The organism is uncultured Vibrio sp., from assembly GCF_947488985.1.
Taxonomy (GTDB): Bacteria; Pseudomonadota; Gammaproteobacteria; order Enterobacterales; family Vibrionaceae; genus Vibrio.
This window is the reverse complement of the sequence record NZ_CANLBV010000026.1, coordinates 1-47,814: the sequence shown is the minus strand read 5'-3', so window position 1 is coordinate 47,814 and position 47,814 is coordinate 1. Positions and strand designations below refer to the sequence as shown.

At 44.1% G+C, this 47,814-nt stretch carries 45 protein-coding genes, 5 tRNA genes and 4 pseudogenes; 11 read left to right on the top strand and 43 right to left on the bottom strand.

The genetic code is table 11. The features are described 5' to 3' along the window. Nucleotides 1–129: 129 nt before the first annotated feature. Entirely contained in the window at nt 130–1,035 is a 906-nt protein-coding gene (locus Q1A70_RS08505) for a LysR substrate-binding domain-containing protein (RefSeq protein WP_299689004.1), read from the bottom strand. 273 nt (nt 1,036–1,308) lie between these two features. Between Q1A70_RS08505 and focA the strand changes: the two genes are divergently transcribed. Next, a complete protein-coding gene (gene focA / locus Q1A70_RS08500; protein ID WP_299689002.1) occupies nt 1,309–2,760 on the top strand; it encodes a formate transporter FocA in 1,452 nt (483 codons plus the stop codon). 512 nt (nt 2,761–3,272) lie between these two features. Here focA and Q1A70_RS08495 read toward each other — a convergent pair. The 3 genes from Q1A70_RS08495 to Q1A70_RS08485 form a co-directional block, all read right to left on the bottom strand. Beyond that, a complete protein-coding gene (locus Q1A70_RS08495) occupies nt 3,273–3,842 on the bottom strand; it encodes a YceI family protein (RefSeq protein ID WP_132763107.1) in 570 nt (189 codons plus the stop codon). Then, nucleotides 3,839–4,378 carry a cytochrome b gene (locus tag Q1A70_RS08490; RefSeq protein ID WP_299688999.1) on the bottom strand — a complete coding sequence of 180 codons (540 nt, stop codon included), beginning with the start codon at nt 4,376–4,378 and terminating at the stop codon, nt 3,839–3,841. The genes Q1A70_RS08495 and Q1A70_RS08490 overlap by 4 nt, the downstream gene beginning before the upstream one ends. A gap of 183 nt (nt 4,379–4,561) precedes the next feature. Further along, nucleotides 4,562–4,807, bottom strand: coding sequence for a DUF2164 domain-containing protein (locus Q1A70_RS08485; protein WP_299688997.1), 246 nt, complete (start codon nt 4,805–4,807; stop codon nt 4,562–4,564). A 275-nt stretch (nt 4,808–5,082) separates the two neighbouring features. Here Q1A70_RS08485 and Q1A70_RS08480 point away from each other — a divergent pair, with 275 nt between their 5' ends. Both Q1A70_RS08480 and Q1A70_RS08475 read left to right on the top strand, forming a co-directional pair. Then, complete coding sequence (locus Q1A70_RS08480) at nt 5,083–5,718, top strand: hypothetical protein (protein ID WP_299688995.1); 636 nt, start codon at nt 5,083–5,085, stop codon at nt 5,716–5,718. A gap of 583 nt (nt 5,719–6,301) precedes the next feature. After that, nucleotides 6,302–7,048 (top strand): EAL domain-containing protein, encoded by a 747-nt coding sequence (locus tag Q1A70_RS08475; protein WP_299688993.1) that lies wholly within the window; start codon nt 6,302–6,304, stop codon nt 7,046–7,048. 201 nt (nt 7,049–7,249) lie between these two features. Here the strand turns inward: Q1A70_RS08475 and Q1A70_RS08470 are convergent, their stop codons facing one another. The 5 genes from Q1A70_RS08470 to nrdD all read right to left on the bottom strand — a co-directional run bounded on the left by Q1A70_RS08470 (nt 7,250) and on the right by nrdD (nt 14,220). Further along, nucleotides 7,250–8,857: an ABC-F family ATPase gene (locus Q1A70_RS08470; protein ID WP_299688991.1), complete on the bottom strand. Its 1,608-nt coding sequence runs from the start codon at nt 8,855–8,857 to the stop codon at nt 7,250–7,252. A gap of 435 nt (nt 8,858–9,292) precedes the next feature. Next, nucleotides 9,293–10,015, bottom strand: a complete 723-nt coding sequence (locus tag Q1A70_RS08465; RefSeq protein WP_299688989.1) for a RimK/LysX family protein — start codon at nt 10,013–10,015, stop codon at nt 9,293–9,295. Nucleotides 10,016–10,026: 11 nt separating this feature from the next. Then, the gene (locus Q1A70_RS08460) at nt 10,027–11,211 is read right to left on the bottom strand and encodes an amino acid aminotransferase (RefSeq protein ID WP_299688987.1); all 1,185 of its coding nucleotides are present in this window, start codon (nt 11,209–11,211) and stop codon (nt 10,027–10,029) included. Nucleotides 11,212–11,474: 263 nt separating this feature from the next. Continuing rightward, nucleotides 11,475–11,942 (bottom strand): anaerobic ribonucleoside-triphosphate reductase-activating protein, encoded by a 468-nt coding sequence (nrdG, locus tag Q1A70_RS08455; protein ID WP_299688985.1) that lies wholly within the window; start codon nt 11,940–11,942, stop codon nt 11,475–11,477. A 157-nt stretch (nt 11,943–12,099) separates the two neighbouring features. Next, on the bottom strand, nt 12,100–14,220 hold the full coding sequence (gene nrdD / locus Q1A70_RS08450; RefSeq protein WP_299688983.1) for an anaerobic ribonucleoside-triphosphate reductase: 2,121 nt from the start codon (nt 14,218–14,220) through the stop codon (nt 12,100–12,102). Nucleotides 14,221–14,523: 303 nt separating this feature from the next. On the opposite strand from nrdD, the gene Q1A70_RS08445 reads away from it, so the two are divergent. Next, complete coding sequence (locus Q1A70_RS08445; protein ID WP_299688981.1) at nt 14,524–15,402, top strand: endonuclease/exonuclease/phosphatase family protein; 879 nt, start codon at nt 14,524–14,526, stop codon at nt 15,400–15,402. A gap of 161 nt (nt 15,403–15,563) precedes the next feature. Here the strand turns inward: Q1A70_RS08445 and Q1A70_RS08440 are convergent, their stop codons facing one another. The 5 genes from Q1A70_RS08440 to Q1A70_RS08420 all read right to left on the bottom strand — a co-directional run bounded on the left by Q1A70_RS08440 (nt 15,564) and on the right by Q1A70_RS08420 (nt 19,093). Next, a complete protein-coding gene (locus Q1A70_RS08440) occupies nt 15,564–15,995 on the bottom strand; it encodes a YeeE/YedE family protein (RefSeq protein WP_299688980.1) in 432 nt (143 codons plus the stop codon). Next, a complete protein-coding gene (locus Q1A70_RS08435) occupies nt 15,995–16,465 on the bottom strand; it encodes a YeeE/YedE family protein (protein WP_299688978.1) in 471 nt (156 codons plus the stop codon). The genes Q1A70_RS08440 and Q1A70_RS08435 overlap by 1 nt, the downstream gene beginning before the upstream one ends. Before the next feature lie 255 nt (nt 16,466–16,720). Next, nucleotides 16,721–17,326, bottom strand: a complete 606-nt coding sequence (locus Q1A70_RS08430) for a hypothetical protein (protein WP_299688976.1) — start codon at nt 17,324–17,326, stop codon at nt 16,721–16,723. Between the two features lie 182 nt (nt 17,327–17,508). Continuing rightward, nucleotides 17,509–17,973: a GNAT family N-acetyltransferase gene (locus tag Q1A70_RS08425; protein WP_299689013.1), complete on the bottom strand. Its 465-nt coding sequence runs from the start codon at nt 17,971–17,973 to the stop codon at nt 17,509–17,511. A gap of 22 nt (nt 17,974–17,995) precedes the next feature. Then, complete coding sequence (locus tag Q1A70_RS08420; RefSeq protein WP_299689010.1) at nt 17,996–19,093, bottom strand: ketoacyl-ACP synthase III; 1,098 nt, start codon at nt 19,091–19,093, stop codon at nt 17,996–17,998. Between the two features lie 122 nt (nt 19,094–19,215). On the opposite strand from Q1A70_RS08420, the gene trxC reads away from it, so the two are divergent. Beyond that, nucleotides 19,216–19,650: a thioredoxin TrxC gene (gene trxC, locus Q1A70_RS08415; RefSeq protein WP_299688974.1), complete on the top strand. Its 435-nt coding sequence runs from the start codon at nt 19,216–19,218 to the stop codon at nt 19,648–19,650. Nucleotides 19,651–19,720: 70 nt separating this feature from the next. On the opposite strand, the gene Q1A70_RS08410 is transcribed toward trxC, so the two are convergent. Continuing rightward, nucleotides 19,721–20,614 (bottom strand): AraC family transcriptional regulator, encoded by an 894-nt coding sequence (locus tag Q1A70_RS08410; RefSeq protein WP_299688972.1) that lies wholly within the window; start codon nt 20,612–20,614, stop codon nt 19,721–19,723. A 50-nt stretch (nt 20,615–20,664) separates the two neighbouring features. On the opposite strand from Q1A70_RS08410, the gene Q1A70_RS08405 reads away from it, so the two are divergent. Next, nucleotides 20,665–22,062, top strand: coding sequence for an MATE family efflux transporter (locus tag Q1A70_RS08405; protein WP_299688970.1), 1,398 nt, complete (start codon nt 20,665–20,667; stop codon nt 22,060–22,062). A 110-nt stretch (nt 22,063–22,172) separates the two neighbouring features. Here the strand turns inward: Q1A70_RS08405 and Q1A70_RS08400 are convergent, their stop codons facing one another. Beyond that, nucleotides 22,173–22,583: a nitrous oxide-stimulated promoter family protein gene (locus tag Q1A70_RS08400; RefSeq protein ID WP_299688968.1), complete on the bottom strand. Its 411-nt coding sequence runs from the start codon at nt 22,581–22,583 to the stop codon at nt 22,173–22,175. 264 nt (nt 22,584–22,847) lie between these two features. Here Q1A70_RS08400 and Q1A70_RS08395 point away from each other — a divergent pair, with 264 nt between their 5' ends. Next, the gene (locus Q1A70_RS08395; protein ID WP_299688965.1) at nt 22,848–23,078 is read left to right on the top strand and encodes a DUF2986 domain-containing protein; all 231 of its coding nucleotides are present in this window, start codon (nt 22,848–22,850) and stop codon (nt 23,076–23,078) included. Nucleotides 23,079–23,224: 146 nt separating this feature from the next. Here the strand turns inward: Q1A70_RS08395 and Q1A70_RS08390 are convergent, their stop codons facing one another. The 9 genes and pseudogenes from Q1A70_RS08390 to Q1A70_RS08350 form a co-directional block, all read right to left on the bottom strand. Continuing rightward, entirely contained in the window at nt 23,225–24,151 is a 927-nt protein-coding gene (locus Q1A70_RS08390; protein ID WP_299688962.1) for an ABC transporter substrate-binding protein, read from the bottom strand. A 2-nt stretch (nt 24,152–24,153) separates the two neighbouring features. Continuing rightward, a pseudogene (locus Q1A70_RS08385) lies at nt 24,154–25,028 on the bottom strand (metal ABC transporter permease). Then, the gene (locus Q1A70_RS08380; protein WP_299688959.1) at nt 25,028–25,762 is read right to left on the bottom strand and encodes a metal ABC transporter ATP-binding protein; all 735 of its coding nucleotides are present in this window, start codon (nt 25,760–25,762) and stop codon (nt 25,028–25,030) included. The pseudogene Q1A70_RS08385 and the gene Q1A70_RS08380 overlap by 1 nt, the downstream one beginning before the upstream one ends. Then, nucleotides 25,762–26,698 (bottom strand): annotated as a pseudogene (locus Q1A70_RS08375) (zinc ABC transporter substrate-binding protein). The gene Q1A70_RS08380 and the pseudogene Q1A70_RS08375 overlap by 1 nt, the downstream one beginning before the upstream one ends. Before the next feature lie 67 nt (nt 26,699–26,765). Next, nucleotides 26,766–27,398 carry a hypothetical protein gene (locus Q1A70_RS08370; protein ID WP_299688956.1) on the bottom strand — a complete coding sequence of 211 codons (633 nt, stop codon included), beginning with the start codon at nt 27,396–27,398 and terminating at the stop codon, nt 26,766–26,768. Further along, the gene (locus Q1A70_RS08365) at nt 27,395–27,724 is read right to left on the bottom strand and encodes a hypothetical protein (RefSeq protein ID WP_299688953.1); all 330 of its coding nucleotides are present in this window, start codon (nt 27,722–27,724) and stop codon (nt 27,395–27,397) included. The genes Q1A70_RS08370 and Q1A70_RS08365 overlap by 4 nt, the downstream gene beginning before the upstream one ends. 107 nt (nt 27,725–27,831) lie before the next feature. Then, entirely contained in the window at nt 27,832–28,668 is an 837-nt protein-coding gene (locus Q1A70_RS08360) for a DUF4198 domain-containing protein (RefSeq protein WP_299689008.1), read from the bottom strand. A gap of 123 nt (nt 28,669–28,791) precedes the next feature. Beyond that, on the bottom strand, nt 28,792–29,310 hold the full coding sequence (locus Q1A70_RS08355) for a DUF2271 domain-containing protein (protein WP_299688950.1): 519 nt from the start codon (nt 29,308–29,310) through the stop codon (nt 28,792–28,794). 146 nt (nt 29,311–29,456) lie between these two features. Then, complete coding sequence (locus Q1A70_RS08350; RefSeq protein WP_299688948.1) at nt 29,457–30,086, bottom strand: PepSY-associated TM helix domain-containing protein; 630 nt, start codon at nt 30,084–30,086, stop codon at nt 29,457–29,459. 434 nt (nt 30,087–30,520) lie between these two features. On the opposite strand from Q1A70_RS08350, the gene Q1A70_RS08345 reads away from it, so the two are divergent. Continuing rightward, nucleotides 30,521–30,841, top strand: a complete 321-nt coding sequence (locus tag Q1A70_RS08345) for a hypothetical protein (RefSeq protein WP_299688946.1) — start codon at nt 30,521–30,523, stop codon at nt 30,839–30,841. 112 nt (nt 30,842–30,953) lie between these two features. On the opposite strand, the gene Q1A70_RS08340 is transcribed toward Q1A70_RS08345, so the two are convergent. Genes Q1A70_RS08340 through Q1A70_RS08315 form a run of 6 tightly spaced genes read right to left on the bottom strand, consistent with a single transcriptional unit; the run spans nt 30,954 to nt 35,873 of the window. Then, nucleotides 30,954–32,132, bottom strand: coding sequence for a hypothetical protein (locus Q1A70_RS08340; RefSeq protein WP_299688944.1), 1,179 nt, complete (start codon nt 32,130–32,132; stop codon nt 30,954–30,956). Then, nucleotides 32,129–32,749, bottom strand: coding sequence for an energy transducer TonB (locus Q1A70_RS08335; protein ID WP_299688942.1), 621 nt, complete (start codon nt 32,747–32,749; stop codon nt 32,129–32,131). Before Q1A70_RS08335 ends, Q1A70_RS08340 begins: the two co-directional genes overlap by 4 nt. A 19-nt stretch (nt 32,750–32,768) precedes the next feature. Further along, nucleotides 32,769–33,173: a biopolymer transporter ExbD gene (locus tag Q1A70_RS08330; RefSeq protein ID WP_299688940.1), complete on the bottom strand. Its 405-nt coding sequence runs from the start codon at nt 33,171–33,173 to the stop codon at nt 32,769–32,771. Further along, the gene (locus Q1A70_RS08325) at nt 33,170–33,730 is read right to left on the bottom strand and encodes a MotA/TolQ/ExbB proton channel family protein (protein WP_299688938.1); all 561 of its coding nucleotides are present in this window, start codon (nt 33,728–33,730) and stop codon (nt 33,170–33,172) included. The genes Q1A70_RS08330 and Q1A70_RS08325 overlap by 4 nt, the downstream gene beginning before the upstream one ends. Continuing rightward, a complete protein-coding gene (locus Q1A70_RS08320) occupies nt 33,730–35,106 on the bottom strand; it encodes a MotA/TolQ/ExbB proton channel family protein (protein ID WP_299688936.1) in 1,377 nt (458 codons plus the stop codon). The genes Q1A70_RS08325 and Q1A70_RS08320 overlap by 1 nt, the downstream gene beginning before the upstream one ends. Further along, on the bottom strand, nt 35,106–35,873 hold the full coding sequence (locus tag Q1A70_RS08315; protein ID WP_299688934.1) for a DUF3450 domain-containing protein: 768 nt from the start codon (nt 35,871–35,873) through the stop codon (nt 35,106–35,108). The genes Q1A70_RS08320 and Q1A70_RS08315 overlap by 1 nt, the downstream gene beginning before the upstream one ends. 497 nt (nt 35,874–36,370) lie before the next feature. On the opposite strand from Q1A70_RS08315, the gene Q1A70_RS08310 reads away from it, so the two are divergent. Continuing rightward, on the top strand, nt 36,371–37,675 hold the full coding sequence (locus Q1A70_RS08310) for a dicarboxylate/amino acid:cation symporter (RefSeq protein ID WP_299688932.1): 1,305 nt from the start codon (nt 36,371–36,373) through the stop codon (nt 37,673–37,675). A gap of 228 nt (nt 37,676–37,903) precedes the next feature. Here the strand turns inward: Q1A70_RS08310 and Q1A70_RS08305 are convergent. The 3 genes and pseudogenes from Q1A70_RS08305 to Q1A70_RS08295 all read right to left on the bottom strand — a co-directional run. Further along, nucleotides 37,904–38,201: pseudogene (locus tag Q1A70_RS08305) on the bottom strand (ATP-binding protein); the annotation flags it as partial. A gap of 4 nt (nt 38,202–38,205) precedes the next feature. Continuing rightward, nucleotides 38,206–38,601: pseudogene (locus tag Q1A70_RS08300) on the bottom strand (response regulator); the annotation flags it as partial. Nucleotides 38,602–38,681: 80 nt separating this feature from the next. Next, on the bottom strand, nt 38,682–39,155 hold the full coding sequence (locus Q1A70_RS08295) for an NYN domain-containing protein (protein WP_299688930.1): 474 nt from the start codon (nt 39,153–39,155) through the stop codon (nt 38,682–38,684). Nucleotides 39,156–39,630: 475 nt separating this feature from the next. On the opposite strand from Q1A70_RS08295, the gene Q1A70_RS08290 reads away from it, so the two are divergent. Beyond that, nucleotides 39,631–40,104: a DUF4174 domain-containing protein gene (locus tag Q1A70_RS08290; RefSeq protein ID WP_299689006.1), complete on the top strand. Its 474-nt coding sequence runs from the start codon at nt 39,631–39,633 to the stop codon at nt 40,102–40,104. 66 nt (nt 40,105–40,170) lie between these two features. On the opposite strand, the gene cobA is transcribed toward Q1A70_RS08290, so the two are convergent. From cobA to Q1A70_RS08245, 9 genes are all read right to left on the bottom strand, one after another. Further along, entirely contained in the window at nt 40,171–40,935 is a 765-nt protein-coding gene (gene cobA / locus Q1A70_RS08285; protein WP_299688928.1) for a uroporphyrinogen-III C-methyltransferase, read from the bottom strand. Between the two features lie 342 nt (nt 40,936–41,277). Next, nucleotides 41,278–42,141 (bottom strand): formate/nitrite transporter family protein, encoded by an 864-nt coding sequence (locus tag Q1A70_RS08280; protein ID WP_299688926.1) that lies wholly within the window; start codon nt 42,139–42,141, stop codon nt 41,278–41,280. Nucleotides 42,142–42,263: 122 nt separating this feature from the next. Continuing rightward, nucleotides 42,264–42,587, bottom strand: a complete 324-nt coding sequence (gene nirD / locus Q1A70_RS08275) for a nitrite reductase small subunit NirD (protein WP_299688924.1) — start codon at nt 42,585–42,587, stop codon at nt 42,264–42,266. A gap of 14 nt (nt 42,588–42,601) precedes the next feature. Next, nucleotides 42,602–45,175, bottom strand: coding sequence for a nitrite reductase large subunit NirB (nirB, locus tag Q1A70_RS08270; RefSeq protein ID WP_299688920.1), 2,574 nt, complete (start codon nt 45,173–45,175; stop codon nt 42,602–42,604). 761 nt (nt 45,176–45,936) lie between these two features. Beyond that, nucleotides 45,937–46,010, bottom strand: a tRNA-Cys gene (locus Q1A70_RS08265). Between the two features lie 70 nt (nt 46,011–46,080). Next, nucleotides 46,081–46,167 (bottom strand) — tRNA-Leu (locus Q1A70_RS08260). 80 nt (nt 46,168–46,247) lie between these two features. Continuing rightward, nucleotides 46,248–46,323: transfer RNA gene (locus Q1A70_RS08255), tRNA-Gly, on the bottom strand. A 54-nt stretch (nt 46,324–46,377) separates the two neighbouring features. After that, a tRNA-Cys gene (locus Q1A70_RS08250) sits at nt 46,378–46,451 on the bottom strand. A gap of 66 nt (nt 46,452–46,517) precedes the next feature. Next, nucleotides 46,518–46,604, bottom strand: a tRNA-Leu gene (locus tag Q1A70_RS08245). A gap of 336 nt (nt 46,605–46,940) precedes the next feature. Between Q1A70_RS08245 and Q1A70_RS08240 the strand changes: the two genes are divergently transcribed. Continuing rightward, on the top strand, nt 46,941–47,729 hold the full coding sequence (locus tag Q1A70_RS08240; RefSeq protein ID WP_299688917.1) for a lipase: 789 nt from the start codon (nt 46,941–46,943) through the stop codon (nt 47,727–47,729). Nucleotides 47,730–47,814 lie beyond the last annotated feature (85 nt).

The window sequence follows — 47,814 nt, the reverse complement described above, 5'->3', positions numbered from 1 at the left end:
TGTTCTTGGCATGGTATTGGTTATGGTTTTACTTTTGGCGAAGCAAATTATAACTCTTTACCATGCTGTTTAAAAAACACTCACGAAAGATCAACACGCCCTAGTTATTACTGTTTTATCAAATCTACCTTACAGAACCGACCGTTTGCCTTTCATCATGCGCTTGCCTTCACGCTTAATACATTCAGCTAGTGGGTTTTCTGCCATATCGGCACGCCAAATGAATGAAAGCGTACGCTCCATCTCAAGTTCTGGAACATTCAAGGTCACAAGCTGACCTGATTCAACAAACTGCTCGACGTCTAGATAAGGTAAACACGTTAAATATGGGCCGTTTGCTACCAAACTCCTTAAAACAGGAACGTGTTCATACTCTCGCCAAACATCAAGATCACCAATTAAATGATGAATAGAGCTATCAAAAACTTTGCGAGTACCCGAACCGTGTTCGCGTAATACCCACTTCGCTTGCTCTAACTGCGCCAAACTGACACGTTCACGCTTCGCAAACGGATGATGAGCGGATGCAACCACTGTTAAATGGTCCGTACACCACACTTCTTGGTGAACTCGGCTATCGTCACAACGGCCTTCGATAACACCCAAGTCATATTTGTAATCTAATACGCCATCGATAACAGCGTCGGTACTTTGTACTCCGAGTGAGATTCGCATCTCTGGAAAGTTGTTATCAATTATACTGATGAGGTCGGGAACCAAGTGTTCTGCGGGTGTTTGGCTCGCACCTAATTTAAGCTCTCCGCTCAATAAATGCTGCTCATAGAAACCCATTTCAATTTGCTGCGCGTCTTGCAGTAAACGCTTTGCTTTTGGCCTTAGCCACATGCCCCAATGAGTAAGGGCCATTTGCTTGCCCTGCCTTTCAAACAAAGGCCTGCCGAGCATTTTTTCCAACTGTGCAAGAGACATACTTGTCGCTGATTGAGTCAACGCCAACTTGTCTGCTGCAATACTAACACTCCCGGAATCTGCCACTGCATTAAATACCGCGAGTTGCTTTAATGAATAACGCAAAATTCATCCTTAATGCTTTGAATTATTTGTGTCCTGAAGCTCGTTTTTTATCAAGCCGATGCTCAATCGATTTCATTCTACTCGTAACCAAATCTATATCAATAAATTTGATGTGATTTTTAAAAATTATCAATTTTACCTCTAACCCTCAACGCCCTAATCTGGAATGGCAGGACACAACGAGCCCTGCAAAACATTACTGATTAACCATTACGGATTAACCAAGTCATTAACACTAGGAATTACACATGACGGATTGTTTAAGGGGGGGATATGGCAACCAGCACTTCTGAAAATCATCAACTGTTCTCACCAACAGAGATGATGGCGGAAGCAGAGAAGTTTGCATTAAGCAAAGCAAATAAAACCAGCAGCATGACATTGAGTTTGGCAATCATGGCTGGCGCATTCATCGGGCTTGCTTTTCTATTCTACATCACGGTAACCACGGGCAGCGCTGATGCTGGATGGGGGTTGAGTCGCTTAGCCGGCGGTCTTGCATTCAGTATGGGTTTAATCCTGATTGTGATTTGTGGTGGCGAGCTATTTACCAGTTCAGTGCTATCAAGCATCTCATGGGCTAACAAGCAGATTACCTTCACTAAGATGCTGTCTATTTGGGGCAAGGTCTATGTCGGTAACTTTATCGGTGCCATGTTCCTTTTGGCTCTAGTAAGCGCAGCTGGCTTGTATCAATTGGATGGTGGGCAATGGGGTTTAAATGCTCTGAATATTGCTCAACACAAGCTACACCACAGCCCTGTTCAAGCTTTTGCTTTGGGTGTGCTTTGTAACTTATTGGTGTGTTTAGCCATTTGGTTAACGTTCAGCTCTGCTAATGCCATGACCAAAGCCATGATGACCGTATTACCCGTAGCAATGTTCGTTAGCTCAGGCTTTGAGCACTGTGTGGCGAATATGTTCATGGTTCCACTAGGCATAACGATTCAAGCATTCGCACCAGAGAGTTTTTGGCTGCAAATTGGCGCAACACCAGCCCAGTACGCAGACCTAAACATCATGAAATTTGTCACCGCAAACTTGGTGCCAGTAACAATCGGCAACATTGTAGGTGGTTCGGTATTGGTCGGCTTAGCCAATTGGAGCATCTACCGTCGCCCACAACTTAAAGCAGCAAAAATTACTGCAATTACACAAACAACAGAAATTACGTCAGTTAAGGAAATCACTATGAATACAGCAACGACTATCAAGCAAATCATGAACACTCAACCAATTACACTAAGCGTAGAAATGCCTACATCAGTGGCAATTGACTCACTTTTAGACGCTCAACTTGTTAGCGCTCCTGTTTGCGATGTTGAAGGTCGTCTTGTTGGTATCTTCTCTGTTCACGACGTAATGGTTGACCTTTGGTGCCAAGATTACATCCCAACTAAAGGCCAAAAAGTCGTAGACCTAATGAGCCGTGACGTTGTGGCAATCGATGCAAACGACAAGCTAGTTGATGTTGCTGAGTTCCTATGTATCGACAAAGAGCAACTGTACCCTACGACTAGCATGGGCTTCGCAACTCGCCTGACTTCTCTTTCTTTAGAAGAGCGTGCAAAAGCGATGAAGGTGAGCCAACCACATATGCTTCCAGTATTGGAAAACGGTGTGATGGTGGGTGTTCTTACTCGTACTGAGGTGATGCAAGCACTTCGCCCTATCTACGGTGACCGCCTAAACGTGGTTCCAAAAGCGGAACTAGAAACGGCTTAACTGGCTAAGGGTTTAACTTGCAACGGTTTAACTAGGAAGCGTGTAGCTAACGACTGTTTACTAGGAAGTGGTTAGCTAACTAGGACAAGGTTGAACAATTCGGGATTAGTTGTTTGCCTCGAAAATCAGTCATGGCAACGTTGACTGGCTAAAGTAAATGGTGGCTTATACCAATCACAGTAAGTAAGTGATCAAAAATAGCGCAGGAAAAATGCTTGAGAACAAGGCGGGATTTTTCGATAAGTAGTTATTCTACAATCAAAAATTCTAACGCAGTTATCGAGCGTTTTAACAAGCTAGGCTGACCAGTTATTTACTACGATTGGTATTAAAGCGCAACTAAAGGTTTGACACAAAACAGATCGAAACGCGTTACCATTTACCATAATAAAAAGGCGCAAAGTGAATACTTTGCGCCTTTCTCTTTTTCTAACTGTTGCTTTCTAAGTATCTATTTAACTTTTGGTGTTACATAAAAGATTGATACCAGCCAACAATCATCAATAGCTAGATTACTTCTTTACACCTTCAACGTGTAGATCCATATCTACGTAGCTTGAAGCGCCCATTACTGGAATGTTGAAGTCAGCAAGTTCTAGACGAGTTGTACCAACGAAACCAGCACGCTCACCGCCCCATGGGTCTTGACCAGCACCGATGAATTCAGCTTCGATAACGATAGGCTTAGTTACGCCGTGAAGTTTAAGGTCACCCATGACTTCAAGTTTGCCGTCGCCTTTATCAACCACTTTTGTGCTGTTGAATGTTGCGTCGGAGAATTTACCTGCATCAATGAAGTCAGAGCTACGGATGTGCTTGTCACGTTCTGCGTGGTTTGAATCAAGGCTTGTTGTATCAATAGTTACGTTTACTTTTGATGCTTCAACGTTGCTTTCATCAAATGAGAAATCACCTGAGAATGTGTTAAAACGGCCTTGGATAAAGCTGTAACCTAGGTGGCTAACTTTAAAGTTAACTGAAGCATGCGCACCTTTTGTATCAATCACGTAATCAGCGGCGTTCGCAGCGAAAGGCATTGCCATAGCAAATGCTAATCCTGTAGCGATAATTGACTTTTTCATTTTGAAGCTCCTATCATTTTTCGTAGCGTATCGTCTTTGTCGATAACGTGGTGTTTTATTGCTGCTAAGGCATGCACTGAAGCCATAATTATCAGTACCCAAGCAGCGTAATAATGAATCGTTCCTGCGAGATCAGACTGGTTCTCAAACAGTTCACCCAGACTTGGCACGGTAAACCAATTGAACACGTCTATCCCACGGCCATCGGATGTTGAGATCAAATAACCTGAAATAAATAAAACCGCTAAGTTAAGGTACATAAAGCCGTGAGCAACCTTCGCGGCCGCCACTTCATAGCTTTTACCTTCTACTTTAGGTGACGCGGTCACAGACTTCCAAACAAAGCGGATAATGGTCATACCCGCCAAAAGAATGCCTACCGAACGGTGATAGTCTGGCGCGGTTTTATACCACTCGCTGTAGTATGAAAGATCAACCATCCATAGCCCTGCGCCAAATAAGCCAACGATTGTCAATGCTGAAACCCAATGCATTACTCTTGCTAAAAGGTTGTAATTTTTAACGCTGTTTTCCATACATCTCTTCCGAATGTTAACAAGTGGTGCCGTACTGAAAAGCGTACCCCACACCGAGTTCATGCAACATATTATTTACTAAGTTTTACATTGATAACATCATTTCAAATTAAACAAGTTATTCGAATTTTTTGAACAAGTTATTGTTAGATTAAATCGCTTATAAATAAAATTAAATTTCAATTATATTTCAACAATTTGTTCAATTTCATACAGCTCATCGGAGAGGTCCAACATTTTGCGTTCCATGACCTTTTGCGCATCTTGTATCCCCTTGTTGTAATAAACTGCACCAAATTTTTTACTGATGAAGTCAACTAAGAATTCAGTATCAAACTGACCAAGCTCCACATCGAGCTCATCTTGCATGTACTTTTGAAGTGTGTCGCTAAGTTCCGATTTTTGTCTCGAGTCGAGTTCAATGGTCATCAATTTTTCCAAAGATTGGGTAAGTTAAGTCATGTTATTAGCGAAGTCGAATTATGCTAAGTCGCTAGAATTGCACATAATTTAGAATAGAGGCTCGCGCAGCACCAGTACTATCAATCAAAATGCCAGACAATCACTAATTTTGATATCGAGATCAAGAACTGGCACTTTGCTGATAGGTAATAGCCCATTAACTGCCGTATTATTGCCCATCCATAACATAGCCTGTTCGAAACCTAAACCGAAATAAAAGCAAACTTGTATAAGGGGCTTCATTGTTATTAGATCTCGTGATTAAATGCGTTAACCAGTTTCAAGACGATTGCCTAAAACTCTGTGAACACCACTATCCTACCGTACACAATCAAGGTATTAGTGAGCATCACCTAGGCAAAGCTTTTGCACGCCGAATGGAACATACCTTCGTCAGTTTTAATCATGCCAGTAACACCAGCCCACTCGAAATGCTTTGTTCTAGTGACACCCCTCGCCACTTTCGGATCTCATCTGAAATAGGTACCGTTTGGATGATCAGCCACCATATGGTCAGTGCTGGGAAAACCTGTCGTAAAAAGCTGATGCTCGACATTCACAACTGGCAGCAAGAGTATGGATTCGCCATTCAGCCTAATGATCTATTGATTATCGTCTCTGACCATTGGATCAGTCGAAGCAAGAGCAGTGCCGAACTGCTGCATTGGTGGATGGGGGAACTGCCAGATGAGATCAACGAATACAGCCAACAAGGGGTGACGCTAAGAGAAAGCGATTCACAATTTTCTTCCGACTTACACCACAACTTTAAAATTAGCCCATGTTTTATTAAATTTGGTCACCCATTAAAACGTTCAGCTAGTCAGCAATTAGTTCGTAAATACCTGCAACTTTATGCCGTGCTTCAATGGCAGTAAAAATATGGCAACATTTTTTCATTCGATATTAAACGTCAATTTCTAGAGCTCGCTCTCAATATTTTATAAAACCGACCTCATAGTGATTAATTAACGAACTAAAGTAATCTTCAATCAAATCATTGCTTGCTGGATCGTCGAGCATATTTTGAGAGATAGCTATCATTTTGGTTTGAATACAATGCCCAAAGGGCTATAGAACGTTGACCTGCATCCATAAGCTAAGCTTATATCCCCTATTTTTCTCTATTTTTCTCTATTTTTCTCTATTTTAGAGCATCTTACCTTGCATTAGCTTACCTAGGTACAAAAGCACTGTTCAGCCATTTAGTTTGCAACAAGCCCTAGTGAACAATAATTAATTTACCTGACTAATATCAATGTTAATGCTGATTTTTGGTTAAAAATATCCATTTAAGTATTGCGGCCACAAATGAGTTTATTATTAATTGACAATTTAATTACACATGTCAATATCATGACAGCTAAGACAGGTATGTCCGTCAATTAATAAGCCCTTACTACGACTATGATTTTATCAAACAGAAGTGAATTTCTTAGCTGTATATCCATGGATGTCGATATGCAGTTTATTGCTAAATATAAAAACCTAACATTAAGAAGTGTCTATCAACCTATTTTCGATGCATCTATGACTCAAATAGGGGTCGAGGCTTTGGTTCGTATTTCGAATAGCAAAGGTGACATGATTCGCCCGGATAACTTCTTTCATTCCCAACAAACCTCATGCACTGATAAAGTCAATGTAGAGCGACTGAGCCGCGCCATTCACATCCGTAACTTTGCTCAATCGACCGTCCGTCATCTTCAACTTTTTCTAAACATTCTGCCAAAGGTTGGCGAGCAATTTGCCACTGAAAACATCAATGAGAGCTTGCTGGCTCAACGCCTTAATGAACTCAACCTTTCATGTGAGCAGATCGTAATGGAGCTCGTTGAACTGAGCGTGGATAGTAAAGAAAAACTCAAGCTTGCTGCAACGTCGCTTTCCGGTAAAGGCTTCCAAATTGCGGTTGATGATTTCGGCACCCATGCTTCAACAGAAAGGCGTGTACTTCATATCACTCCAGATATCATTAAAGTCGATCGATCCGTTATGCTCAAATTTGAAAATGGCGATACGCAAGATATGGATCTCGCGATGTCACTCGCCCAATCTATACTCGCCAAAACGGTGATTGAAGGTATCGAGACGCAGCAGCAACTCGAACAGATGCAGACTCTGGGTTTTGATATGTTTCAGGGCTACCACCTCGCGATGCCTCAACCCATTGAAGTCGACCTACAATTAGCAGTGGAATCCGCTTAACGCTTTGAATCGAAAAGTTTATCCATAGATCGGTTCTATTTAAGATTAACTGCTATTAAAAATCACAAGCGATTAAACATAAAAACCCCCAAGCAAACCAATGCTTGGGGGTTTTTGGTATTAACTCAATTTTTGGTGTTAACTCAATCTTAGTTATTTATCACTGAGCTAGCGATATATAACGAGCTCAGCGATACACTTTTATAGGTTAACCATCAACATCTTTTTCTGATGATCAAGGTACTCTTCATAGGTTCCTTGGAAGCTCACTAGCTGCTGGTCTTTCACATCAATGATGTGGGTTGCCAGTGAAGATACGAACTCACGGTCATGGCTAACAAAAATAAGCGTACCTGTGTAAATCTTCAATGCATCATTCAGGGCTTGGATCGCTTCCATGTCCATGTGGTTGGTTGGTTCGTCCATAACCAGTACGTTGACGTCTTGCATCATTAGCTTGCCAAACAACAAGCGGTTCTTTTCACCACCAGAACAGTTGCGCGCTTTCTTATTGGCATCGTCAGCAGTAAACAATAGACGACCAAGAATGCCACGAACCATTAGGTCATCGTGCTTCACTGTGCGCCATTGTGAGATCCAGTCAAAGATGCTCAGATCGTTATCAAAGTCCGCCGTACTATCTTGTGGGCAGTAACCTACCGATGCGTTTTCAGACCATTTAACGATACCTTGGTTCTGCTCTAGCTCTTGAACAAGGCAACGCAGCAGTGTAGTTTTACCGACACCGTTCTCACCGATAACGGCAAGACGTGTGCCCGCTTCCAGCAGCAAATTACCACCAGCGAACAGTGTTTCGCCATCAAAGCCGTGACCAAGCTCTTTTAGCTCCAGCGCTTGGCGGTGCAACTTCTTGCCTTCACCAAAATCAATCGATGGGCTCATGCGGCTTGATGATTTAACTTCATCAAGCGAGATCTTATCCATCTTCTTCGCACGAGAACTGGCTTGTTTCGCTTTGGATGCATTTGCCCCAAAACGGTTAACGAAATCTTGCAGCTCGCTAATTTCAGCCGCTTTCTTCGCGTTACTTGCGAGAAGCTGTTCACGGATCAAACCCGATGCTTCTAGGAAGTACTCATAGTTACCCGGGTATACACGTAGCTCACCGTAGTCGATATCGGCCATGTGCGTACACACAGAGTTTAGGAAGTGTCTGTCGTGCGAGATGATGATCATGGTACATTTACGCTGGTTTAGCTCTTCAGCAAGCCAGTTGATCGTGTGAATGTCCAAGTTGTTGGTCGGTTCATCAAGAAGCAGGATTTCTGGGTTAGCAAATAGCGCTTGCGCCAAGAGCACACGCAGCTTCCAGCCTGGTGCCACTTGCTGCATCAAACCGAAGTGATACTCTTCTTCGATACCAGCTTGGATCAAGATATCACCGGCACGGCTTTCTGCTGTGTAGCCGTCCATTTCAGCAAATTCACTTTCAAGCTCCGCAACCTTCATACCATCGTCTTCGCTCATCTCTGGCAAAGAGTAAATACGGTCACGCTCTTGCTTCACTTCCCACAGTTTTTTGTCACCCATGATCACAACATCGATAACGCTGTATTGCTCAAAAGCGAACTGATCTTGGCTCAAAACACCCAGTTTCTCTCCTGGGGTAATGGAAACGTTGCCTGAACTTGGGGCTAAGGCGCCACTTAGAATTTTCATGAACGTTGATTTGCCGCAACCATTGGCACCGATCAAACCATAGCGGTTGCCGTTACCAAATTTAGCAGAGATGTTTTCAAACAGCGGCTCTGCGCCAAATTGCATTGTGATGTTCGCGGTAGATATCAAAGAACTAATTCCTAAGCGTGGACTGATAGATAATGATTAGGTGGATTGAATGACCTAAATTAAGAAATACGAATGTATGGATTAACCATAAAACGAAGCGCGGATTATATAGAGATCGGGATCACATTGTCGAGGTTAAACAGTGAACAAATCGCGAACAATGTAAAATTAGCTCTATTTGGTTGGTTATTAGAGCAATCTTGCTAATTAAGGCAACATTGCTGAAGGGAGCAGCATCAGTGATTAGAGCAATCACAGCACGTCACGGCTCAAGAGTCGTAGCCAATAAAAATCCCCACCAGTTAAACTAGCAGGGACTCTGGTATCAAAAACAGAAGCGTTTAATACGATAAGCAGTACTCATTCAAATCAAGTCAAATGAGTACCAATAAGCACTAAATTATTACCAATAAACGCTAAATTGCTACAAATAATCTATTTGGTGATTTTCGGTTGAATGTACTTTTGGCTTACATCGACAATAGCAATATCTCTAAAGAAACTTCTCCCCAGTAGCAGCGGGAAAGCAAGGTGCGTTCTGTCTGCTAGCGTAAACTCGGTTTTATCTTTTAGATCTCCGATTTGGATATTCGCGACAACCACCGCTCTTCGTTGTTCCTCTTCAGAGCTCGATTGCTTAATATTAACCCAACGCTCTACTGGTAGGCTGATTTCTTTGGTCTCGATACCGTCGTGTTTGATCTTGAATTTGACCCACTCTTTACCGTCACGTTCAAAATCGACAATATCAATCGCACTGATTGAAGAGGTTGTTGCGCCAGTATCGACGCGAGCTTTAAACGTGTCTTCCAAACCCGGTACAAATACCCACTCTTCTCCACCAAGGATCAGTTTGCCATCACTTGTCTGAGTGACTTTTGCAGCGGGTTTTTCGACCGGTGCCGGCTGCACTTCTGGTTCAGCGGGTTTCACTTCTGGCTCTGTTGGCTTCACCTCAGTCGGATTTTCTACCGGTTCCTTAACAACATCTTCTTTAACAGCGTCTTCTTTAGTGACGTCAGTTTTAGGCGAATCATCGACAACGGGTTGCTCGACCTGAGGCTTCGGAGCAGGTTCAACAGGGGCTTGAGTCGTGGTTGAACACGCAAACAGGCCGCCACTTAACATTAGGGTTATAATCGCTTTCCAATTATACATTCCGTCACCTTTTATTTTGATACGTTGGCTATCGCTTGGGCTACGTAAGGAATATGAGATTCCGAAAGGCCTGCAATGTTAATGCGTCCATCACCAACACCGTAGATCCCATACTCTTCACGTAATTGATTCATTTGGGTTTCTTTAAAGCCTAGTACAGTAAACATACCTTTATGGCTTTCAATGAAATCAAATTGTGACGTGTTATAAGTATTTCGCAATTCATCACATAAGCTTTGGCGAAGTTTCAGCAAACGTTGCTGCATTTGACTCAGCTCTTGCTTCCAGGTCGTGGTGAGATCTTGGCTCTGAAGAATGGTCTTAACCAAAGCAGCACCATGATCAGGCGGCATAGTGTAAGTTGAACGAGCAAGCGTCAGAAGCTTACCTTTGGCATTGGCAACGTGTTCGCTGTTCTTGCCAATCACAATCGCTGCCCCCGTTCTTTCACGGTATAGACCGAAGTTTTTCGAGCAAGAGGTTGTAATCAACATCTCCTCGACGTTGTTAGCCATATGTTGAAGACCTTTTGCGTCCTCTTCTAGGCCATCACCAAAGCCTTGGTAGGCAATATCAACAAACGGTAAGAAACCATTTTTCTGCGATAACTTGGTGATTGCTTGCCACGCCTCAAAATCGATATCAGCACCCGTTGGGTTATGGCAACAACCATGAAGTAATACAACGTCTGATGGCCCAGCTTTTGATAGGTCATCCAACATTCTTGTCGTATCAACTTGCTTGGTTTCAGGGCTGAAATACTGGTAGTAACGAACTTTTAAGCCTGCGGCTTCCATAACGGGTTTATGGTTAACGTAGCTTGGGTTTGAGATCCAAACGGTGGTGTCTGGTTGAGACACTTTCATTAAATCGCCAAGCATACGAAGTGCACCGCTCGCGCCCGGTGTTTGAATCGCTGCAACGCGATCCATAGCTGACGTGCCTTTAAGCAGCAACTCAACCATGCTCTGATTAAACTCTTCACAGCCAGCTAGGCCAACATAGGCTTTGGTTTTCTGCGTTTCAACCACAATATCTTGAGCCATTGAAACGGCTTTCATGATAGGGGTTTCGCCTTGGTCGTTCTTATAAACGCCAATGCCTAAGTCGACTTTGTTAGTACGAGTATCGCCACGGTAGGCAACGGAAAGAGATAGAATAGGATCTAATGTTGGTTTTGGTAGATGTGAAAACATGAAACTCACAACCCTTTGAAATTCAAGTAATGAACTCAACTTATCATTTTATTTACAATTTAAGAAATAGAATTTCATCATAGTGCGGATTTTTAGGCGATCCCCCTAGTTGAAGCCTGTGCACCCTGCAGTTCGCGACTCCAGAGCCTTAAAAATTCAAGTGAATGTTGAATCTAGAGAGCTATACAACAAAAAAGCCTCAGTGCTGAGGCTGAGACTAATCATGTGCTTGGTGATGGACAAGATGCGTTTGTCCTACCCCATCACAATTGGAATCGGTGAATAATCTGATTTGAGCTACCACGCCAATCTAACATGGGATCCGCTTTATCCTGCTCAAAACGACCATCGATTAAAGTATCAACGTATTCCAGCACTTGTTTCTGTTTGTCATCCAGCTCATCAAGTTCGTAGCCAGTCCACAGCCAAATATCCTTGCCTTCACATTCTGCTTTAACACGCTGAACGAGCTTAAGCACTTCAGACACATTGGCAGGATGCAAAGGGTCACCACCAGACAACGATAAACCTCGGCGCTTGATTCGCGGATCATTGAGATCGGCGATGATGTGGTCTTGTAGCTCTTGAGTAAATAAGTGCCCTGAATCCAATCTTTGCGTCGACTGGTTATAACACCCACGGCACTGATGTACACAACCCGACACAAACAATGTGCAGCGTGTACCGGGGCCGTTTACTACGTCAATCGGGTGATATTGGTGATAATTCATAGGGCAGTATTGATAACTCGTTATTGCTTAATGTTTGATACTGAAGCCGGTTCTTTATAAAAGCCTAGCCGTTAGTGATTTGTGTTTTGCTCAACCAAACAATGGGTACCGACACTCAGTTCGATGCCCATTTTGTTTATGCTGACCTTTCAGTCACCTAAAGGTGCTTAACGCGACGTTTCACTTCTTCTTGCTTACCGAAGTTAAATGGTCGAGCATCTGGGCTACCAAGGTAACCACAAACGCGGCGTGTTACCGATACCTTAGTCGAGTCATGGTTACCACACTTAGGACAAGTAAAACCTTTGCTAGTACAGTCAAACTCACCGGTGTAACCACACTCGTAACACTCATCGATCGGCGTATTGGTTCCGTAATAAGGGACACGTGTATAACTGTAATCCCATACGTTTTCTAGTGCTTCAATGTTCTTCTGCATGTTCGGGAATTCACCGTAGCAGATGAAGCCACCGCTAGAGATATCAGGATAAGGCATCTCAAAATCAATCTTGTCGTATGGGTTCACTTTCTTCTGAACGTCTAGGTGGAAGCTATTGGTGTAGTAACCACGGTCTGTTACCCCCTCAATCACACCAAACTCTTTAGTATCGATGCTGCAGAAGCGACTACATAAGTTTTCACTTGGTGTCGCGTACAAGCTGAATGCGTAGCCCGTCTCTTTAGTCCAAGATTCCACTTCGCGCTTCATGTACTCGACTAACTCAAGCGCTTTAGTTCGCATTTCAACATCGTCGTAGAGGTGAACGTCAGTACCGTACAGTGCTGTCATGGCTTCGTGGATGCCAATATAGCCTAGAGAAACCGATGCACGACCGTTCTTGAAGATATCTGCGATTGAATCGTCCGCTTTCAAGCGTACACCACAAGCCCCTTCCATATATAGGATAGGTGCAACACGTGCTTTCACGTTTTCGAGACGTGAAATACGTGTCTCTAGGGCACGACGAGCCAATTTTAGTTTTTCATCAAGCAGTTCGTAGAACTTCGCCATATCACGCTGTGCATTGATCGCAATACGTGGCAAGTTCAGGCTAACCACACCTAAGTTATTACGGCCTTCATGGATAAGCTCACCATTTTCTTCATAAGTATTCAAGAAGCTACGGCAACCCATCGGCGTTTTGAATGATCCGGTCACTTCAACAACTTTGTCGTAGTTAAGGATGTCTGGGTACATGCGCTTAGAAGCACACTCAAGTGCTAATTGCTTGATGTCGTAGTTTGGATCTTGCTTCTGGTGGTTAAGGCCATCTTTAATCGCGAACACCAATTTAGGGAATACCGCTGTTTTACGATTCTTACCTAGACCAGCAATGCGGTTTTTTAAGATAGACTGCTGAATCAACTTAGAGCCCCAGCTGTCACCTAGACCAAAACCAAAGGTAACGAATGGTGTTTGACCATTAGCCGTGTGCAGCGTGTTGACTTCGTACTCCAAAGACTGGAATGCGTCGTAACATTCTTTTTCGGTACGTGAGATAGCAAACGCTTCAGGGTTATGAATATCCCACTCTTTTGCAAGCGCGAAATGCTTCTCATAGCTCGCCATCACGTAAGGTTCCAACACTTCATCAATGCGGTTGATCGTGGTGCCACCATAAATGTGGCTCGCGACTTGCGCGATAATCTGTGCAGTAACGGCTGTCGCGGTAGAGATCGACTTCGGTGTGTCGATTTCAGCATTACCCATCTTAAAGCCATGCGTTAACATGCCTTTCAGATCAATAAGCATACAGTTAAACATTGGGAAGAACGGTGCGTAGTCAAGATCGTGGTAATGAATGTCACCACTTTCATGAGCCTGCACGATATCACGCGGCAATATGTGCGTTTTCGCATAGTGCTTAGCGACGATGCCCGCAAGCAAGTCACGCTGAGTTGGGATCACTTTGCCATCTTTATTGGCATTCTCATTGATAAGATCAACATTGCTTTCTTCGATCAAGCCTTCGATTTCACGCGTTAACGCACTTTGCTTCTCACGAGCGATGTCACGGTCATGACGATATTCAATGTAAGCACGAGCCAGTGACTTGTATGGGCCCTGCATAAGCTCGTTCTCGACCATGGTCTGAATTTCAGAGATATGAACTTCATCGTAGTCTTCTAGCTTCAATTCCACTGCCAATGCCACATTCAGGGCATAAATAGCAATTTCCTTATCGGCTTTGTCTGATGCGGCTTCCACTGCAGATTGAATGCGATCTCTACTGAATGGAGCTCTTGAGCCATCACGCTTGATTACGATTGATTTCACCACTTCTCCTTACTCTTAAGGTATTCACAGGTTTATCCACAAACACACTATATAGAGCGACTTTTCGTTTAACTGACACTAGATATTGTGGCGTATTTAACGAGAACCACCAATTCCAAGTGTTGATTTGGATCAATAAAATGCGCACGCTGACTAAGATCAATTCAATATTATTACTCTAGTTCTCAAGACAAAAAGAAACAATGTAACAATAAAAAAACTGCTAAAAACAGTTGAATTTTTGGTAAGTGTTGTAGGATAACGGCTCAACCATATCGACAAACAAAATTAGGGATAGATCGGATGAAACGACTTCAAAAGTGGATGATATTGAGCTTGTTGATCAGTAGCCATGCATTTGCTGAACCTTTGAGCATATCCAGTTGGAATATCGAATGGTTATCCACCAACGAGGCTGTGAATAAATTTTCTTCCAAACGTAACCAAAGCGACTTCGATATGCTGCAAAGGTATTTTCAATCGTTAGATGCCGATGTGGTCGCTTTTCAAGAGGTCGATAGTGTTAAAGCGATGCAACGTGTCGTGGGCCATCAATACAAGATATTGATGTCTGACCGAGCGCTACCCGAAAACAACCATCACCAATTCCCGCAAGTCAACCAATACACAGGGTTTGCGGTACGTAGAGGCATTGCGTTCACCGACTACGCGGACTTTCCCTTAGAAACGAGTGCGAACAGCAAGCTAAGGTTCGCAAGCTATATCGTTGTAGAAACCAATACCAAGCCGATTCATATGCTATCGGTTCATTTAAAGGCGGGATGCAGCGGTGCGTATAAATCGAATCGAGACTGTTCAAGGCTTAAAGAGCAAGCTCAACAGCTTAATCAGTGGATACAGCAAAGAGAACGCAGCGATCAGGACTACATCATACTGGGTGACTTCAACCATAACCTCGCCTATTCAAGAGATTGGATGTGGCAAGACTTAACACAAAATACCGATGCTCAGTTGGCAACAAGAAAAACCCGATCAGATTGCAAGGTACGCTCAAACCGGCACAACCATCGTACACACCAGTTCCGTTCGGTAATTGATCATATTGTGGTGAGCGAATCACTCAACACATCACCGCCCAAACAGCAGGTGTTTGAAACGCAAGATGTACTGGATTATAAACTCAGCGATCATTGCCCTGTATCAACGACCATCAAACAGTAGGTCTTAAATCAAACAATCGGTCTTAGATAAAGGCAGATTCTAGATAACTTCAGACAATAGAAAAGAGTCGATATAGAAAGAGGCTGACTGGCTTTTACTTAAAGCGAGTCAACCTCTCCAATAGTCATATCAAGCCTATCTGATGAGCGATAAGTCGATGGCTAGCAGGTTTTACTGGTGCGACCGGCAAGCCACATCCCCACCACCATGCTCACCATAAACAGCCATATGGTAGGGTTGCCACCACTTAGGCTAGTAACCACAGGACCCGGACAAAAGCCAGCTATCCCCCAACCTAGACCAAAGACTGCTGAACCTAAAATAAGCTTTCGGTCTATCAGCGGGTTATTACTGCTATCCAATGACTCACCATTAATCGCTTTCGCGCGCTTTTTTATCACGAGATGGTAGAAAGGCGCAAACACCAATAACGCACCGCCCATCACAAATGCTAAGCTCACGTCCCAGTTGCCTGTAATGTCTAAAAAGCCAAGTACTTTATTCGGATCGACCATACCGGAGATGATCATACCCGAGCCAAAAAGAAGACCACCTACCAATCCAATAACAACAGTAAATACAGCGTTTTTCATTATGCCCCCAAGCCAATAAAGTGCTTGAGCAAGACAGTTGCCATTGCCCCTCCCATAAACACACAAGTCGCGATAATTGAGCGCTTAGATAAACGCGCCATACCCACAATACCATGACCACTGGTACAGCCATTGGCCATCTTGGTGCCAAAGCCCACCAGCAGCCCAGCAATAATGACCAGTGCAAGATTCATCTCCTCTAATTGAGGTAATTGGTAACCCGTTGGGATCAGTAACCAGCTACTTGCGACCATTCCCACAACAAACGCCAATCGCCAATGCTTTTCAACGTCGGGCTCTGAGCCTTGGCTATCCGTTTTGTTTTCACTGTTATTTGAAGCTAACGGCAATAGTCGGCTAACGATGCCGCTGATCCCCACCACGCGCCCGATCCCCAACATCAGAACAATCGCCGATATGCCTAACAGCATGCCGCCAAAAAATGCATCCCAAGGTATAAAATTAATCACTGAGCTCTCCCATAACAGATTGTCTATTGATTCAGCGTTCTCATTTTAAATTAGAGTTTACTAATAAATGTAATTTAGTCAATACTAATATAATGTCCTTGGGATCGCATTTGTTGTCTGTTACGTGCTTTACTTCTTTTATGCAAAACTTATTCGATAAACTTTATTCGCTTTAACGCGTACTGAAAACTCGCTTAACCTAGTATTGAGTAAGATAGTGGAAATCATCTAACTCTGAATGCAAAACTAATGGACTTAGTCATCACTTTTATTTGGCTTAAAATAGTTTCGAACAGAATTTTTTAAAGGCTTCAATTTGGTTAGGTTATTTCTCAACCATAACAGTTTTTTGAATAGTTCGGATTCACTTGTTGTTAATTCTTGTGGCTGATGGGCCATTATCAAGCGCAACAGATTGTATTGGTTAACTTTTAGTGCAGCGTACCAAATTGGAGAGTAACGAAAACCTCTGAAGGATACTCTCTCAAAGTCAACCATACCCAAGTTACCATCTTCATCAACAATAAAATCACGTAACGGCATTGCATGACGGGAAATACCGTTTGCATTTAATTCATGCACTAACTTTCTCAATTGATAAACCTGTGATTCAGTGAGTGTCTCAGGCCGTTTCCCGCTGAGTCTCGACATGACAATTTGTAATAAATCGTCATTACACTCAGAAACTTGTGGGAAGCCCTTTTTTTCGAGTAGAAGATTGAGTGCTCTCTTTTCTCTTGTATACCGTTGTTGTGAGTTGCGACCTTTCTTGAAAGTTTTTATAACAACATCATCATGAATTTCAACACGCATTTTTGACGTTTCGTAAACGCCATCAATTACCACTTTACTTGATAACAAAGCAGATCTCCCCAAAAAATATCAACTGACTTAAAGGTTACTACCTTATAAATTCAGTTAATAATCTCTTAAGTAGGATACCGTCCTCTGTATTGGTTATTCTAAAGCCCTTACATAAACTGAACCTTAAGCATTAAGTCCAGCGTAATCCCATCTAACGTAATGTTTTCTTTAGTCAGCGATCAGATACGATCGCCAACATTGCGCGCTATCATTAACACTTCATCGGCGGAGTATAAGTTTGAAATCGTGGTCTCGACTTCAGCGCCTAATGCCGACATATACAGCTGTTGTGCAAAATTGTCCGCTCTGGTCGTCACTAACACATGTTTGAGTACTGAACCTTGCTCTGCTAACTGCTTCTTTATTTGCGGAAGAGAGTCAAGGATCAGATTTTTTCCCACCCCTTTTCCCTGAGCACTTGGTAACACAGCAAGTTGCTCTAACTCCAACACGGCTTCGGGTCTAAACCCGCTTTTCTGTACCCAGGTGATATAACCTACGATTTCACCCTCACTTTCTGCCACATAGTTCAGAAAACGCGGTGATGCATTAAAGTTACGTTGTAACCATAGCCTTGAGTTCTTCTGCCGAACAAAAGTTGCTTGATGGACCAAAGGCGCTCCATCGAGATCGGCTTCCGTCATAGCACGAACTTTCATCATGTCGCTATTTTATCTCTGAATTTGGACGCGTTTTACAGTGTAAAATGGCCCTTTCTAAAAGCTCTAAAGCCGATTGATCTACATCCGGTAGCCGAGCATCAGATTGACCGAGAGGTTCAACCCGCTTACCCCATTTTATATGACCTGCACCCCACGTTAATCCCGCACCAAATGCCGCAACAAGGATGTTGGCATTAGGCTTAATAAAACCTTGTTCTAGCGATTCACACAGGGCAATGGGGACGGTGGCTGCCGATGTATTACCGTAATCTTGAATGTTCACAAACGCTTTTTCGCGCTCGATTCCTGCCATATCACACAGGGTTTGAATAATTCGAATATTGGCTTGATGTGGAATGACAACATCAATGTTGTCGGTTGAAATACCAGTGCGGCTCAACACAGTGTGCGCCGCTGCACCCATACCTTTCACCGCGCGCTTGAAGATCTCTTTACCAACGAAATCAAAATCCCAGTAACCGTTATCTGCAGCAAAGCGGTCCATAGAAGTACCAAATTTAGGTACGGCGAGAATGTCACGCCCTTTCGCATCACAACCAATCTGGGCTTCTTGTAAACCAACCTGCTCTTCAGTACGTGAGAGAACCACTGCACCCGCACCATCACCGAAAAGAACAGCGGTGTCACGTTTAGTCCAATCGATAAAGAATGACAAGCGCTCTGCCCCAACAACGATCGCATTACGGTAGTTGCCCGCTTGAATCAATCGGGTTGCCGTTTCTACACCATAAATAAAACCTGTACACGCCGCATTAAGATCAAACGCCGCAGCACTCTTAATGCCTAAATTTTCTTGAACCTTAGATGCAGTATTCGGAATAAGAGAATCTGGACTACACGTGGCTATGATCACCAGATCTATGTCTTCAGCAGTTAGGCCAGCGCACGCCATGGCATGTTTCGCGGCAACCGTCCCAAGTTCGGAGGTATTCACATGGCTGATGCGGCGATTCTTGATTCCAGTACGGGTTTGAATCCATTCATCGGATGTGTCAATAAAAGTACTTAGATCATCATTAGACAGTACGGCTGGTGGTAGACACTTTCCCCAACCCGTTATCTCAGCATAAAATTTTGTCATCATTTACCTGTTTATTGTTTGTTTTTATTTAAGTATCTTATCTTTGTTTTAAACAGTATAAGCGCTCGGCGCTCGATCCGTAAATCGTGTAAGACGCAGAGTCTTAATAAAAAGAGAAAGTCATGTCAACATTCAACACACGCTGCCCTTCTTGTCATGGGGTAAACCGAGTTCCTTCACAACGAATTTCAGAAAACCCAACCTGTGGCAAGTGTAAAGCGGCATTGCTCGATGGTGCTCCTATTGAAGGCACCACACTTAATTTCCAGTCAATTTTAAACAGCTCACAACCTGTGGTTGTCGATTTCTGGGCAACATGGTGTAACCCATGCGTGGGCTTCGCACCTGTGTTCAGCGATGTAGCAAAAGAGCGTTCAGGGGATGTGCGATTCGTAAAGATTGATACCGAAGCTCAACAACAACTTGCGGCTATGTACCAAATCAGAAGTATTCCTACTGTGATGGTATTTAAAAATGGTAAACGTATCGACACGATTAACGGTGCTTTACCAAAATCTCAATTTGATCAATGGCTTAATCAAGCTCTTCTCAAGTAGCTATCTGTTTTGGTCATCAGCTCTGATCCAAAAGCGTCAAACTTTGGTCAAATAGAGACAAGCACTGCCTTTATTTTGCGAATCGGTCGTTTTTTCTGTATTGGCTGGGTGACAGACCGAAATGCTTTTTGAATCGATGCGAGAAGTTATAGGGATCTTTGTAGCCTAAGCGATTCGCTATCATGGACACCGACCAATCTTGGGATTTCAACAAGCTGGTCGCTTTGTCCATTCTAAGCTGGATCAATTTACTTCGGGGAGAGACATTAAACAGAGATTTGGTCACTCGATTTAGCTGCTCTTCGCTGATAAACACTCGTTCAGCCATGCCTGCTACTGTCCACGCTAAATGCAGACTGCTTTCGATTTCGTTGTATAACGCCTGAACACGTGCCGTGGTGCTAGTCGATTTAGGTTCAAACCCTGTTAACGTGCGAATGATTTCACTCATCAGTAGTTTTCGATAACTGGCCCTGCCGCCAATTTCAAAGTGAACCAAGTTCATTAGTGACCAGATTTGTTCGCACTCGCTAAAAGGGACAATGCTCTGACCCAAGCTCGCGATATGTTGCCACTGTGGGGTATCAGGCGTCAGCATCCACGCCATTTTCCAATAGTTGTATTGAGGATCTAATTCAAAGCGAAATGGGGTTCCAGCAGGAAGAACCACCAGCGTGTATGGCGTAATCGCTTGTACTGAGGTTGCGGTGGTTAGGATTCCGCCCCCTTCTTGTGTAAAAATCAACGTATGAACATTTACAGATTCACGTTCAACCCAATACGCGTCATGCAGCTTTGCCATACCGCCCATGTAGACACCACAGTTTTTCATTTCCGGGATATCTTCAACGGTCAAAAAACGTTCTTTACATTGTTCCGCGAGAAAAACATCATCTTGCCACGTTGATTTTGGTCTCAATGAATCAATGACGGATTTGCACAGGTTTTGTTGTTTTTTAAACATGTTGTTACTTCGCTCAAATCACTATAGTTCTGCCATAAATCGGAGAGCTTATGACAACTAACATCAACCCTAACTCATCTATGAATAACAAGCCAGAGAGCATCTTACTTCGTATTGTTAAACTTGGTTTGCCTGTTGCTTTGCAAAGTGCGCTGGTTGCTATTCTTGCCCTTGCTGACGTATTAATGGTCAGTGACTTCGGTATGGAAGCAGCTGCCGCTGTGGGAATTGCATCAAAATGGCACTTCGTTGCTATTATGATTATGGCAGGGTTGGCCTCAGCAAACGGAACATTAGTCGCTCAATATTGGGGAAAGAACGACCGCAAAAGCGCGCGCACAGTATCGTCTATCGCGATGGTATTTGGCTTAAAAGTTCTGCTGCCTGTGACTGCAATCATCACTCTTGGTTCTCAGTTTTTAATGATGTTGCAAACCAGCGATCAAGCCGTGATTGAACTTGGCGCAACTTACCTTTGGTATGGATTCCCTGTTCTGCTGCTGACTCATATTGTCGTCGTGGTAGAAGCAAGCATGCGCTCATCAGGTGACACCGTAACTCCGTTATTGCTTGGTGCGGTGACGATTGCCCTTAACATCGCACTTAACTTCGTACTCATTAAAGGTGCCTTCGGTATTCCAGCAATGGGTGTTGCAGGTGCGGCATTGGCAACAACTTTGGCGCGCTTGATTCAAGTGGGCTTGATGTATGGCTACATGCGTATGCGTAAACATTGGTTATTGACCACGCCTAGCTCACCACATCGTCCGTCATTGTGGTTGTCTTACCGTCGTATTGCTTTGCCACTCACCATGAATGCCGTGTTATGGGCAATGGGTACCATGGCGTACCAAATGATCTTCGGTCACATGGGCACAACGGAACTTGCCGTGTTCTCTATGCTCGCGCCGTTTGAGTCGTTGTGTTACTCGATTTTCTTTGGTATTTCGGTGGCATGTTCAGTGTTGCTTGGTCATTCATTAGGCCGTGATGAGTTTGATGACGCAATGAGTATGGGGCTGACCTTCATTAAAGCCGTCGTTGGATTTGGCGCGGTTGTTGGATTGCTACTGTTTATGGGCAAAGAGCATGCTCTTACATGGCTTAACCTTTCTGCAGATGCACTCTACCCACTCGCTTCACCTGCAATGACCATTATGTGTTTTGCTGTGGTGATTCGTATGCTGAATATGGTGATCATCAACGGTATTATTCGCGCTGGTGGCGATAATGCGTTCTGCCTGCGTATGGATTTCATCGCGATGTGGATGGTCGGTATTCCAGTATGTGTTTACGGCGCGTTTGTCGCTGGATGGGATTTCAAATACATCTATGGTTTGATGTTGGTAGAAGAAGTGGTGAAACTGGCAATTTGTTCACACCGTTATTTGAGCAGACGCTGGATCAACAACTTAACCGTGACCTATGAAGAGCCACAGGCGGCTTAAGTTACAGTGACCTAGCTAAATTCAAGCTTAGATAGAAACATACCTACATCAAAAAAGGTCTGAGAAATCAGACCTTTTTCGTTTGTTTAGTAATTACTTTAAAGTGCCAGTTATTTCTTATTCATGCGGATATGTCGATTCGACACATTTGGCAGTAGCTTTTCAGGTACTTTTCTTTTTTCATGAATGATATGCCGAATCGCTAAAATAGGATGTTTAAGTAACATTCTTGGTCCCGCATAGCGCATCACTACACGCATTTGCTCTTTCGGGTCAGGTTTATAGCAATGAATCGGACACTGATTACAGGTCGGTTTTGCTTCGCCATAAGGGCACCTATCCAATCGTGTTTTGGCATAACGCAACAGTTGCTCACACTCTTCACATAACGCGTTATTCTGACGAACTTCTCTGTGGTGATCTTTGCAATAGATGTGCACCATCGCAATAACGGTTTTGTACTCCATTGCAAGCTCGCCTTGTAGAATATAGTCTTGCGGAGTGTCATTATATTGGAACATGATTAATTACCCAGATAAACCCGTTGGAAAGTAACGTACGACAGTAAGTCATGCACTGGTCTCAATAATGCTTTAACGTAATACCGCGATAACGCAATTATGTAGCAATACGAGACTGGTCACATCTTACCAGAGGCGTTGATTACCATAGGATGATTGATATCAGTATTTTGATATTTCCCGACTAATGCCATTCAAATATTGAGTTCTAGGCCTAAAATGATTATCCTCCACCGCCTAAACTAAATACAAGGCTATGCATCAATGAACCGTAAGAAGAAAATCAATCAAATTCTAAAAAAGAAGCAGAAACAAGCGAATTCAAAAATGCATAGTAGTAACAAGCCTCGCTACATTTCTAAAGCTGAACGCGCAAAAATGGAAGCGGAAGAGCAAGCAAAAGCGGCTCAAGAGCAAACAGAAGGCGCTGCTGAAATGAACGTCGATAGTCAAGAAACGGCAGTTGAATCTGAGCAAAAGCCAACAGCTGAGTAAGCACTTTACTCTATATCTCTTTGGCCAAAGACTCCGCCCAGAGCCAACGGACAAGCACTAAAAAGCAGCCTAAATAGAGGCTGCTTTTTTGATCGCGCTATTTATTCTCTCGCGAGTTAGTCCGTCAAAACGCTACCTCTTAAACGCTAACCCTTAAACGGCCTCACTTCCCAGCGTGTAAACGGCGTTTGTGTGGTAATGCCTGAACTTCCCCAACGGTCAACGGAATCGACCACGAGGATTCGGTCGTTAGGCACTAAAGACTTAATCAAATTGCTTGGCTTTTTCGCGGTCACTAACCATAGTACGTCATCTTGTAAAAAGATTGCTTTAAGTTTGGCTTTGTCTTGCTCTGTCCATTCCAGTTCCGCTTTAAACATCCGTGCTTCAACAAACAGTTGACTACCAGAAGCAAAGTCTTCCAAGCTTTGTGAAAGCAACAAAACAGAATCAACTTCGTTATCCAATAAAACCGCTTGTTGCTGGCTAATCAGTTCACGTACCTGCAATGTGACACGTTGCAGGTTGCTATCGATAGTGTCAGCATGTGCTGGCCACAATCGTTTAAAGTCATCAACGACAATGGCTGCCATGCGCGTTAAGTTGGTTGGGTTTAACCACGCGTATTTAGACACCTCACCATTGGCTAAAGTCAGCGCCGCCACGCCTTGCGCACGCGGTGTGATCGCTTGCGCTGCGTCAACCTCAACCAATCGGACGTTGCCTTGCCGAGCGTAAATAAAGGTTGGATCATCTTGCCAGATGGGCGACAAGGTTACGGCTACCGTCGCCTTTTGACCCGACTTCAACACCTTTCCTGCACCTTTAGTGGCAAACCAATTCGGCAGCCTACCAATACCGTAGCGTTTTGGAGGTAGGTACTCTGTTGTAATGTCGGTGCCTTGGGTTAGCTCTGTCGCCAATGCATAAGTCACGGGTGTACTGGTGAGGATATCCTCAGCATGGGTATTAACAGACACCATTGAGCCACCTAGCAACAACATACTGCCAAATGCACTCATTTGAATCGTTGCTTTGACTGAACTTAAGAGACGATGGATTAAACAAGTCATGACTATGCCTTTTTTACAATTCTATATAGCGTTGCCGCAAGGAAAAATGTCGCAGAAACGATGATGATTGAAGCACCCGATGGCACGGGCAATTTGAGCTCCATAGGCAGTATTGTGCCAACTAAGCAGGCGATGGTTGCCAACAGTGCAGACAATAAAACAAAGCTGCCCATTCGCTTGGTCAGCAATCGAGCCGTCGCCCCTGGGATCAGCAACAATGCTCCAACCAAAACCGCTCCGACAATCTTCACCGCAGCTATCGTCACTAAAGTGATCATCATGACGAACAAGTAGTCGTAGAAGCAGGTGTTATACCCACGCACTTTGGCAATATCAGGGCTGATACAAGTTAGAAGAATACGATTGAATGTTGGTATCAAGAATAAAATGATCAATGCACAACTGACTGCGAGAATCGCTAAGTCTTGGTCGGTCACGGTGAGAATCGAGCCAAACAGGACGTTTTCCAGCATGTGGATATTGATCTTACGTGCGACGTACATCAGCAATACCGCACCGACCGCTAACGCCAGCGCAAGAAAAACACCGACCAAGGTATCGTATGGCACATTAGTTCTGTTTCTTACAAAATGAAGAAGCAGCGCGAAGATCATACAAAAGCTAAACAGGCCAATAATTGGGTTTTCTGGCGGCTCACCAAGCAACACACCAATGGCAATACCGGTTAGCGCCGCGTGACCGACCGCTTCGGAGAAAAATGCCAAACGCTTGGCAATCACTAAGGTGCCAAGCCCACCTAATAATGGGCCAAGCAATAGAGCGGCGCCAAGGCATTGACCATGAAGGCATACATGAAACTGTCGGATAACCAGCCCGCCTCAACTCCACTGAGAGCAAGGTGTCGTAACCATTCCATTACGCTACCTCCTTCGATTGAGCCAAGGTAGCACCGCTGCTGTAATGCTGGAATAATCGCTCGATTTTACTTGGATGCAGCACTTGCTGATGAGGGCCGCTTTCAACCAACAATCGATTGACAACGTGTACGTTTGCGTCGAGTCGACGTACGGCGGTGACATCATGATGAACCGCAACAATGGTACGGCCTTCATCGACACATTCACCAATCAGCGATTCAAGATAACGAACGCCCTGCTCGTCCATACCTGTGGTGGGTTCGTCCAACACCAATAAACTTGGGTTATCCAATAAAGCTTGAGCAAACAGCACGCGTTGCTGTTCACCACCTGATAACTGCCCCATACGACGGTCGCTACGAGTCGCCATCCCCACGCGATCAAGTTGTGCTAATGCCAGATCCAACTGCTTGGATTTACGACGCCAAAATAGCGGAGTTCGAGTTTGGTTAAGCAGAACGAAGTCCATCACCGTTAGAGGTAAGCTCGACTCGAACGCCGCTTTTTGCGGAACATACCCAATACTTGGCTTATCTGGCCACTGAATATTGATTTGACCTGAAAACGGAGTAAGACCAAGCACCGAGCGCAACAGCGATGTTTTACCACCACCATTTGGTCCCATGATCACATGACACTGACCAGCTTGAAGCTCAAGTGAGATATCATCAAGGATAACGTTATTGCCGTATTGCAGACCAAGTTGATGGATTGAAATCGATGGGCCTAGCATTATGCATTCCCGCTTTGAGCTTGATTATCCGCAGCAAATTTCATCGCTTCAATCAAGGTTTCTAGGTTGCTCTTCATCTCAACTTCAACTTTGTCGTCTTGATATTCACCGTGCGTCATGTGTGAAAAACGGTAAAGCTGTACGCCAGTTTCCGCTTCAATGGTATCGACGAAACGGTTTGGCATGTTCAGCTCGTAAAACAGCACATCAATGTCTGAGGCGCGGATCTTTTCTATCGTTTCTTTTAACTGGCTAGCACTTGGCTCGACACCGTGTGCAGGCTCAATCACTGCTGCTACATCAACGCCGAACTCTTGCAGAATATAACCATACGCGTTATGAGTAGTCGCGACCTTCATGCCTGATGTATCAAGCTCGCCAAGTGACAACATCGCGTCACGCTTCATAAAGCGAAATTGCTTAGCGTATTGACGGGCATTTTTACGATAATAAACCGCGTTATCTGGGTCGAGCTTCGAGACTTCGCTCGCGATGGTGTACACCATTTTGAATGGTTGTAGAAAGCCCTACAAAGGTATGCGGGTTAACGGCACCTTGACCAACAGACTGACCTAACGCAGGCAGCAAAGGCACATCTTTGTTGGCCTTTATCACAACTAAATCATTACGTTGTGCTGCTGAAATCACTTTGAGTGCAAAGTCGTCATGGCCAATGCCGTTGACCACAATAGCGTCCATTTGGCTCAATCGCTTCAAGTCATTCGGCTGTGGTAAATAGTTGTGCGGATTAAAACCTGCATCCACTAAAGGCAGAATATTGACTTTATCACCGACCACGGCTTTTACGTAGCTGTAGTAAGGTTGGAGGGTGATACCTATCGTCAACTTATCGCTGTCAATCTTATATTCTTTTGCCAATGCAATGGGTGCCAATAACACCGCTAATAAGGACATCAACAGAGTCATAATTCGCATAGTAAATCTCTTATTATTTGTGAGCATTTTTGTAAGCCGGATTGTTTCTACGTTTAAGCCAGATAGTTTAATGATAAGAGGCAGCATGCTGGTCAACGACTTCTGACTCGTTCACCACCAGCTTCCAGCCTGCTGATGCCAATGTATTCTCATCAAAATGAGCGGGGGGGTTGGCAAAACCATCCAAGAAAACCCAGATTTCAGGAGAGACGCTGTTCGCGTTCAAAATAAAGGAACCCGCAAAGCTATGTTTATTTACTGGAGCATACTCGCTTGATGTAGCAAATTCACTTGGTGCAGCATGTTCATTTGATATCGAAGGTTCATTTGGTATCGCAAAATAGTAACCACGCTCGTCCAATCGCCAAACATGAGAGCCTTTGCGTTTCCAGCTTGGGTCTTCAACAAATGGGGCGACCCATTGATTTTTTAGTGATGTGACACTTGGCCACTCGCCCTCTGAATCGATACGCAGATCACGAATTTCTTCATGAGCTAAACGCAGCTCTGATAGCATCGCCAAGTTCTCTTGTTTGATATCCGTGACCAATACTTGGTGATCAAGGAGGACTTCAATCTTGGATTCGGCTTGATGAAATGGGATGGCAACGGTGGCAAAACAGAGGATAAAGACAATGATCAGCCCGACCCATTTCCCTTCTCTGCCACCCGTGTCTGCGTGTACACCTTGGATTATCATTTTTCACTTATCTCAACAACATCGACCTCAACCGGAAACTCGTGGCCTGAATCAAACACAAGGTAAAAGTCAGTATCAGGGTTAGCAAATTCAACAATAGATCGCTTATCAGTCATCTCTTTTACAATCAAGTTATCGTCGTAGTCGTACATATCAACCGCATAATCGACCGCTTTGCTCCCATCGGAGTAACCAGCTTCACAGGCCACCGTTTGCCCTTCAAACCAGCAGCTCATCAATGGGAAATGAGCATGCGCAGGTAGCGCAGCGAAACCCAGCGCCAAGCAGGGAGTCAATATCGAATTGAATTTTGTTTTTATCTTCATGATCAGAACCTAGCCACAATGCTTATTCGCAGTCATCAACTGAGCGATAAAGGACTCAAATGAGCCCTCGTGTTGTTAATAAATCAGGGAACTTCCGATAAAACCAATTACTGAAGCAGCGCTTCAAATGTCAGGTGAACGCTCGACATTGCTTTGTCTGCCAACGAGTTATCAACCAGCTCACCTTTGTGACTCGCCTTCATCACATAACGACCTGCAACATCTGGCGTGAAAGTAATTTCGCCATTGTCATCACTCACCACATCAATTTGTTCTTGGTGGTTACGGTAAAGCGTACCATCACGGGTGATGTCAACTTTGACACCCTTTTGAATCTCACCGTTATAGAAGAACTGGAACGTGGCCGGTTCGCCTTCGATGATGTCTGAAGGGTGCGTAATTGGCTTCATTTCAAGGAGTTTACCGTCAATCTTGAATGCAGAATCCGATGGTTTACCTACTGTGATGTAGCTTTCCACTCGGCTAAAGCTCAATAACGTGATTACGTCACGAGATTCGTTTGGCAGCAGAGCATCGCGCTCCGCCTTGTTTGCTCTAAGGCGTTTCATGGTGTCACGAGGGCCTGCTTTATATTGTGTGAAATAAGACGGTACGCCATTGACCGTCACTTTGTGCGTGCCTTCGTCTTCAAAGAAGAAATCGAACATGGAACGGCGCTTGCCGCGAACAACAAAGTTTGGATGTTCACTACGACCATCTGGCATGATCACTTTTGCATTTTCGCTGCCCGCGGGTTTATCAAACACGAACGTACCGTGAGATGCAGTCACGTCGAACGTTAGCCAATCACCGCCTTCTTTAGAAACGGTAAAGTGAGAAGGCAATACCCAGCGAGGGTGAGCGTGTGCCGTTGTGGTTGCCGATAGGCCGAATGCCATGACACTCGTCAGTACTAGCGCCTTGATTTTTTTCTGTTTCATTATGGTCAATTCCATTATTTATCATTGTTTATCGCGCTGCTCAATCCAAGCCTACGATAGCAACCGCCGGGGCTTTCCTTACTTGCAAATCACCCTCACGATTCATTGTATTACTACTTGCGTTACCTATTTAACGATGTAGCTCAGCGTGATTTCACCCGTCTCTTCAGTTGCCGCTAACTCATAAGTGGCATTGGCATCCGTAAGTGATACTTTTTGACGAAGGTAATTTCGACCACCGTGTTCACGCACTACCTCAATATGAACGGTGTATTCACCCTGTTCTAGAGTTTGGCCATCATCACTCTTACCATCCCAAACAAAACGATACTGACCCGCAGGGCGCGTCGCTGAAGTCACTGCATCGACCAGCTCACGATCGTAACGTCCGACCTTGCGCCACCAACTACGGAGATCTTTCAGCCATTCGTCTTTACCGACCCAGAGTTCGATGGTTCTTACCGATTCTCTTTCGCTATTTTCAACCCATACCGCCACATAAGGACGCGCATACATAGAGGTCTCAATTTTCGCTAGCTCAAAGCTCACATCCAGCTTTGCCGTCTCAGGAAGCGGCTGCGCCATCCCGAGGCTTGGTAACAGAGATAAAGCAATAATCGCCTTACTCCAGTTCATTTTTTTCATATTTAGCAACCCTTAAAATCTGCTTAACAAGTCGTAGAATTTGCTTGGCAAGCCTTTAGAAATGCTAAAAGCCTTTAAATCCATTTATCCTTTATTCCACTTCACGCTGATCCGACCGTGCTCGTCAGCGAATATTGAAGAAAAGGTTAAGGTACAGCGACAAAATAGATAGTCAGTGAAATCACCGAGCCAATTACCGTCCATTGACTGGAGGTATTGAGTGTCTTTTTCTTGGGTAAGAGCAAGCAGACGCCGGTAAGGACAAAGAAGATCATCAGTAGCGCAGTGACATCAAGAAACCACTTCCAAACGTCACCGCTATTGCGTCCTTTATGTAGATCGTTCAATAACGCGATGATGCCGTAATGGGTTGTCTCTACTTCTACTGTCTCAGAGGTGACATCGACAAACACCGAGGCGTTATAACCTGGGCCTTTAAAGTCCATCGACACTTCACCGATCAGCAACTCGCCTTCTTCTATCTCGGCATAAATGTCTAATCCAGAGGGCACTCCGGAAAGGTTAGCCTCATCGAAAAGAAACATCTCAAAAGCGGCTTCATCCGCTGTTAAACGGCCGTCTTGGATCATAAATACATGGCTAGGAAGCGTTAACATCAAGTGTTGGATCTTGGGCTGACCTGATTCAAATAGCTCAGGGCGATTTAGGGTGATGCCTGTCACTGAGAAAAAAAGAACAACGAACAGAAGTGCCATTGAAATATAAATATGAAGTCGACGAGCCCAAGACTGAACCACCCTACTTTTTAACAACATACAAACCAATACCTAAGAATTTCATGGCTGGTAATTTAGTTGATAATCATTCGTATTGGCATTCAATTTACATTGTTTACGTTTGCTGAACGGTATCGGGAAATTTACATAACATTACAAGGGAAGTTGTCGAACTGAATGCATATTCTTGCTAACGTGTACCAGAAGCAATTGATAATAAATTCAAATGTCAAAGATAATCAAGCTTACATTGACCGCCTCAATCTAAGAGAGGTGTGGCGGCATGAGACGACATACTGTAGACAAGTGCGCTTTTACTTTAAGGTACTCAAGTCGAGGCGGTTTGTGGCGGGATAATTTTCTTGACCTGAATGAAGTGATGGTTTCTTCGGTTAACGCCGTGTTCTCAAGGAGAGAACTAACAACTGCAACAACTGATTTGAAGATGGCTTACCGGCTTAAAAGGATTTTAAATGCGTATTATCATATTGGCTTTTGTCGTGCTAGCAATAGGCTGTAGCAACAAAATAGCGGGCACTGAAGAGAGAATTCAAGGGTATGTCGGCTCTGATATCACTGACGCACAAGCGTTTTATTTAACCGAGCGCTCACGTCCTATCAGTTTTTGGGCGTCTCGAAACTATGCTTGGATTGAGAGCAAGAAAGTATTAGACAATGGCGATATCTTACATGCCTTTAAAAATCCTTATCGTGACTGCACCATTAACTGGGTGACCGACCAAACTGGCATTATTCTAAGTGCAACGCCTAGTGGATCGATGTGTAGCCCCTAGCGGAGAGTATTCTATAACCCCTTAATCGGCATGAATCGAGTACATAAAAAAGGTGTCATTTGAACGAACAAATGACACCTTTTTGCTGTGTTATTTTCATCACTTTAAGTGATTAAGCATTACCATTATCGCTGACGGTTCTGAGCTGAGTAAGGTATTTAATCCAGCCTTTCGCTTCAGAAGAAGGTTTAATATTGTTGGCACGTTTTGCTTGAGCAAGCGCCTTGTTGAGATCCTTCAACTTATACCATGAGCGTACTTTCGCCAAAGCCACATCGGCCTGCTTGCTCTTGTCTTTCACTTTATCTAAAACAACCAACGCACGGTCATAGTACCCCTGCTGAACCAGTAACTGAGCCACATTCCAATGGTATTGAGTGTCTTTTTTAGACGCTAACGTCCACACATCAATTGCCTTGTCCCACTCTTTCGCTACCTGCCAGTAAGTCGCCTGCTCCGCCAGAAGCTGAACATCACTATTCGCCTCACCTAACTTACTGATTTCTTGTGCTGCGCGTTCTGGGATCCCTTGCTTTGCATACAATTGAGCAAGCAGTCTACGATCTGAATCTTTAAGTTCGATCCCTTGAAGGTCGGCAAGAGCTAAGGTGTTCAAAGCATCTCGATTGCGTTCTAACCTTAACTGAATACCGACCAGTTGACGCCACCAGTTGCCTTTTCCAGGTTGAAGTTCAATTAAACTTTCTAAGGTTGGAATGGAAGGTTTACACTGCTTTAACTGTAACTGCGCGCCCAATTTCAACGATAAAGCAGCCAGCTCAGGTTTGGCGTTAATCTGATCATGATGCTCAATAGCCACTAAGACTTGCGACCAATTTTCGATCTGGTATTCCGCTTGAGCAATTCGCATCCAAAGCGTCTCTTTCTTTTCCACTTCTGGGGCTGTTTTCACCAGCTGGTAATAATGTGGTAGCGCTTTTTCAAACTTTTGATCATTCAATAGCAGGTCAGCAAGCATGCGTTTGGTGATCCAAGCCTGCTCATCGACCAACAAATTGCTATCAACAGCATAAGTAAGTTGCTTGATTGCCTCGCTGGTGTTGCCATCTTGCCAATAAAACACACCCAACATGCGAGAGACGTACGCTTTATCGTAGCCTTTGGAAAGATCCAAATCCGCCAGTAAATCTATCGCCTGCTTAACCTGCTCTTCTTGAGCAAGGTTATGCGCCTTTTGCACGCGAATCGCCGTATATTGGGATAGCTCTTGCGCTTGTGTTATGAGGGGCATCAATAACACGCCCACGAATATCCATAGCTGTTTCATCATTCTGCCAACTTAAACTCTAGTTTCACGGTTTGACCAACCTGAGCAATCGCTTTGCCATCAACGACTTTGGGTTGATATTTCCATTTTTTAAGTGCTCTCATCGCTTCACGTTCAAACATACGACGTGGGGTGGCTTCCGTCACTTGAATATCAATTGGACGTCCCGTCTCGTCGATAGTAAAAGACATAATCACAAAACCTTGCGCGCCCCGTTTAAGGGCATTCGCTGGGTAGCGAGGCTCCACTCGATAGAGCGGCATTGCCTGTTGGTTTGATCCAAAATCAGAAAAGGTCGGCGCGTTAATCGCTAGACCATCGATAGAGGTATTCAAATCCAATGAAGGCAGTGAAGACATCGAATTGAGCGGCGTCACTTCAGCTTGTGATTGAGAGGTTTGTGCTTCCGGTGGCGGCTCTGGCATTTCTGGTTTTTCAGGCAGTGCGCGTTGTCTTCTCTGAACGTCTTGTTCAGCTTCCACCATCACCATATTGAAGCTTAACGTATCGCTGCTTTCTGGCGTGCTTGGATGGCCATTATCCACCATCCAAGCCATAAAAGAGAACAACGCTAAGCCCAATGCGCCCGCGAGCGGTAAAGCAAGAAATAGGCGAATCATTGATTAAGATCCTCCAAGATCATCGCTTTTCAGCAGCCAGCGCTATGTTTTTCACACCCGCACCTTTGGCGGCGTCCATCACTTTAACAACCGTACCGTTGTAAGCATGCTCATCCGCCTGAATCACCAACGAAGCATCGGGTTGTTCCAACAATAAGTGTTCCAGTGTCGCTTCAACACGTTCAACGTCCACCACACGTTTATCAATGAAAATGTCGTTCGCCGAAGTAATTGCCACAAAGATACCGGCATCTTTTTGACTCACCACGTTAGACGCTTGAGGGCGATTCACTTCAACCCCAGATTCACGAACAAATGAACTGGTCACAATGAAGAAAATCAGCATGATGAATACAATATCAAGCATCGAAGTAAGGTCTATTTGAGCCTCTTCGTTTTTAGAATGACGTCGACCGAGTCTCATCGTTGACTCCTTAAAGATTTTTCTAATTTTAATTCTAAACGGCTACATACTTTTGCTAAGCGAGCGTGAACAAACATGCCCGCGAGTGCGGCAACCATGCCTGCCATGGTTGGCAATGTAGCCAACGAGATACCTGAAGCCATCAATTTAGGGTCACTGCTGCCTTGTGTCGCCATGACATCAAACACAGAGATCATACCGGTTACGGTACCTAGCAAACCCAGCATCGGACAAATAGCGACTAACAGCTTAATAAAATTCAAGTTTTGGTTAAGCAAGATACTCGCTTGCCCTAACCAACCTTCACGAATGGCTTTGGCATGCCAAGAAGAGTGATCTTCTCTTTCATTCCATTTCGCTATCCAAGCTTGGCGCTGCTTAGGAAAGTAGAACGCAAGATAAAGTACGCGTTCTACCACAAGCACCCAATACACTAGGACGACAGCCGCTAGCCACCACAGAACGAAACCGCCCTGCTCCATAAAGCTTGATAAAGACAGCAGCCAGTCACTCGTTAACCAACTCGCTGGTAATAGAGAACCCGACAAAATATCCATTACGCAGCAGTTCCAACAGGTGAAACAACAGCGTTTGATTCAACGGTCTTTTCTGCCTGCTCAGCAACAAGACCAATACCTTGCTTCTCAAGAATATTGCGAATGTTTTCTGCTTGAGTGCTAAGAATGTTGTGTGCCAGTAGAAGAGGCATTGCCGCAACCAGACCAAGTACCGTCGTTACAAGCGCCATCGAAATACCACCCGCCATTACTTTAGGGTCGCCATTACCAAACTGTGTGATCACTTGGAATGTTTCGATCATGCCGGTTACTGTACCTAAAAGACCTAACATTGGTGCTAATGCCGCCAATAGTTTAAGCATTGATAGGCCTTTCTCTAAGTGAGTCTGTTCATCAACAACCGCTTCTAAAAGTCGCAATTCTAGCGCTTCAACGGTTTGGTTTTGTTCTTTGTTGTAAACCGCAAGAACACGACCTAGTGGATTATCACCCGCTTGTTCAGGGTTCTTAAGTTGCGCGCGAATTTTCTGACGAGCGATAGCAAGAGAAATACCACGAACTAATGCGATGATCAGGCCAATAGCTAGTAGGCCAAGAATCACTTTACCAACCACACCACCTGCTTGTAGACGGTCGGTTAGGCTTGGCGTAAGTGCTAATTGCTCTAGCATGAAACCGCGAGAAGGATCGACAATTACATTAGATACTTCACCATTCGCTAACGAAGAAAGTGACGTTAACGTTGGACCATTTTGTGGTTGTTTAAGATAAGCGATCGCATCTTCACGCTGAGTGTTCCAGCTAACATAGCCTTGCTCTGTTACAAGACCAATCGAACCTAGTCGGTAAGCGTCAACCTTGTTTGTATTGCCTTCACCATTAATGAATGCAATTTGAGATTTGCTAAGCTCAGAACTCGCTTGAATCTGCTCAACCATGCTCATCCACAAACCAGAGAGTTGTGGCATTGATGGCAGAGATTTAGCATCGATAATTTGATCAACGGTCGCTGTGTGCTCAGAGCGATCAACGCTGTTTACTGTTGAGCTAAGCTCTGCGCCTAGTTCTTTCGCGTTTTGACGAACAACACCGAATAACTCACCAAGGCTACCCGTCTCTAAACGCAGTTTTTCTTCTAAACGAGCAAGCTTGTTTTCGTTGTCGCTGAAGGTTTGAGTAAGAACATCTGTCGCATTTTGAACCGATGTACGTTTCGCTTCAAGCTCCGCTTTGGTGGTTTTAAGTTCTTGTTCAGTCTTTTTGAAGTCAGCTTCACGAACCACGTTGTGAGAAGCTTGAGTACGATTTTCGGACTGGGCTTTATCAACAAGCTGCGCGGTAGTATCCGATGCAGAGAAAGCAGAAAATGAAATGGATGTCATGCAAAGTAATGCTGCTAATGGTTTCAAGTTCATTACTTAACCTCCGCAACAGTTAAAGAAACAGGTAAAGTAATCAAGCTTGGGGCTGCTTGTTGGCCAGCAATATCGTACGCTTTATCTAGCTCTGACTTCATAGAAGAATCAAGTTCTTGCCATTGGGCTTCTGTTTGATTCCAAGCCCAGTATTGGCTGCCATTTAGATTACGAGCAACTAAAGAGATACGACCTAGGTGCAGAACATCTGCCTCAATTGCTTTATCACTCGCCAATGCGACACGACCTTGGTATACACCCAGCTTAATGCCGTAATCCATCTCGATTTGGTATGCCTCTAGGATGCGACGGTATTTCTCAGCATCACTGACGTCAGCACGAGTCATCATTACTTGTAGCTTTTCAACTCTCTCTAGACGCTGTTCTTTCTTAATCGGCACGTCTTGCTCTACCAACTGTTGAAGACCATCAATCATTTGATACATTAATGGCACGACACCTTGACGTGTGTATTTGATTTCTTCGATCTGCTCTTCAATGCTTTGAGCTTCTTGATTTTGGCTCTCGACTAATGCAGCAAGGTGATCGTGATAGATTTCTAAATTTTTCACTTCTTCTTGCAGGCGCTCAATCTCAGCTTTCAGCATTAATGTTGCTTGTGAGCTTTTATCAATCACCTTTTGGCTTGAAGCCGAGGCGTTATTGGTCTGGTTTTGAACAGATTGGGCTTGATCCAAGCTATTTGCCATAGAAGATGTTGCAATCAAACTGATCGCAAGCGCTAGGCTAGATTTTAAAAGATTCATAATGATAGTCATTTACTGTAGAAGAAGGTCAAATGAGTTTTATTGATAAGCCATCTCATTATCATTAAAAGTCACTTACATTACTAGGGATATTTTGCAAAATTACAGAATCAAGAAAGGGAAGGTCGAAACCTCCCCTACTGATATTTAGATTACCAATGCAACCGCACTAACAAATTAGTATTTCACCTGTGACGTTGCCATGTAGTTACACTCTTCGCCGATGACTACATCTTAAAGCATACAGATTGAGAAAAAATTATCTTTTCTTATTTACTACCTTTAAAGCGAGAGCCTTATGTATAAAACTCTCGACAAGTGTGAATTTGTGGTGAATTATTTTGCTTAATTTTGTTTAATTATCAGGATTATCGGTGATTTAGATCACATCTATAATTCCAAGCTCATTTTTTGTTTTTCGATTTGAGCAACCGACTGCTAATCTCCTGCTCACTTTGAAAAGGTATCAAAGTTATAAATAATAAGGAGTGTTCAAAATGAATACCAAGAAACCTATGTCTCTGACTGGTCGAGTAATCCTCGGTATGGTCGTAGGTATATTAACGGGATTTGCCATTCAATCCCTTTTTTCAGACAGCGGATTTGTTAACACCTACATCGTTAACGGACTCTTTGAAGTAGGCGGGCAAATCTTTGTCGCCAGTTTAAAAATGCTTGTTGTGCCCCTAGTCTTCGTTTCACTAGTGTGCGGTACAAGTTCTCTTAAAGACTTATCAACTCTTGGCCGTATGGGTGGCAAAACACTTACACTTTATATCGGTACTACAGCCGTTGCTATCACTCTGGCACTTACTATCGGTAACCTGTTCCAACCTGGAGCTGGTGCGGATCTTACTGCTGCGAGCTCTTTCAAATCAGCGGATGCCCCTTCTTTAGGCCAAGTTATCATCGACATGTTCCCTACCAACCCTATTCAAGCTATGGCTGAAGGTAAGACACTGCAAGTTATCGTATTTGCTGTGTTGTTTGGTATTGCAATCAGTGCGGCGGGTAAACCTGGCGAACGTATCGCTGCCGTGTTCTCTGACTTGAACGAAGTTATCATGAAGCTTGTTGCGCTACTGATGAACCTTGCTCCTTACGGTGTGTTCTTCTTGATGGCGAAACTGTTCTCTGGCCTTGGCTTAGGTGCAATTTGGAACCTAGCAGAATACTTCTTAGTGCTTGCTGGTACCCTGCTGTTGCACGGTTTGGTGACTTACAGTGCGATGCTTAAAGGATTCACAGGTCTTAGTCCGATTACATTCCTCCGTAAGATGGAAGATGCAATCATGTTTGCATTCTCAACGGCCTCTTCGAACGCAACAATTCCAGTAACAATGGAAACGGCTAAAAACCGTATGGGCGTAGACAACAAAGTCGCTTCTTTCACTGTACCACTAGGTGCAACTGTGAACATGGACGGCACTGCAATCATGCAAGGTGTTGCGACTGCATTTATCGCGCAAGCATACAACATCGACCTTTCAATGGGTGACTACCTAATGGTTATCCTAACGGCGACACTGGCGTCTGTTGGTACTGCTGGTGTTCCTGGTGTTGGTCTTGTTATGCTAGCAATGGTATTAAACCAAGTGGGCCTACCGCTTGAAGGTATTGCTCTAATCATGGGTGTTGACCGCCTTCTTGATATGATTCGTACCGCTGTAAACATCACAGGTGATAGTGCCGTATCTATCATCGTTGCTAAGTCTGAAGGCGCTCTAGACGAGTCTCGCTTCAACGACCCTGCAGCAGGTGAGAAAGAAGAAGAAGTTAAGCTAGCTCGCCAACAGGCATAGTCTCGCTTATCTGATGCTCTTATCTTCAAGCTCAGGCGTAATTAATGGCTACGTCTAGCTCATACAAAGCGCATAAAGAAAAACACCACTGCAGATGCGGTGGCGTTTTTTATTGGGTATCGCTTAAGTAGTACAACAGAGTTGGGAAAGTTATCTATTTAGCCTTCTTCTCAATAGAGAAAGCTAATCACCGATTGAGAACATCAAGTTTACTCTCAGTTCCCCACCTTATCTGTTCGCAGCAGTTACATATCCATTCATCGCTTCTTTAACAATCACAAGGCCTAGACCGTAACCACCAGACTGTTTGTCTCGGGCTGATTCTATTCGTGTAAACGGATCGAATATACCTGCAATATTGTATCAGGAATACAATCATCATCATCTTTTACAGATGTGACACATCACGAATCAAACGACGTTGCTTTTCAACCAGAGATTTAATTTCAAAGGTCATATGGTCAAAATCGTGCACAAGCTCGTTGAGTTCTAGTGTGGTAGAGTTTAACTCCGACACCACACATACCTTAATTGGATGACTCTAAAGATTGCCTTTGACGCTCAAACCCCACACGGCGCAAGATCACCTTAATGCGGGCCAGTAGCTCTGGGACATTAAAAGGTTTCGCAATGTATTGATCCGCACCCGCTTGGTAACCATCAAGTATAGAGGCATCGTCATTGAGTGCGGTCAACATCAGAATAGGCGTCGCGAAGCGCTGGCAGATACGTCTTGCGACTTGAATGCCACTTAAGTTGGGGAGCATTACGTCGAGTAACACCAAGTCGACAGGGTTCGATTGAATAAACTCTAAACCCGATTCCCCACAATGAACGGTATTCACATGATACCCTTCACCTTCTAATACCTCAGCCAACAATTCACACAATTGAACATCGTCATCAACAACTAAAACACAAGACATGACACACACCGACAAATGATAACAATTTGCATTCTAATTATCGTTATTGTTAATTTCAACCACAAAATATGCAAATCTCGTTATAGAAGTAGATCCTTTTCAATTGCGACAAATTTGGTTGCCGAATCAATAAGGTTTTGTGCTGTTAAGCCCGGAACCCCATACACCTCGACAGGCTTACCAAAACGCTCCTTGATGCGCTCGACAAGGGTTTCAAAATCCCCATCACCTGATACCAATACAATGGTATCAACGGTCTCGGCAAGCTCTATTGCATCCAACGCAATACCCACATCCCAGTCCCCTTTTGCACTGCCATCACGGCGCTGGATAAAGGGTTTTAACTTCACATCAAAGCCTACACCACGAAGAATATGGTGAAACTGGCGTTGTTTAGGATCTTGACTCGCGATCGCATATGCATTGGCAGCAACAACATTTCGCCCTTCACTCGCCACGTACCAAAACTGGTTATAGTCAAAATTAGAACGATACTTGTCACGTGTTGTGTAGTAAACGTTCTGAACGTCAACCAAAATTGCTATATTTTCCATAAATTCATACCTTTAGATTTTCCGTATACCCTATGCTAATCAATTGTAAAATGCGAGCCGCTTGACTTAATAAAAATGAACCTGTTAGCCGTCTTTATCGTAAAGCTACTATACTTAGGTTAAGTCTATTCAATTTGATCACGGTTTCTGGGTGAATGTTAATTTGCCATTGATCAATGGCAGATAAGAGTAACATTAAGGTCATAGGGTTATTAAAGTGAGGTTGGCCATGAAGATCCATCAATCGTTCGTTATTAACGGCGCTCTCAACGCGACCGCCGCTATCAACACGGCCAAAGAAACCTGCGTGGCTCATGCGACGACAGCTAAGGCTACTATTGCGATCAATTTACCTGATGAGACCAATGTACCTAAAGCATCTAAAGCATCTAAAGCATCTAAAGCATCTAAAGCATCTAAAGCATCTAAAGCAACTAAAGCAACTAAAGCAACGACAGTAGCCAGACGCTCGGCAATGTCAAACAGCAAGGCACCTTGGCTCAAGCTATGTGCGGTTATCAGCTTATTGATAATAAACTTCGTGACAACCCCGGTTTTCGGTTACCCTGCCTACGCTCACTCACAGCCCTTGCCCCACCGTAGTGTTATCTATTTTGCGCCGACCGACGATAAAGTTGTCAAACAGTTTCTCAATGAAGTATTGCTCAATAACTGCCAGCTAGATGAACGAGACGTGGTGACCATGGTCATTGCAGAAAGCGGCTATACCGTCCCGACTTGGCTGGATGAGGAGTTTAACCTCGAAGCAATCACTCGCATTTACGATATCCCTAAAGGATCACACACTGCTGTTTTGATTGGTAAAGATGGAAAAGAGAAGCACCGATGGAGCGGCAAAACAGATTGGAAACAGATCACCAATATCATTGACGAAATGCCGATGCGCCAGCAAGAAATGCAGCGACAAGGCAGTCGCTGCAGCATTTAATAAGTGGTACCTTGATGTTACCTTAGCCAGAGCAAAGCTAAACTTGACCAGCTTTAAACTGGCTCATTAAAACCACGCCAATTTTTCATGCAATTGCGTGACGCTGCCCACGACAATTAAAGCTGGGCTTTGTGCTCGGCTTGCTAGGTTAGCCAAGTCACTTAAACCGCCACGATACACCTTTTGCTCTTGGCGTGTTCCGTTTTCAATAATGGCAATCGGCATATCCGAACGCATACCGTTATCCAATAGATTCTTTTGAATATTCGGGCTCTCTTTAAGCCCCATGTAGAAGACGATGGTGTGGTTATGCTGAGCAAGAGATTGCCAATCGATATCTTCACCATCTTTCTTAAGGTGACCTGTAATAAACTGAACGCTTTGCGCGTGATCACGGTGTGTTAGAGGAATGCCTGCATACGCAGTAGCGCCTGCAGCGGCTGTGATACCAGGGATCACTTCAAACTTAACGTTATTCTCAGCCAGTGTTTCACACTCTTCTCCGCCACGGCCAAAGATAAATGAGTCACCACCTTTGAGGCGCACTACGTGCTTGTTCTCTTGCGCTTTGGTTACCAATACTTGATTGATCTGATCTTGTGGAACGCAGTGATGATCGAGTTTTTTACCTACGTATAGCATCTCGGCGTCTGCATTCGCCATGGCTAAAATATCTTTTGAAACTAAGCGATCGTAAACCAAAACGTCAGCTTGCTGAATCACTCGTGCTGCTTTGACCGTTAATAACTCCGGGTCACCGGGACCCGCTCCGACTAATGAAACAAATCCTTTGTTTGCTACGTTAACATTCGATGGCGATACTTCTGACATACTTTGCTCCGAAAGTTAGCTTGTTATCGTTCAAGCTTAATTCTGTATAGCCGCTCGCAATTCAGTTACGTGGTCGGCTCATATTCCTATTTCTAAGACTACCAGTTGTTGCGGAAAAACTTCACGATTAATTCTAATTAAGATAGAAGTTTATATAACAAAACAATCTATTACGGCCTAATCCACTTATTGCGGCTCACCATATTGGTGGTGGGTTATTGATATTGGTCAGCCACTTGGCTTCAGACTGATGTCTTGCTTTCACAATGTGTCAACCTATTTCAGGATGGGACAATGCGATCAAAAAAGCCTCTAACATTACGCTAGAGGCTAAATCTATTTTTAACGGCTCGCTCTATTCAACGTACCGCCACTAACCGATTGAGTCGATTCTTTTGCACCTAGCGACGGCGCTGTTTTTGCGTGAGTCAGGTAAATAGGAAGACACGCTAACGCTAAGCCACCTACGATGTTACCTAGGATTGTTGGGATAAGGTTGAAGTTCAACCATGTCGCAATACCAAAATCAGCACCCAGAATCATACCTAGTGGGAATAGGAACATGTTTACTACTGTGTGCTCAAAGACTAGCGCGAAGAAGATGAAGATTGGGAACCACATCATCGCCACACGGCCAGGTACCGTACGTGCTGTCATGTTGCCAATTACACCTAGACAAACCATGAGGTTACAGAAAATACCGCGCACGAAACACGTGATCCAGCCGTCCATACCCATATTTTCGAAACCTAAGCTACGAGCGGTAGAGACTGCAATGAACTTTTGAGCAACTGCATCTGGGTCAAGAGAGAAGTTACCCGTTAGCGATACTGCCACGAGAAAAGCCACAAGGAGAGAACCAATCAGGTTACCAAGGCCAACCAGCCCCCAACAACGTAAAATACGCCCCCAAGTAATGCCCGGGCGGTTGTCGAATTTAGCTAAAGGAGCAAGGCCGAAAACGCCAGTTACTAGGTCGTAACCCATAACACTTAGAATAACGAAACCAACTGGGAACACTAGTGCGCCAACAAGACCAATGCCTGTTTGTACCATTGCTGTAATAGCAACAACAACCGCTAGAGAAAGGATGATACCAGCCATAGTGCTTCGAATCAGAAGATCGCGAGTACTTGTTTTAGTTTTCGCTTCACCCACATCAATCATCGTTTGAACGAATTCAGCGGGTTTGTAATCAGGAGACATAATGTTGTCCTTAAAAAGTAAAATTAAAAGTTAAAATTGGATAGGAAAAGGCTCTAGTTGCCGAGTTAAGGCAATATCGAGAACTAGAACCCTTGAACTATCAAATCTTAGTCATCCAAAGATTAAGCCGAGATTTCTACAGCACCTTTGGTAACACGAGCTTTGTACGCTTTGACGTTGAAGTTCTCGTCTTCCATGCACGCACCTGTTGTCAGGTTAAAGCGTTGCTTCTTAAGCGGGCTTGCCACCCAAAGCGCTTCTTTGTGCTCTACAATCAGACCACGTGATAACACGTTAGACTGGAAGTAAGGGTCTGTGTTGCTAATCGCGAATACTTCTTCAGCCATAGTTGGGCGGAAGACTGCTACTTGCTTACCACCAACCAATGCACAAACACCGGTACCTGGAATAATGTCTTCGATCTTACAAACTTTGGTAAATGCCATGATGTCGTCTCCCCTTACACAGTTTCTACGTGAATGATGTCGCCCTGATGTTTTGATGTAATAGCTTCAGGATGTTTCTCAGTGAATGTCGCTGGACGGTGTTGTTCACGGCCATCATCAACAAACACAACGTTTTCATCACGGTCATCAGCATTGATGAAGTGTGCAAAGCGCTTAAGTTGAGCTTCGTCATTGATTGTATCTGTCCATTCACAAGCAAAGTTATCTACTAGGCCAGCAATGTCAGTTTCAAGTTGGTCATTGATGCCAAGCTTGTTGTCTACAATAACTTCACGCAGGTAATCAACACCACCTTCTAGGTTGTCCATCCATACCGAAGTACGTTGTAGCGGAGCAGCCGTGCGGATGTAGAACATCATGAAACGGTCGATGTATTTGATCAGCGTTTCTTGGTCTAGGTCGCTTGCAAGTAAGTCTGCATGACGAGGTTTCATACCACCGTTACCACATACATACATATTCCAACCTGCGTCAGTTGCGATAATACCTAAATCTTTACCTTGAGCTTCAGCACACTCACGAGTACAGCCAGACACACCAAACTTCATCTTATGAGGAGTACGGATGCCTTTGTAACGGTTCTCGATCATCACGCCTAGGCCTACTGAATCTTGAACGCCGTAACGACACCAAGTAGAACCAACACATGTCTTAGCCATACGAAGTGCTTTTGCGTAAGCTTGACCTGTTTCGTAACCTGCAGCGATTAACTTCTTCCAGATAGCTGGTAAGTCATCTTTCTGAGCACCGAATAGACCAATACGTTGTGCACCCGTAATTTTGGTGTATAGGTTGTATTCAGCAGCAACATCAGCAAGAACGCTTAGCGCTTGAGGTGTTACTTCACCACCCGCCATACGAGGGATAACAGAGTAAGTACCGTCTTTTTGCATGTTACCTAGGAAGTTATCGTTGGTATCGTGCAGCTTCACTAGCTCAGGCTTAAGGATGTGTTCACCCCAGCAAGAAGCAAGGATAGAACCCGCTAGAGGCTTACATACTTCACAGCCGTAACCTTTACCGTATTTCTCTAGTAACTCATCGAACGTTTTGATTTCTTCGATGCGAATTAGGTGGAAAAGCTCTTGGCGAGAGTAAGCAAAGTGCTCACATACGTCGTTCTTCACTTCAACACCAGCTTTAGCTAGTTCAGCGTTTAGTACTGAAGTTACAAGTGGAATACAACCACCACAACCAGTACCTGCACCTGTTACTGCTTTGATATCACCGATTGTGTGATGACCTTCAGCAACCGCTTGAGCGATCTTGCCTTTAGTCACATCAAAACAAGAACAGATAACTGCAGATTCAGGAAGTGAGTCTGCGCCAAGTGTTGGCTTTTCAGCACCCGCGTGTGCAGGAAGAATTAGAGCATCTGGGTGTTCTGGCAGGTCGATTTCGTTCAGCATAAGCTGTAGAAGATCGCCGTAGTCAGACGTATCACCAACCATTACCGCACCAAGCAGCTTCTTGTTGTCTTCAGAAACGATTAAGCGCTTGTAAACTTCTTGCTCTTCGTTTTGGTAAACGTAGCTCTTACAGCCAGGAGTACGACCGTTCGCATCACCGATAGAGCCTACTTTCACGCCTAGAAGCTTAAGCTTCGCAGACATATCAGCACCTTCAAATGTGCTTTCGTTGCCAACAACGTGGTCAACCGCTACCGTCGCCATTTTGTAGCCAGGAGCAACAAGGCCGTAGAACGTTTGGTTCCAAGACGCACACTCACCGATTGCGTAGATATCTTTGTCTGTCGTTTGACAGTGATCGTTAATCTCGATGCCGCCACGAGGCGCAATACCTAGACCCATTTGACGAGCAAGTTTGTCTTGAGGGCGAATACCAGCAGAGAATACGATGAAATCAGTTTCTAGCTCAGTATCGTCTGCAAAGCGCATTACGTTACGAGCTTCAGTGCCTTCAGGAGCAATCTCAAGCGTGTTCTTGCTTGTATGTACGTTAACGCCCATACGTTCGATTTTTTGACGAAGTTGGTTACCACCCGCTTGGTCAAGTTGCTCAGCCATTAGCTTAGGCGCAAACTCAACAACGTGTGTGGTCACGCCCAGTGCTTTTAGCGCACCTGCCGCTTCAAGCCCCAATAGGCCGCCACCAACAACAACGCCAGACTTTGAGTTCTTAGCCGTTGCTTCAATCGCTTTCAGATCTTCAATTGTGCGGTAAACGAAACAGTCTTTACCGTCGTTACCTTTGATTGGAGGGACAAATGGGAAAGAACCCGTCGCAAGAACAAGTTTGTCGTATTGAATTTCACGACCCGTGCTTGAGTAGACTGTTTTCTTTTCACGGTTAACATTAATAGCACGTTCGCCAAGCAACATGTTGATGCCGTGTTTCTCGTAGAAGCCCTCTTTGACTAAAGAAAGTTCTTCCGCGGTATGGTGTGAAAAATAAGAAGAAAGGTGCACACGATCGTACGCGACACGAGGCTCTTCACAGAAGACTGTGATGTCCATGTTTGCAACGTCTGTCTTCTCGACTAAATCTTCGATATAGCGATGGCCGACCATGCCGTTACCAATTACGACTAGCTTCATCTTGCTCATAAGAATTCCTGAAGGTTATATATTTCTTAACTGAGCGCATGATGAATTATGAAAGAAAATGAAAATATGACGCAAATCAATTACAAAATCGAACTACCCTAAAGGGGTAGAACAAAAGAGGTAGAAAACGTTCATTTGTCAGACAAATATAGCAAATAATCACATATTTTATCGAGTTTCGTAGAATTTAATATGCATGCAAGCTCAATGCTTGATATGTTGTAATATTCCAGAAATAAGAAGAAATAAAGCTCGTTAATGATAATGATTATCACTCACTCATGTAATTCGGTGCCATCACAACAAAAATAGTTACATAATTATGAACAGCGATATATAAATGTGAAGACTCCCCTCGTCCCAGGAAAAGTGCCAGTTATGTCATTACATTCCTTATTTTCCACGCTACACAATAACAACGGTTACCTCGCGAAGAAGATCACGTTAATTAAGTCAACACGCCGTGAAGTGATCACTCTTGCTTTATATGCTCTTAACTGATTTCCTACTTTCTTTATAGTATTCCCCCTAAACCCTAAAGTTACGGTGTCACAAAATAACAATGGAGTAATCCTTTAACCAATGCCATTCATATCAATCACAGTAAGTAAGCGAGAAGAAATAGCTAAAAAGCTTGGGGCAGCAGATGATAGAGAGCGTGGTTCAATGAGATGGAATCGTTAAGTGATGAGCTGTGGCTGATGGAGAAAAGATACAGATAGCAAAAAGCCCGATCATTTCTGATCGGGCTTTCTAAATGATGGAGGCGCCTCCCGGAGTCGAACCGAGGTCCACGGATTTGCAATCCGCTGCATAGCCACTCTGCCAAGGCGCCTCAACAGTGTTTTAAGAGAACAACTCTTTTGACTACTACCAAACTGCTAGTAAGGTAATAATCCAATAGATGGTGCCCCGGGCCGGACTTGAACCGGCACAACGCGAACGTCGAGGGATTTTAAATCCCTTGTGTCTACCAATTCCACCACCAGGGCACGCAATACTTTATTGCGATGCCGATTACTGAAAAGTAAAACACCATCTTCATGTCGAAAGAAATCAACATAATAAAATTTGGAGCGATACATCGGGTTCGAACCGATGACCTCAACCTTGGCAAGGTTGCGCTCTACCAACTGAGCTAGTATCGCATGTTCATTCTTTTTGCTTATCTCTTCTTGTAAACACAAAATAGAAAGAGAGAATGGAGGCGCCTCCCGGAGTCGAACCGAGGTCCACGGATTTGCAATCCGCTGCATAGCCACTCTGCCAAGGCGCCTTTATCAACATAATATATTGATGTATTTTAGTTCATCACTCTACTCGAAAGTAGCAACTAGATAGATGGTGCCCCGGGCCGGACTTGAACCGGCACAGCGCGAACGCCGAGGGATTTTAAATCCCTTGTGTCTACCAATTCCACCACCAGGGCAACGCAATCATGCGATGCTGATTACTGAAAAGTAAAACACCATCTCTCAGTGACCTAAGCCGTGAGAACGAGGTGTACTTTAACGGATGGGAAAAATTCGTCAACCATAAATTTTATCTTTTAATTCAAGTGATTATTTATCGCACTTTACAGCATGAAATCAACGCAGCTTGTACAAACTTTGCCCACAATAACGCATCTCAATTCAGCCAACTCGCACTCAACGAATAATACAGTGCGCTTTGTTGTGTGCTTGGTCCTGGGCTGTTTCTGCTTCATCCGCTTTTCATAATTGAGGATTAGACTGTTAAATAAGACTCCAAACGACACCTGAATGTGAAACCACTCAAACGCTATCAATACGAACGCTATGCTGTTCTCTGTAGTCTCGCTTACCCTAGAGGGTTTAAACAGACCCGCTATGGTTTTGACCCTAACGGACAACGCGTGATCAACAATGAGTTTGGCAAAACCATCATCCGGGTTTTATGGAGTAAGGACAAAGATGAGGTGGTGGTGGTGCTCAAAGGCTCGCACAGCGTCTCAGATTGGTTACTGAACTTTGCCTTATGGACCAGAAGCTGTAAGAAGATTGGCCTGAACTATCGAATACATGCTGGCTTCTATCATCTAATATTTCAAGAAAGCCAACCACACCGCAATAACGATAAACTGGGCCTAAGCGTCATTGAACGATTGGAGGCAACGCTCATCCCGTTATTAGAGCAAGGGAAAAGGGTATCGGTCACCGGTCACTCTTCCGGTGGTGCAATTGGCTGTATATTGGCTGATTACTTTGACCAACAATACCCAGGCTGCATTAAACGAGTCGTCACCTTCGGACAGCCAGCCGTTGGTGATTGGAATTTCAAAAAACACTATCGCTTGAACAAAAAAACCTATCGTATCTGTTGCGACATCGACATCGTGACCTTTATGCCCCCTGTCCCTTTACTTTATTGGCATGTTGGCAAAGTTTTGTGGCTTTATAACGGGCGGATCTACGAGAATACCCCAACGTTTATTCGCCTTGGTCGATCTATTTTTAGCTGGCTAATAAGGCCTTTCTCTTATCACTTAATGAGCAAGTATATTCGCAACAAGGATTTTTTTGATCAGCATTGAGAGTTTTCATACCAATCGTAGTAAATAACTGGTCACCCTAGCTTGTTAAAACGCTCGATAACTGCGTTAGAATTTTTGATTGTAG

What these genes read in the sequence shown, in the direction of transcription:
- Q1A70_RS08420 (WP_299689010.1), bottom strand. Translation starts at nt 19,093, where the DNA reads ATGACAAAATTTTATGCTGAGATAACGGGTTGGGGAAAGTGTCTACCA.
- Q1A70_RS08325 (WP_299688938.1), bottom strand. Translation starts at nt 33,730, where the DNA reads ATGGATATTTTGTCGGGTTCTCTATTACCAGCGAGTTGGTTAACGAGT.
- Q1A70_RS08400 (WP_299688968.1), bottom strand. Translation starts at nt 22,583, where the DNA reads ATGTTCCAATATAATGACACTCCGCAAGACTATATTCTACAAGGCGAG.
- cobA (WP_299688928.1), bottom strand. Translation starts at nt 40,935, where the DNA reads ATGTCAGAAGTATCGCCATCGAATGTTAACGTAGCAAACAAAGGATTT.
- focA (WP_299689002.1), top strand. Translation starts at nt 1,309, where the DNA reads ATGGCAACCAGCACTTCTGAAAATCATCAACTGTTCTCACCAACAGAG.
- Q1A70_RS08330 (WP_299688940.1), bottom strand. Translation starts at nt 33,173, where the DNA reads ATGAGACTCGGTCGACGTCATTCTAAAAACGAAGAGGCTCAAATAGAC.
- Q1A70_RS08495 (WP_132763107.1), bottom strand. Translation starts at nt 3,842, where the DNA reads ATGAAAAAGTCAATTATCGCTACAGGATTAGCATTTGCTATGGCAATG.
- Q1A70_RS08340 (WP_299688944.1), bottom strand. Translation starts at nt 32,132, where the DNA reads ATGATGAAACAGCTATGGATATTCGTGGGCGTGTTATTGATGCCCCTC.
- Q1A70_RS08370 (WP_299688956.1), bottom strand. Translation starts at nt 27,398, where the DNA reads ATGATAATCCAAGGTGTACACGCAGACACGGGTGGCAGAGAAGGGAAA.
- Q1A70_RS08425 (WP_299689013.1), bottom strand. Translation starts at nt 17,973, where the DNA reads ATGACGGAAGCCGATCTCGATGGAGCGCCTTTGGTCCATCAAGCAACT.
- Q1A70_RS08445 (WP_299688981.1), top strand. Translation starts at nt 14,524, where the DNA reads ATGAAACGACTTCAAAAGTGGATGATATTGAGCTTGTTGATCAGTAGC.
- Q1A70_RS08345 (WP_299688946.1), top strand. Translation starts at nt 30,521, where the DNA reads ATGCGTATTATCATATTGGCTTTTGTCGTGCTAGCAATAGGCTGTAGC.
- Q1A70_RS08295 (WP_299688930.1), bottom strand. Translation starts at nt 39,155, where the DNA reads ATGGAAAATATAGCAATTTTGGTTGACGTTCAGAACGTTTACTACACA.
- Q1A70_RS08310 (WP_299688932.1), top strand. Translation starts at nt 36,371, where the DNA reads ATGAATACCAAGAAACCTATGTCTCTGACTGGTCGAGTAATCCTCGGT.
- nirD (WP_299688924.1), bottom strand. Translation starts at nt 42,587, where the DNA reads ATGGCATTTACCAAAGTTTGTAAGATCGAAGACATTATTCCAGGTACC.
- Q1A70_RS08335 (WP_299688942.1), bottom strand. Translation starts at nt 32,749, where the DNA reads ATGATTCGCCTATTTCTTGCTTTACCGCTCGCGGGCGCATTGGGCTTA.
- Q1A70_RS08380 (WP_299688959.1), bottom strand. Translation starts at nt 25,762, where the DNA reads ATGCTAGGCCCATCGATTTCAATCCATCAACTTGGTCTGCAATACGGC.
- trxC (WP_299688974.1), top strand. Translation starts at nt 19,216, where the DNA reads ATGTCAACATTCAACACACGCTGCCCTTCTTGTCATGGGGTAAACCGA.
- Q1A70_RS08485 (WP_299688997.1), bottom strand. Translation starts at nt 4,807, where the DNA reads ATGACCATTGAACTCGACTCGAGACAAAAATCGGAACTTAGCGACACA.
- Q1A70_RS08410 (WP_299688972.1), bottom strand. Translation starts at nt 20,614, where the DNA reads ATGTTTAAAAAACAACAAAACCTGTGCAAATCCGTCATTGATTCATTG.
- Q1A70_RS08465 (WP_299688989.1), bottom strand. Translation starts at nt 10,015, where the DNA reads ATGTATAATTGGAAAGCGATTATAACCCTAATGTTAAGTGGCGGCCTG.
- Q1A70_RS08350 (WP_299688948.1), bottom strand. Translation starts at nt 30,086, where the DNA reads ATGTTGTTAAAAAGTAGGGTGGTTCAGTCTTGGGCTCGTCGACTTCAT.
- Q1A70_RS08365 (WP_299688953.1), bottom strand. Translation starts at nt 27,724, where the DNA reads ATGAAGATAAAAACAAAATTCAATTCGATATTGACTCCCTGCTTGGCG.
- Q1A70_RS08280 (WP_299688926.1), bottom strand. Translation starts at nt 42,141, where the DNA reads ATGTCTCCTGATTACAAACCCGCTGAATTCGTTCAAACGATGATTGAT.
- Q1A70_RS08440 (WP_299688980.1), bottom strand. Translation starts at nt 15,995, where the DNA reads ATGAAAAACGCTGTATTTACTGTTGTTATTGGATTGGTAGGTGGTCTT.
- Q1A70_RS08390 (WP_299688962.1), bottom strand. Translation starts at nt 24,151, where the DNA reads ATGACTTGTTTAATCCATCGTCTCTTAAGTTCAGTCAAAGCAACGATT.
- Q1A70_RS08405 (WP_299688970.1), top strand. Translation starts at nt 20,665, where the DNA reads ATGACAACTAACATCAACCCTAACTCATCTATGAATAACAAGCCAGAG.
- Q1A70_RS08320 (WP_299688936.1), bottom strand. Translation starts at nt 35,106, where the DNA reads ATGAACTTGAAACCATTAGCAGCATTACTTTGCATGACATCCATTTCA.
- Q1A70_RS08395 (WP_299688965.1), top strand. Translation starts at nt 22,848, where the DNA reads ATGAACCGTAAGAAGAAAATCAATCAAATTCTAAAAAAGAAGCAGAAA.
- nirB (WP_299688920.1), bottom strand. Translation starts at nt 45,175, where the DNA reads ATGAGCAAGATGAAGCTAGTCGTAATTGGTAACGGCATGGTCGGCCAT.
- Q1A70_RS08355 (WP_299688950.1), bottom strand. Translation starts at nt 29,310, where the DNA reads ATGAAAAAAATGAACTGGAGTAAGGCGATTATTGCTTTATCTCTGTTA.
- Q1A70_RS08490 (WP_299688999.1), bottom strand. Translation starts at nt 4,378, where the DNA reads ATGGAAAACAGCGTTAAAAATTACAACCTTTTAGCAAGAGTAATGCAT.
- nrdG (WP_299688985.1), bottom strand. Translation starts at nt 11,942, where the DNA reads ATGAATTATCACCAATATCACCCGATTGACGTAGTAAACGGCCCCGGT.
- Q1A70_RS08475 (WP_299688993.1), top strand. Translation starts at nt 6,302, where the DNA reads ATGCAGTTTATTGCTAAATATAAAAACCTAACATTAAGAAGTGTCTAT.
- Q1A70_RS08315 (WP_299688934.1), bottom strand. Translation starts at nt 35,873, where the DNA reads ATGAATCTTTTAAAATCTAGCCTAGCGCTTGCGATCAGTTTGATTGCA.
- Q1A70_RS08290 (WP_299689006.1), top strand. Translation starts at nt 39,631, where the DNA reads ATGTCAAACAGCAAGGCACCTTGGCTCAAGCTATGTGCGGTTATCAGC.
- Q1A70_RS08460 (WP_299688987.1), bottom strand. Translation starts at nt 11,211, where the DNA reads ATGTTTTCACATCTACCAAAACCAACATTAGATCCTATTCTATCTCTT.